At 69.8% G+C, this 42,055-nt stretch carries 43 protein-coding genes and 1 riboswitch (1 of these 44 cut by a window edge); of the genes, 17 read left to right on the top strand and 26 right to left on the bottom strand.

What is annotated here, in order from left to right:
• The first annotated feature begins 689 nt into the window (after nt 1-689).
• The 3 genes from DDZ18_RS13610 to DDZ18_RS14015 all read left to right on the top strand — a co-directional run bounded on the left by DDZ18_RS13610 (nt 690) and on the right by DDZ18_RS14015 (nt 2,644).
• Nucleotides 690-1,571 (top strand): HNH endonuclease, encoded by an 882-nt coding sequence (locus DDZ18_RS13610; protein ID WP_199241162.1) that lies wholly within the window; start codon nt 690-692, stop codon nt 1,569-1,571.
• 16 nt (nt 1,572-1,587) lie between these two features.
• Complete coding sequence (locus DDZ18_RS13830) at nt 1,588-2,142, top strand: DUF6680 family protein (RefSeq protein ID WP_146190686.1); 555 nt, start codon at nt 1,588-1,590, stop codon at nt 2,140-2,142.
• A gap of 361 nt (nt 2,143-2,503) precedes the next feature.
• On the top strand, nt 2,504-2,644 hold the full coding sequence (locus tag DDZ18_RS14015) for a hypothetical protein (RefSeq protein ID WP_199241161.1): 141 nt from the start codon (nt 2,504-2,506) through the stop codon (nt 2,642-2,644).
• Nucleotides 2,645-2,661: 17 nt separating this feature from the next.
• On the opposite strand, the gene thiC is transcribed toward DDZ18_RS14015, so the two are convergent.
• From thiC to DDZ18_RS13575, 7 genes are all read right to left on the bottom strand, one after another.
• The gene (gene thiC / locus DDZ18_RS13605) at nt 2,662-4,833 is read right to left on the bottom strand and encodes a phosphomethylpyrimidine synthase ThiC (protein WP_109253950.1); all 2,172 of its coding nucleotides are present in this window, start codon (nt 4,831-4,833) and stop codon (nt 2,662-2,664) included.
• Between the two features lie 149 nt (nt 4,834-4,982).
• A riboswitch (TPP riboswitch) is annotated at nt 4,983-5,080 on the bottom strand.
• Between the two features lie 43 nt (nt 5,081-5,123).
• On the bottom strand, nt 5,124-5,846 hold the full coding sequence (locus DDZ18_RS13600) for a hypothetical protein (RefSeq protein WP_109253949.1): 723 nt from the start codon (nt 5,844-5,846) through the stop codon (nt 5,124-5,126).
• Nucleotides 5,843-6,238, bottom strand: coding sequence for a hypothetical protein (locus DDZ18_RS13595; RefSeq protein ID WP_109253948.1), 396 nt, complete (start codon nt 6,236-6,238; stop codon nt 5,843-5,845). Before DDZ18_RS13595 ends, DDZ18_RS13600 begins: the two co-directional genes overlap by 4 nt.
• 40 nt (nt 6,239-6,278) lie before the next feature.
• Nucleotides 6,279-7,526 (bottom strand): dipeptidase, encoded by a 1,248-nt coding sequence (locus DDZ18_RS13590; protein ID WP_109253947.1) that lies wholly within the window; start codon nt 7,524-7,526, stop codon nt 6,279-6,281.
• A gap of 74 nt (nt 7,527-7,600) precedes the next feature.
• Complete coding sequence (locus tag DDZ18_RS13585) at nt 7,601-9,136, bottom strand: serine hydrolase domain-containing protein (protein WP_109253946.1); 1,536 nt, start codon at nt 9,134-9,136, stop codon at nt 7,601-7,603.
• 86 nt (nt 9,137-9,222) lie between these two features.
• Nucleotides 9,223-9,972: a helix-turn-helix domain-containing protein gene (locus tag DDZ18_RS13580; RefSeq protein ID WP_158272167.1), complete on the bottom strand. Its 750-nt coding sequence runs from the start codon at nt 9,970-9,972 to the stop codon at nt 9,223-9,225.
• 108 nt (nt 9,973-10,080) lie between these two features.
• The gene (locus DDZ18_RS13575) at nt 10,081-10,704 is read right to left on the bottom strand and encodes a hypothetical protein (RefSeq protein ID WP_109253944.1); all 624 of its coding nucleotides are present in this window, start codon (nt 10,702-10,704) and stop codon (nt 10,081-10,083) included.
• Between the two features lie 113 nt (nt 10,705-10,817).
• Here DDZ18_RS13575 and DDZ18_RS13570 point away from each other — a divergent pair, with 113 nt between their 5' ends.
• Together DDZ18_RS13570 and DDZ18_RS13565 are read left to right on the top strand one after the other, a co-directional pair.
• A complete protein-coding gene (locus tag DDZ18_RS13570) occupies nt 10,818-11,366 on the top strand; it encodes a TetR/AcrR family transcriptional regulator (protein WP_158272166.1) in 549 nt (182 codons plus the stop codon).
• Nucleotides 11,367-11,456: 90 nt separating this feature from the next.
• The gene (locus DDZ18_RS13565) at nt 11,457-12,233 is read left to right on the top strand and encodes a DUF4189 domain-containing protein (RefSeq protein ID WP_146190685.1); all 777 of its coding nucleotides are present in this window, start codon (nt 11,457-11,459) and stop codon (nt 12,231-12,233) included.
• A 16-nt stretch (nt 12,234-12,249) separates the two neighbouring features.
• Here DDZ18_RS13565 and DDZ18_RS13560 read toward each other — a convergent pair whose 3' ends face one another.
• A complete protein-coding gene (locus DDZ18_RS13560) occupies nt 12,250-13,539 on the bottom strand; it encodes an adenylosuccinate synthase (RefSeq protein ID WP_109253941.1) in 1,290 nt (429 codons plus the stop codon).
• Nucleotides 13,540-13,687: 148 nt separating this feature from the next.
• Between DDZ18_RS13560 and DDZ18_RS13555 the strand changes: the two genes are divergently transcribed.
• Nucleotides 13,688-14,287, top strand: coding sequence for a hypothetical protein (locus tag DDZ18_RS13555; RefSeq protein ID WP_109253940.1), 600 nt, complete (start codon nt 13,688-13,690; stop codon nt 14,285-14,287).
• Here the strand turns inward: DDZ18_RS13555 and DDZ18_RS13550 are convergent.
• Both DDZ18_RS13550 and DDZ18_RS13545 read right to left on the bottom strand, forming a co-directional pair.
• Complete coding sequence (locus DDZ18_RS13550) at nt 14,284-14,838, bottom strand: acyloxyacyl hydrolase (RefSeq protein ID WP_109253939.1); 555 nt, start codon at nt 14,836-14,838, stop codon at nt 14,284-14,286. The two genes, DDZ18_RS13555 and DDZ18_RS13550, sit on opposite strands and share 4 nt — an antisense overlap.
• 76 nt (nt 14,839-14,914) lie before the next feature.
• Complete coding sequence (locus DDZ18_RS13545) at nt 14,915-16,075, bottom strand: phosphoserine transaminase (protein ID WP_109253938.1); 1,161 nt, start codon at nt 16,073-16,075, stop codon at nt 14,915-14,917.
• Nucleotides 16,076-16,194: 119 nt separating this feature from the next.
• Between DDZ18_RS13545 and DDZ18_RS13540 the strand changes: the two genes are divergently transcribed.
• Both DDZ18_RS13540 and DDZ18_RS13535 read left to right on the top strand, forming a co-directional pair.
• Nucleotides 16,195-17,334: an aminotransferase class V-fold PLP-dependent enzyme gene (locus DDZ18_RS13540; RefSeq protein ID WP_233245851.1), complete on the top strand. Its 1,140-nt coding sequence runs from the start codon at nt 16,195-16,197 to the stop codon at nt 17,332-17,334.
• On the top strand, nt 17,331-18,239 hold the full coding sequence (locus DDZ18_RS13535; protein WP_109253937.1) for a DMT family transporter: 909 nt from the start codon (nt 17,331-17,333) through the stop codon (nt 18,237-18,239). Before DDZ18_RS13540 ends, DDZ18_RS13535 begins: the two co-directional genes overlap by 4 nt.
• On the opposite strand, the gene thiD is transcribed toward DDZ18_RS13535, so the two are convergent.
• On the bottom strand, nt 18,172-19,038 hold the full coding sequence (gene thiD, locus DDZ18_RS13530) for a bifunctional hydroxymethylpyrimidine kinase/phosphomethylpyrimidine kinase (RefSeq protein ID WP_109253936.1): 867 nt from the start codon (nt 19,036-19,038) through the stop codon (nt 18,172-18,174). The two genes, DDZ18_RS13535 and thiD, sit on opposite strands and share 68 nt — an antisense overlap.
• Before the next feature lie 426 nt (nt 19,039-19,464).
• Between thiD and DDZ18_RS13525 the strand changes: the two genes are divergently transcribed.
• The 5 genes from DDZ18_RS13525 to DDZ18_RS13505 all read left to right on the top strand — a co-directional run bounded on the left by DDZ18_RS13525 (nt 19,465) and on the right by DDZ18_RS13505 (nt 25,714).
• Nucleotides 19,465-21,243, top strand: a complete 1,779-nt coding sequence (locus DDZ18_RS13525; RefSeq protein ID WP_109253935.1) for an ABC transporter ATP-binding protein — start codon at nt 19,465-19,467, stop codon at nt 21,241-21,243.
• A gap of 499 nt (nt 21,244-21,742) precedes the next feature.
• On the top strand, nt 21,743-22,279 hold the full coding sequence (locus DDZ18_RS13520; protein ID WP_109253934.1) for a hypothetical protein: 537 nt from the start codon (nt 21,743-21,745) through the stop codon (nt 22,277-22,279).
• A gap of 114 nt (nt 22,280-22,393) precedes the next feature.
• The gene (locus tag DDZ18_RS13515; RefSeq protein WP_109253933.1) at nt 22,394-23,299 is read left to right on the top strand and encodes a homocysteine S-methyltransferase family protein; all 906 of its coding nucleotides are present in this window, start codon (nt 22,394-22,396) and stop codon (nt 23,297-23,299) included.
• A gap of 119 nt (nt 23,300-23,418) precedes the next feature.
• Nucleotides 23,419-24,615, top strand: a complete 1,197-nt coding sequence (locus tag DDZ18_RS13510) for an acyl-CoA dehydrogenase family protein (protein ID WP_109253932.1) — start codon at nt 23,419-23,421, stop codon at nt 24,613-24,615.
• A 1-nt stretch (nt 24,616) separates the two neighbouring features.
• The gene (locus DDZ18_RS13505) at nt 24,617-25,714 is read left to right on the top strand and encodes an acyl-CoA dehydrogenase family protein (protein ID WP_109253931.1); all 1,098 of its coding nucleotides are present in this window, start codon (nt 24,617-24,619) and stop codon (nt 25,712-25,714) included.
• On the opposite strand, the gene DDZ18_RS13500 is transcribed toward DDZ18_RS13505, so the two are convergent.
• Both DDZ18_RS13500 and folP read right to left on the bottom strand, forming a co-directional pair.
• The gene (locus DDZ18_RS13500; protein ID WP_146190684.1) at nt 25,711-26,394 is read right to left on the bottom strand and encodes a M23 family metallopeptidase; all 684 of its coding nucleotides are present in this window, start codon (nt 26,392-26,394) and stop codon (nt 25,711-25,713) included. The genes DDZ18_RS13505 and DDZ18_RS13500 overlap by 4 nt on opposite strands.
• Before the next feature lie 106 nt (nt 26,395-26,500).
• Complete coding sequence (gene folP / locus DDZ18_RS13495; protein WP_109253960.1) at nt 26,501-27,331, bottom strand: dihydropteroate synthase; 831 nt, start codon at nt 27,329-27,331, stop codon at nt 26,501-26,503.
• Between the two features lie 85 nt (nt 27,332-27,416).
• On the opposite strand from folP, the gene DDZ18_RS13490 reads away from it, so the two are divergent.
• Together DDZ18_RS13490 and DDZ18_RS13485 are read left to right on the top strand one after the other, a co-directional pair.
• Nucleotides 27,417-27,671, top strand: a complete 255-nt coding sequence (locus DDZ18_RS13490; RefSeq protein WP_109253929.1) for a hypothetical protein — start codon at nt 27,417-27,419, stop codon at nt 27,669-27,671.
• On the top strand, nt 27,661-28,062 hold the full coding sequence (locus DDZ18_RS13485; RefSeq protein WP_109253928.1) for a hypothetical protein: 402 nt from the start codon (nt 27,661-27,663) through the stop codon (nt 28,060-28,062). The genes DDZ18_RS13490 and DDZ18_RS13485 overlap by 11 nt, the downstream gene beginning before the upstream one ends.
• Nucleotides 28,063-28,067: 5 nt before the next feature.
• Here the strand turns inward: DDZ18_RS13485 and DDZ18_RS13480 are convergent, their stop codons facing one another.
• From DDZ18_RS13480 to DDZ18_RS13420, 13 genes are all read right to left on the bottom strand, one after another.
• Complete coding sequence (locus DDZ18_RS13480) at nt 28,068-29,138, bottom strand: NAD-dependent epimerase/dehydratase family protein (protein WP_109253927.1); 1,071 nt, start codon at nt 29,136-29,138, stop codon at nt 28,068-28,070.
• A 77-nt stretch (nt 29,139-29,215) separates the two neighbouring features.
• On the bottom strand, nt 29,216-29,692 hold the full coding sequence (locus DDZ18_RS13475) for a hypothetical protein (RefSeq protein ID WP_146190683.1): 477 nt from the start codon (nt 29,690-29,692) through the stop codon (nt 29,216-29,218).
• Between the two features lie 172 nt (nt 29,693-29,864).
• A complete protein-coding gene (ftsH, locus tag DDZ18_RS13470; protein WP_109253925.1) occupies nt 29,865-31,799 on the bottom strand; it encodes an ATP-dependent zinc metalloprotease FtsH in 1,935 nt (644 codons plus the stop codon).
• A gap of 51 nt (nt 31,800-31,850) precedes the next feature.
• Entirely contained in the window at nt 31,851-33,284 is a 1,434-nt protein-coding gene (gene tilS / locus DDZ18_RS13465) for a tRNA lysidine(34) synthetase TilS (protein ID WP_109253924.1), read from the bottom strand.
• Nucleotides 33,185-34,120: a tetratricopeptide repeat protein gene (locus DDZ18_RS13460; RefSeq protein ID WP_109253923.1), complete on the bottom strand. Its 936-nt coding sequence runs from the start codon at nt 34,118-34,120 to the stop codon at nt 33,185-33,187. The genes tilS and DDZ18_RS13460 overlap by 100 nt, the downstream gene beginning before the upstream one ends.
• Before the next feature lie 143 nt (nt 34,121-34,263).
• The gene (gene pal, locus DDZ18_RS13455; RefSeq protein WP_109253922.1) at nt 34,264-34,779 is read right to left on the bottom strand and encodes a peptidoglycan-associated lipoprotein Pal; all 516 of its coding nucleotides are present in this window, start codon (nt 34,777-34,779) and stop codon (nt 34,264-34,266) included.
• Nucleotides 34,780-34,905: 126 nt separating this feature from the next.
• The gene (gene tolB / locus DDZ18_RS13450; RefSeq protein WP_109253921.1) at nt 34,906-36,243 is read right to left on the bottom strand and encodes a Tol-Pal system beta propeller repeat protein TolB; all 1,338 of its coding nucleotides are present in this window, start codon (nt 36,241-36,243) and stop codon (nt 34,906-34,908) included.
• Nucleotides 36,244-36,283: 40 nt separating this feature from the next.
• A complete protein-coding gene (locus DDZ18_RS14010) occupies nt 36,284-37,114 on the bottom strand; it encodes an energy transducer TonB (RefSeq protein ID WP_199241160.1) in 831 nt (276 codons plus the stop codon).
• 15 nt (nt 37,115-37,129) lie between these two features.
• The gene (locus DDZ18_RS13440; protein WP_109253920.1) at nt 37,130-37,561 is read right to left on the bottom strand and encodes an ExbD/TolR family protein; all 432 of its coding nucleotides are present in this window, start codon (nt 37,559-37,561) and stop codon (nt 37,130-37,132) included.
• Nucleotides 37,562-37,565: 4 nt separating this feature from the next.
• On the bottom strand, nt 37,566-38,219 hold the full coding sequence (locus tag DDZ18_RS13435; RefSeq protein WP_109253919.1) for a MotA/TolQ/ExbB proton channel family protein: 654 nt from the start codon (nt 38,217-38,219) through the stop codon (nt 37,566-37,568).
• A gap of 138 nt (nt 38,220-38,357) precedes the next feature.
• Nucleotides 38,358-38,810, bottom strand: a complete 453-nt coding sequence (gene ybgC, locus DDZ18_RS13430; protein WP_109253918.1) for a tol-pal system-associated acyl-CoA thioesterase — start codon at nt 38,808-38,810, stop codon at nt 38,358-38,360.
• 46 nt (nt 38,811-38,856) lie between these two features.
• The gene (locus DDZ18_RS13425) at nt 38,857-40,101 is read right to left on the bottom strand and encodes an SAM-dependent methyltransferase (protein WP_233245850.1); all 1,245 of its coding nucleotides are present in this window, start codon (nt 40,099-40,101) and stop codon (nt 38,857-38,859) included.
• A 175-nt stretch (nt 40,102-40,276) separates the two neighbouring features.
• Complete coding sequence (locus DDZ18_RS13420) at nt 40,277-41,161, bottom strand: lipid A-modifier LpxR family protein (RefSeq protein ID WP_109253916.1); 885 nt, start codon at nt 41,159-41,161, stop codon at nt 40,277-40,279.
• Nucleotides 41,162-41,457: 296 nt separating this feature from the next.
• On the opposite strand from DDZ18_RS13420, the gene DDZ18_RS13415 reads away from it, so the two are divergent.
• Nucleotides 41,458-41,763 (top strand): hypothetical protein, encoded by a 306-nt coding sequence (locus tag DDZ18_RS13415; protein WP_146190682.1) that lies wholly within the window; start codon nt 41,458-41,460, stop codon nt 41,761-41,763.
• A 10-nt stretch (nt 41,764-41,773) separates the two neighbouring features.
• Nucleotides 41,774-42,055: the 5' portion of a YiiX/YebB-like N1pC/P60 family cysteine hydrolase gene (locus DDZ18_RS13410; RefSeq protein ID WP_109253914.1), read on the top strand. It continues 273 nt past the right edge of the window; 282 of the gene's 555 nt are visible here — the first part of the coding sequence; the start codon lies at nt 41,774-41,776; its stop codon lies off the right edge, out of view.

Raw genomic sequence — 42,055 nt, 5'->3', positions numbered from 1 at the left:
GGATACCCGCCCACCCCGGCGCCGCAGCTCCCACCCCGCCCCCATGAAGAGAAGAAGAGGGTCGCGCGGGCGGTCCGGCGGGCCTCTCGGATGTGTTAGCGGCGGCCCTTCGGACCGCCCGCGCGCGGCGATTTTCCGGCCGGCGGGACTTGTCTCATAACACCGTGTCGTAGCCTGGCGAGCGCGCGCCGGCGGGTCCGTCCGACCCCCGGCTCCGGATCCGATACGCGCACGGCACGTCTCAAAAGCTTGCCGGCCTCCCGGGCCCGGAGGCCCGAAACGGAGAAGACCGGCGCCGCCTCGCCGCCGCGCGACCCGGAACGTCTCCAGGATCGCCCCTGTGTCGGCCGCTCTTTCAGCTTCCCCCTTCGTTGCCGGGCGAAGCCTCGAGGCGCCGCTCCCGCCCCCACGCGTCCAGACGGTCTAGAAACGCCCCTCCGCGGGATCGGGATGGGGTGAGAATACGCCAGGGTCGAGGGGGTGGGGATAATCAGGCCGGTGCCCGGCCTCCTATCCTTCGAGGCTCCGCGCTCTGCGCAAAGCCCCTCAAGATGAGGGGATGACCTTAACGGGGGCTCACGGCGCTGTATGAACAGGAGGTGTGTCCGTTTATCGTAAAATGCGGAGTAGCGGACACGGCTTAGGCGAGTACAATTCGAGTGTAATTCGTATTGAAGTCTGGGGACATAATGGCGGGCGTGAATCTAGAGAAATTGCGGCCTCTGGGAAAACGCACGGTGATGGATGCTGTCGCCGAAGCAGGAGTCGATGTGTCTGATTGGGGCAATTATGCGAAAGGCCCGACCTACGCCGCCGCCAACCCAAAGTACTGTTACGAATGGGCGTTTGTCGAACCGGGCAAAGTCGTTGTTTTGAATCTCTGGTTTCAGAAATGCGAGATTGAAAATGATCGAATTATCCAGCGAAATAATTTTCGCGTAGACGCCCTCCATTTTCGCCAAAAGAAGCGGCCCGTGCCGCAGTGGGCTGCGCGCGTCGACAGGCTTGACGATGCCGTCCGGACCGCAGCATTCGGTGGGGTTCCTCTACGCGTGGTATTCGTAGATGGCCAAATGCAAGACGCGGCCGATCCAGATGATGGTGCGAGCAAGGTTACGCGTCGGGACCTCGATCCAGAGCCTTGGAGAATTCTCTTTTATGACGACGAAACCGGTGAGCATGTGATCGAACGCGGCCTAATGAATGGGCCTTATATCGACCAGTTCAACCTTGACCTTGTCGCCAAGGGCCTGGGGGAACAATCAGAGCGAACCGGTCTCGTATTCAACCGCGACGGCCGTGTTCGTGACGCCGCGCTAAGGCGCGCAGCCGGCAAATGCGAATATTGCGGAGCGCCCGGCTTCAAGACTACATCTGGCGCGCTTTATCTTGAAACCCACCACATCATTCCATTAGCGGAAGGCGGCGCGGACAATATCTCAAACGTGATCGCCATTTGCCCCAACGACCATCGAAGAGCGCATTTTGGCGAGAATGCCAGCAAGATCCGCGAGGAAATGCTCGCGTGCGTCGCGGGAGCGCTGCGGTTAAACTTAAATTCGAACCGGTGATCGAAAATACTCTACCATGGAAGCCGAAACAGCAAATTTAATCCTAGCGCTCAGTGCAGCTGTTGCGGCGGTAATCGGTCCAACCGTGGCGGTGGTAATTAGTCTCATATGGGAGGGGCAGCGCAGGGATCGGGAGCGTCGAGAAAACGTGCTTCAAACTCTCTTGGCGACTCGGGGTCGGCACGCCGATCCGGGATTCAGCTGGGCAATTCGGACCATACCTGTCTACTTCAACCGGAACGCCCAAGTGATGAATGCCCACAAAGAATTCCTCAATGCGGCCCGGTTTAAGCCGTCTGAAGAAGTGAAAGATCAGGCAGAAGATGAAACAGCTCGACGTCAGGGAATTTTGATTTCCGAAATCCTGAAAGACCTCGGATACAAAGGGTTAACATCAGAGCAGATCGAAGATTATACCTCAGAAGGCTTGTATCTTCAGGATATAAGAATGGCAAATGCACTCGATGCTTTACCTCATATCGCGATAAGCGCGAAACGGAGCGCTGATGCATCTGAGGTCATGGCACGAACCATCGTTTCTACTGATCCCGAAGGCTCTTCAGAAGAATAATCTTGCTTATCATAGAACTGACGCGCGCCGGAGATGATCGCCGCGCTCTATGGCGAGCACGAAAGCCAACCATCCTGCCACCTACCCCTTGTTGTCGATGTAGATCTCCCCGCCCTTGTCGCGGAACTCCCCGCCCTTGCCGGCCATGCCGGCTTCGGCGCCCTTCGATCTCCGGCTCCCCGGGTTCGCGGGCTGAGCGCAGCCAGCCGCCCGCCAATCTGCTGGAGCAGGATCCCTTGAGTGGTCGCGTGATAGAACCGGTGAACCGGTTCCCGCTTCACCTGATCACGCGCTAGGAGGCGGAGGAAATCGGGCGTATGCTCGCGCGCGAGGCGTCTCGCCTCGCGCAAAGGATCACATCATGGCCAAGAGCCAGAAACGTTCGAGCCGGGAAACCCGCAAACCCAAGGCCGAAAAGAACCAGAAGAAGAAGACCAACGCCTCCCAGCCGTCCCAGAAGACCGGATCGGTCTCCGGGCTGGAGCATATGAAGAACCGGTAGCGTTCCGGGCGCGGCCTCTACTCCTCCCGCAAATAGATCTCCCCGCCCTTCTCGCGGAACTCCTCGGCCTTCTCGGCCATGCCCTGCTCGGCCTCGGCGCGGGTCAGACCCTCATCCTGAGGAGGCCCGAAGGGCCGTCTCGAAGGACGAGGGCCTGGAGGATCGTCCGTCTCTGCACCCTCACCCTGAGGCGGCCGCGAAGCGGCCCTCGAAGGGTCGTCGGCGCCTGGCCCCTCTCCTTCGAGGCTCGCATTCGCTCGCACCTCAGGATGAGGGGCCTCTTCGTTCGGGCTCCGCGCGCTCCCATACGCGTCCCGGATCTCCCGGGTGATCGCCATGGAGCAGAACTTGGGCCCGCACATCGAGCAGAAATGGGCGACCTTGTGGGCCTCCTTGGGCAGGGTCTGGTCGTGGAAATCGCGCGCCGTGTCGGGATCGAGCGAGAGATTGAACTGGTCTTCCCAGCGGAACTCGAAGCGCGCCCGGGAAAGCGCGTCGTCGCGCAGCTTGGCCGCCGGGTGGCCCTTGGCGAGATCGGCGGCGTGGGCGGCGATCTTGTAGGTGATCACCCCGGTCTTCACGTCGTCGCGGTCGGGCAGCCCCAGATGCTCCTTCGGCGTGACGTAGCAGAGCATGGCGCAGCCGTACCAGCCGATCATCGCCGCGCCGATCCCGCTGGTGATGTGGTCGTAGCCCGGCGCGATGTCGGTGGTGAGCGGACCCAGCGTGTAGAAGGGCGCCTCGCCGCAGGTCTCGAGCTGCTTGTCCATGTTGGCCTTGATCTTGTGCATGGGCACGTGACCCGGCCCCTCGATCATGACCTGGCAGCCATGATCCCAGGCGATCTGCGTGAGCTCGCCCAGCGTCTCCAGCTCGGCGAACTGGGCGCGGTCGTTGGCGTCGGCGATCGATCCGGGTCTGAGACCGTCGCCGAGGCTGAACGAGACGTCGTAGGCGCGCAGAATCTCGCAGATCTCCGAAAAGCGCGCGTAGAGGAAGCTCTCCTCGTGGTGGGCGAGGCACCACTTGGCCATGATCGAGCCGCCGCGCGAGACGATGCCGGTCACCCGGTCGGCGGTCATCGGCACGTAGGGCAGCCGGACGCCGGCGTGGATGGTGAAATAGTCCACGCCCTGCTCGGCCTGCTCGATCAGCGTGTCGGCGAAGATGTCGAAGGTCAGGTCCTCGGCGACTCCGCCGACCTTCTCCAGCGCCTGGTAGATCGGCACCGTGCCGATCGGGACGGGCGAATTGCGCAGAATCCATTCCCGCGTGTTGTGGATGTTCTTGCCGGTCGACAGGTCCATCACCGTGTCGGCGCCCCAGCGGATCGCCCACACCATCTTGTCGACCTCCTCCTCGACGGAGCTGGCCACGGCCGAATTGCCGATATTGGCGTTGATCTTGGTGAGGAAGTTGCGCCCGATCACCATCGGCTCGAGCTCGCCGTGATTGATGTTGGCCGGGAGGATGGCGCGGCCGCGAGCGATCTCGTCGCGGACGAATTCCGGCGTGACGAATTCGGGAATCGCCGCGCCGAAATCCTCGCCGTCCGCGCGGCGCTCCGCGGCGCCGGGCAGGGCCCGGGCGCGGCCGAGATTCTCGCGTTCGGCGGCGTAGATCATTTCTTTCGTCACGATCCCGGCGCGGGCGAATTCGAGCTGGGTGACGGGTGGGCGCGGCTTCGCCGCGCTCCCCCCTCCGTCCGCTTCGCGGACACCTCCCCCGTAAACGGGGGAGGAAACCGCGCCGCGCCCCTTTCTCCCCCCGCTTGCGGGGGGAGTGGCCCGAAGAGCCGAGGGGGGGGTGGCCTCAACGCCCCGCAACGGCCGATGCCGCACCGGGAACGCCCGGGCGAGATGCTTCCCCTTGGCCCCGCCATTGTCGAGCGGGCTGGGCTCGCGGCCGTCATACGCCTCGACGCCGCCGCGCTCGAGCACCCACGCCGTCCGCGTGCGCGGCAGGCCGGCCTCCACGTCGATGGTCTGGTCGGGATCGGTGTAGGGGCCCGAGCCGTCATAGACCCGGACAGGCGGCTCCATCGCGGTGGGGTGGAGCTCGATCTCGCGATGGGGGACCTTCAGGTCGGGGGCGGCCTCCGGGCTCGTATAGACCCGCTGCGAGCCCGCCAGCGGGCCGGTCGTGACCTCGGGCGTCGCGAATGCGGATTGGTTGGTGGGCTTGTTCATGGCTCTGGCTCGCTCATTCCGCCTTCGTCATCCCCGCGAAGGCGGGGACCCAGAGAGGACGCGCAGCGCCCGGAAATCCCTGGGTTCCCGCTTGCGCGGGAATGACGATGTGAGGGGTCACTTGACGAAGGAAGAGGCGGAAGGGGCGTCGGCCCGCTTCGTTCCATCCCGACGCCGGCATGACCCGGATCCGGTCCTGAGGGTGACGTCTCAGCCCGGCTTGCGCCGGACACCCCTTGGAACTTCGATGCGCAGAATGAAGACGCGCGCCGCGGCGCGCAAGGCCGGGATCAGGCGAAGGCGGCGGGGTCCTTCGGCTCGATCCACAGCGCCTCGGCGACGGCGAGCACGTCGCCGGTTTCGCCGTAGAGCGCGGCGGCCGAGCGATGCTTGCGGCCTTCCGAGCCCAGCTTCCAGGCCAGAATCGCGCAGGCCTCTCCGGGCTTCGGGCGCTCGCGCACCTCGGCGGTCATGCGCGCGAGCAGCGCAGCGAGATCGCCGTCGCCGAAGGCCGCCCAGGTCGGACAGTCGAGCGCGGCCCAGACATGCTCCACGCCGACGCGGCCGTCCGCGTCCGCCAGCGAGGCGTCCGGCGTCCACGGCGCGGCGACGGCGTCGATCCCGTCGAGCGGACCGGCGAAGATCCTCAGCCCGTCGCCCTCGGCGCGCTCGGGTCCGCAGACATAGCAGCCGGGAAAGGCGTGGCGCTCGAAGCCGACATAGCGGCTCGAGGCGGCTTCGATAGCCTCGCGGGGCGGAAGGGCGGGAATGTCGAGATCGGGCGCGTCGGCGGGCTCGGCCGCGCCGATCAGCGTCTCCCCGTCGAGAAGCGCCACCGCGCCGTTGCGCGAGACCCGCAAGGGCCGGTCGAGCGGCGGCGGGGCCTTGAGCCCGCACATGGCCGGCCCGTCGATGAGACGGGCCATCACGCCGCAGCTATAACCGCCATTGCCCGAGTTCGGCGGCCCGCAATAGCGCTTGTCGATGACCACGCTGTCGGCGGCGTCGCTCATGGCTGCGCGGCGAAACTCGCGCCCGTCAGCAGCGCGCCGATGACGGTGATCAGGATGCCCCAGATCCCGGCGGTGTGGAGGTTCTCCTCGTACAGCCGCGACAGCACGATCACGCGCTTGCCGAGGATGATCAGCAGCCCGCCCTTCACTGCGGCGAGCAGGCCGATGAAGGTGATCACCGCGGGCAGGAAGGCCGACCAGTCCCAGTTGAGCGCCATCACCACCAGGCCGAACCACAGCGCCAGCACGCCCGCGATGAAGCTGATGACCGGGTCCTCGCGATAGCGCCGGACGAAATCGCCGATGGTCCGGCGGCGCATGATCACGCCCAGCCCCGCGACCATGAAGTAGATGCCGATGAATCGCGCGAGCACGAGGGTGATGTCGGTCATGAGGGGCCTCCCCGGATAAACCTTTCGGCGAATGCTAGTTTCATTCGCCCGCGGCGTCATCCGGGTTCGCCGCCGCCTCGACCGCGCGCATGACGCGCAGCACGTTGCCGCCCCAGATCTTCGCGATGTCCTCCTCGGAATACCCGCGGCGGACGAGTTCGACCGTGACGGCCAGCGTCTCGGAAGCGTCGTCCCAGCCGAGCACGCCGCCGCCGCCGTCGAAGTCCGAGGCGATGCCGACATGGTCGATCCCGGCGACCTCTACGGCGTGGTCGATATGGTCGACGAAGTCGGCGACGGTGACGTCGCCATGTTCTTCCCGGAGCGCTTCAAGGCGGGCGTCATAGCGCGTCCAGGTGGCGTCGCTCGCCGCCTCCCGGCCCTCCTTGGTGTCGAGGCCCATCTCGGCGATCAGCGCCTCCTGCGCCTCGCGCAGTTCCGGCGCGACCTCGCCGACATAGCCACGGAAGGCGACCATCTGGGCCACGCCGCCGTTGTCGCGGATGAGGCGCAGCTGCTCGTCGTCGAGATTGCGCGGATGATCGCGCAACACCCGGGCGCCGGAATGGCTCGCGATCACCGGGGCGCGCGAGAGTTCGATCGCCTCGCGCATGGTCGTCGGGCCGACATGGGAGATGTCGACCATGATCCCGTTGTCGTTGAGCGCGGCGACGAGGTCGCGGCCGAGATCGGAAAGCCCCGGGTCGATCGGCGAATCGCCCCGCGTCAGGTCCGGATTGGAGCTGCCGCCGAACTGGTTGTTGCCGAAATGGGTGATCGACATGTAGCGCACGCCGCGCTCGGCCCACATGGGAACGTCCTCGACGGAGGGCCCCAGCGGCCAGGCGTTCTCCATGCCGATGAGCGCGACGCGCCGGCCCGAGGCGGCGATCGCCTCGACCTCGTCGGCGGTCGTGGCCAGCCCGATCTCGCCCGGATAGGCGCGGATCATGCGCGTGATCGCGGCGTACTTCTCGTCCGCCGTCGCGCGCGCCTCGGCGTAGGCCTCCTCGGTGAGTTCGCCCTGGCCGACATAGACGATGAAGAAGGCGGCATCGAGCCCGCCGGCGCGCATCTTGGGCAGATCGACCTGGGCGCGGGTGAAGCCGCCGGGATCGAGGCGCCACGTCGCGTAACCCGCATCGATGTCGACATGGGTGTCGAGCGCGATCACCCGGTCGTGGATGGCGCGGGCGCGGGATTCCAGCTCCGCCTCGGTCTCGCCGGCGAAGGCGGACGAAACGGCGAAAAGAGCCGCCGCCGAGGCGGCGAGCGTGCGAACGATCATGACGGACCCCCGAAACGAATTGGCCGCCGCGGAGCTTAACGGTGCGCCGCGGCGGCGCAAATCGGGGACGGCGCCTAGTCGCGGCGACGGTAGACCGCGCCGTCCCAGTCGAGGGCGACGGGCCGGCCCGCGTCGTCGTATTCGACGCCCCAAGCCATAAGGTAGGTGCGATAGCCCGGCCCGGCGTCGCCGAGGATCCGATCGGCGTCCGCCGTGGGATGGAAGGTCAGGCGGATCTCGCCGATCCGGCCGACCAGCCCGCCCTCGCCGGCCGCGACCACCAGCTCGCCGCCCTCGGGGGCGAAATAGGCTCCCGTGAACGCGGCGAGGTCCTCGGCCTCGAAATCGCCGGCGATCAGGGCGCGCTGTTCGGCGATGTACTCACGCTCGGATTCCCAACCCCGCTCGAGGAAGCCCTCGAGCTGGGCCAGGCGCTCGTCGAGACGTTCGCTCGCGCCCTCGACGCCGCGCAGCGCGTCATAGATCTGCAGATACATCAGCACGGCGAACATGTTGCCGCCCGATCCGACGTTCGTCAGGACGCCAACGCCAAGATCCTCCTCGGGCATGAAGGTCGCCCAGGCGCGCGCGCCCGGAAACCCGCCGCCGTGCTCGAAGAGCGTTTCGCCGTCATACTCGCCGACATTCCAGCCCCAGGCGTAGCTATGGCGGGAGAGCGGCCCCAGCCGCCGGCTCTGCGCGACGATCGCGGTCTGCGAGGTCTCGATCGCCGAGGCCGGAATGCGCTGTTCGCCGCCGATGCGGCCTTCATTCAGCTGCGCCTCCAGCCAGGTCGCCATGTCATTGGCCGACAGGAACATGCCGCCGGCAGCGTGCATGATCGGATCGGTCTTCGGCGCGACGGTGTTCCAGCCCTCGAGCCCGATCTCGTGGCCGATCGCAAGGTCCGCGGCGGGGATCTCCGAACTGCGCAGATACGTCTCGCCCATGCCCAGCGGGTCGAGCACCTCGGACTGGACGATGTCGCGGAAATCCACGCCCAGCGCGCGCTGCAGCGCCGCGTCGTAGATCACGTATCCGGTGTTCTGGTAGCGGAACTCGGCCTCGTCATACGTCGCGAAGGCGTCGACCAGCTGGAACACCTCGTTGGCGCTCGGACGCCGGATGAAGGCGGAGTAGGTGGTCACCGGTTCGGCGCTGATGTGATGACTGTGGCCGAGCAGGCTTCGGACGGTCACCGCCGCCGGGTCGATCGGCTCGGGCAGCGCGACCTCCGGGGCGAAGTTGGCGAAGCTCCGCGAGAGATCGAACCGGCCCTGCTCGTGGAGCCGGATCGCGGCGAGCGCGGTGAAGGCCTTGGTCGTCGAGGCGTTGTAGAAGGCGGTGCGCGCATCCACCGGCGCGCCGGTCCGCACGTCCTTCACCCCGTATCCGCGCACGAGCAGGGGCCCGTCCGCGTCGACGACCGCGACCGAGAAGCCCGGCGGGGCGTAGTCCGAGGCGGCGAACCGCTCGACGACGGCTTCGACGCGTTCCACCGCGGCGGCGCGCTCGGGATCGAGCGACGCCGCGGGCGCCGACTGGCCGGCCTGGGCGCAGGCCGAAGCCGACAATGCAGCCGCGGCGATGAAAGACGACAGGATCCTCATGATCACTCCCTCACAATGAGACAACCTGACCGCATTGTGGGGAGGCGCGCGGCCGCGGGCTTGAACAAGGGTAACCCCGGCGCCGGCTAATGCAGAAGCGTGCGCAGCGCGCGCGGGCCGACGCCGAGTTCCGACTTCATGGTCCGGCTGAAATGCGCCTCGTCGGCGAAGCCCGCCTCGGCGGCGGCGGCGGCGTGGCGCGGCGCGCCGTCGAGCAGGCTGCGAAGCGCCCGCCCGGCCATGATCCGCCTGCGGAACACGCTGGGCGCGACGCCGTAATGGTCCCGGAAGGACCGGGAGAGATGGACCCGGTGGACTCCGTGGGCGCGCGCCAGTCGCGCGATCGACCAGCCCTCGGGATCATCCTCCAGCGCCTCGCGGCATCGTTCGACCCAGGCCGGCGGGGTCGCGCGACGTCGATCGCGCGGCGCGTGAAGGCTCGCGACGAGATCGCCGGCGACCTCGTCGCGTTCGCCATCGCCGGCGGTCAGGAGGCGCCGCGCGAGCGCGAGCGAGTCCGGGGCCGCCGGCCCCCAGCTCCAGTCGAAATCCGGGGCCGCGGCCGCATCAAGATTGAGCGACAGGATCAGCGCGCCAGCGGGCCCGTACGCGTTGGCGTGGGCCTGGCCGGCGGGCTTGAAGCCCGCCATCGGCCGACGCGAGATATACTCGCGCGAGCCGTGATGCTCGCTGAGTCCGCCCATCAGCAGCCAGGAGGCCTGCGCGACCTCGTGGGCGTGGGCTTCCATGCGCAGGCCCGGCGGATACCAGGCCAGGCGCACGATCGCGCCCGGACCCTCGCTCAGGGTGGAGATTCGGGATTGGTCCGCCGTCACGCGCCTCGGCCTCGATCGCTGCTCGCGCGAACATGATGCGCCGGGCCGCTCCATCGGATGCGACCCCGGCGCAGATGTCCGGCGAGGAACGGGTCACACCGCATGCGTTCATACCGCGCGCCGCAGCATGAGCACGCCGACGAGCGCGGTGAAGGCGGCGTGGGCGGCGTAGATCGCGAGCGCGCCGTGGATGTCCAGCGCCAGCGCGCCGGTCGCCAGGGCCGCGGCCGGGATCACGCCGAGCGCCAGGCCGGCCAGCCCGGCGAGACGCGCCGCATGTCCGTTGCGGCTCACCAGATCGGCGCCCCATATGACCAGCGCGACCGAGGTGGCGTAGACGCCCATCGCCGCCAGGACCTGGTTGCCCGCGCGCAGCAGCAGGAAGACGTCCTGCGAGGCGCCGCCGTCGCTCGCCGCGGCCAGCGCGCCGACCAGGAAACCGCTGATCGTTCCCGCGCCGATATTGGCGCCGAGCGCGATGCCGTGCGCGGTCAGGCCGGCGAGCACAAGCGCCCCGCCGCGCAGGATCGAGAACACGCTCATTCCGAAGAACACCGTCGCCATCAGCGTGATCATGCCGGTATGGACGATCACGGCGTCCATTCCGTGGCCCGTCGGATGGTGCGCCATGACGAAGATCGAAAGCGCCGAGGCGGCGGCTGTGATCGCGCCGACCGCCGGAGCGGCCGCTTCGATCCGGAGGGGCTGGCGGGTTTCGGGCGCGTCGTTCATTACGGGGCTCCTCCCTCAAGTTGCGCAATTCGGCGCGGACGGTAATGCTCGGCTTGGGCCGTCCCGAACGGAAAGCCGGCCGAAAGAGTCCGTTATCGGACGGGAGGGCGCGAATGTCCGGAAACCGCTTGGTCCATCGCGACGCGACCGACCGCCGGGCGCGGCGCACCCGGCGCGCGCTGCTCCAGGCGTTCAACCGGCTGGCGCTGTCGCGGCGTTACGAGGACATCCGCGTCGCCGACATCGTCAGAGAGGCGGATGTCGGCCGGTCGACCTTTTACGACCACTATCCCGGCCGCGACGCCATCCATCTCGACGCGCTCAGGCGTCCGCTCGATCTGCTAGCGGCGGCGGTGACCGGCGACGCCGAGGCGGACGCGCTGATCAGGCTGGCCGAACATTTCTGGGAGAACCGCGCGCTCGCCCGGGCGACCTTCGCCGGTCCTCAGCGACCGCAGATCGCCCGCCTGCTGGCCGACCTCATCGCCGGACGGCTCGACGCCGATGCGCCCGACGCCCGGCTCCGCGCCGTCCAGCTCGCGGAGGGGCAGCTCGGTCTTCTGCGCGCCTGGACGGCCGGCGAGGTGACGGCGAGCCCCGAGACGCTGGCCGGGGCGATCCTGGAGGCGTCGCAGGTCTCGACGAACACCGTCGGCGACTAGCACGGCGGCGTTGGCGTGCGCCGAGCGGCCGGTTGATCCGCGTTCAGCCGATATGTCACGGCTGACATTCGGCAATCGCTGGAGGGGGCCGTGTCAAAGTTCATCGCGTCATTGCTGCTCGGGATGCTCGCGCTCGGCGGAACGGCGTTCATCGCCCCTTCCGCCGCCGCGGCGCCGAACCCGTGCGAACCGATCCTCGCCGAGCCGGAGAACAACGCCGCGGTCACGCCGCGCTTCGACATCCGCATATTCGTCGACGGCTCGATCGAGGGCTGCGACGTCGACGGAATCAATCTGCGGGTTTTCGAGGCGGAGTCGGGCCGGCAGGTCTACGCCGACACGAGCGATTGCTGCCAGTCCTATTCGACCGAGACCCCGATCGTCGACATGACGATGCCCGAGGGCTCGACCCGGCCGGACACGCGCTACAACATCCACGTCGCGCTGCGCGACGACGCGCGCGGCCTGAGCTTCGGAACGGACTCGTTCAGCGATCAGCTCAGCGCGCCGGCGGTCGTCACGGTGACCACGTCGGAGTCGCTGTACCGCACGGCACGCCAGCCGCAGCAGGGTCTCGACGCGATGGTCTTCGCCGTCGACCGGCGGGGCCGGTACGGCCATGCGAAAGCGCCCGATCCCGAGGCGGCCCGCCGCTCGGCGCTGGAATTCTGCGGAAACTCGGACTGCGAGGTCATCGACGAACCGGTGCGCGCGCGCTGCCACGCGCTCGCCCAGCGCACTGAGGGCGGCTACTGGTGGGGCGTCGGGACCGGCTCGAGCGAGACCGACGCGACCGCCAACGCCCGCCGCTTCTGCGAGCGCGCCGCGCCGGGCGGCTGCGAGATCGACTACAGCTACTGCCAGTAGGCGCGCGGCGTCGACGCTAACCCCGAAACGGGTCGTGCATCAGGATGACGTCCTCGCGCTCCGGCGAGGTCGACAGAAGCGCGACGGGCGCCTCGATCAGCTCCTCGATGCGGCGGACATACTTCACCGCCTGGGCGGGCAGGTCGGCCCAGGACCGCGCGCCGCGCGTCGAGGCGTTCCAGCCCTCCATCGTCTCGTAGATCGGCTCGACCCGGGCCTGGTCGGCGGCCGAGGCCGGCAGGCGCTTCAGCCGCTGGCCGTCGAGCTTGTAGCCGATGCAGACCTTGAGCTCGGGGAAGCCGTCGAGCACGTCGAGCTTGGTCAGCGCCACGCCGTCGAGCCCGTTGAGGCGCACCGACTGGCGCACCAGCACGGCGTCGAACCAGCCGCAGCGGCGCTGCCGGCTGGTCACCGTGCCGAACTCGTGTCCGCGCTCGCCGAGCTTGCGCCCGGTCGCGTCGGTAAGCTCGGTCGGGAACGGCCCCTCGCCCACGCGCGTGGTGTAGGCCTTCACGATGCCCAGGGCGTAGCCGACCTTGCCCGGCCCGACGCCGGTTCCCGCCGCGGCCTGCCCGGCCACGGTGTTCGACGAAGTGACGTAGGGATAGGTGCCGTGATCGACGTCGAGCATGGCGCCCTGCGCGCCCTCGAACAGCACCTTGTTGCCGGCCTTCATCGCGCGGTCGAGCGTGCGCCAGACCGGGTCGGCGAAGGGCAGGATCTTCGGCGCGACCTCCTTGAGCGACGCCAGCAGCTCGTCGGCGTCGTACTCGGGCTGGCCGTAGCCGCGCCTCAGCGCGTTGTGATGGTGCAGCAGGTCGGCGATGCGCGCCTTCAGCGCGTCCTCGTCGGCGAGATCGATGACGCGGATGGCGCGCCGGCCGACCTTGTCCTCGTAGGCCGGCCCGATGCCGCGCCGCGTGGTGCCGATCTTCATGCCGTCGTCGCGCGTCTCGCGCATGGCGTCGAGCTCGCGGTGGACCGGGAGGATGAGCGCGGCGGTCTCGGCGACCTTCACGAGATCCGGCGTGACGTCGACGCCCTGGCCGCGCACGCGCTCGACCTCCTCGGCGAAAGCCCAGGGATCGACGACGACGCCGTTGCCCAGAAGCGAGAGCTTGCCGCGCACGACGCCCGACGGCATCAGCGAGAGCTTGTAGGTCACCCCGCCCACGACGAGCGTGTGGCCGGCGTTGTGGCCGCCCTGGAAGCGCGCGACGACGTCGGCGCGATGGGACAGCCAGTCCACGATCTTGCCCTTGCCCTCGTCGCCCCACTGGGCGCCGACGACCACGACATTGGCCATGAGGGGTTGCTCCGTAAGAGGCTGAAAGCCGCAAGCGGCTTAATGCCTGGCGCTCCGGCGCGCAAGATCGCGGCCGCGCGAAGCTGCTGGCCCGCGCCGCCAATTCGCGCGATGCTGCTCGACGGGGCCGCTATGGGAGGACGTCGTCATGATCATCCGCACTGTCGCCGCCGCCGTCGCGCTGTCGGCCTGCGCCGCGCCGGCCGGGCTCGCCCAGCAGCAGCCCGAGGGCTGCGCCGACTACGAAACCCACGGCCAGTTCGATTTCTGGGTCGGCGAGTGGAACGTCTATGCGCGCAACGGAGACTTCGCCGGCCGGAACACGATCTCGAAGCGTTCGGGCGGCTGCCTGCTGCTCGAGGAATGGCGCTCGGCCGGAGGCGGCGACGGGACGAGCATGAACTATGTCGACCCGGCGACCGGCGACTGGCGCCAGGTCTGGATGGGCGTGAACAATTACATCGATTACTCGGGCGGTCTGACCGAGGCCGGCCAGATGATGCTCGTGGGCGAGATCACATACTTCAGCGACGAGAGTTCGCGCACCGCGGATTTCCGCGGCGTCTGGACGCCGCTGGAGAACGGCCACGTCATCCAGCACTTCCAGCAATACGACGCCGAGGAAGAGGTCTGGAACGACTGGTTCGTCGGCCGCTACGTGCCCGCCGACGAAGACCCTAACGGCGAGAACCCGGATAACGACGCGACGGCCGCGCCGATCGAGACCCCGCCGGAGTTCCGAGGCTAGCCGCCGAACCGGTATGAAAGGCGGACGCCCGCCTCGTCGAGGCCCTGGTTGCGGCCGCTGGCCAGGATCTGGCCGTGCGAATAGTGCTCGTAGAACACCCCGATCGCCCAGCGCTCGGCGACGGCGTAATCGGCGCCGATCTGGCTGCGGAACAGCCAGCGCGAGCCCAGCAGGACCCGGCTGTCCTTCAGCCGCAGCGCGTTTTCGCGATCGCGCCGGACATCGACATCGATGACGCCGTCATGCCAGGCGAGCCCGAAGCCGGCCTCGAGGCGCAGGCGCGGCGCGGGCTCGATATCCCAGATGAGCGAGGCCGCGCCGAGATTGGTCCCGCCCCGCGTGTTGACCGAGGCGAGCAGGCTCGGGCGGGGCGCGCCGATCGCCGCCAGCAGGTCCGGGCTGTCGAACAGGACCTCGCCGACGAGCTGGGGACCGTCCTCGCGGTTCTCGATCCAGTCGTGGGCGGCGATTCCCGCGCGCACCTCGTCGAGCTGGGCGTGCGCCTCGCCCGCGTACAGCGCCGCCAGCGCGGCGGCGATCAATCTGGTCATCCGGCCCCCCCGGGCAACTGAAATCAGGCAAGATTCGCGACAGGTTACGCTCCCGCCCCCGAACCGGAAAGCGTCCTCACGCCTCCTTGATCGCCTCGGCGTAGGCCCAGTCGAGCCACGGCCCCAGCGCGGCGACGTCGTCGGCGTCGACCGTCGGCCCGCACCAGACCCTCAGCCCGGCCGGCGCCTTGGGATGCGGCTTGACGTCGAACGCGGCTTCTTCGCGCTCGAGCAGGACCGCCATGCGCAGCGACACCGCCCAGCGTTCCTCCTCGGACTTGTCGGCCAGCTCTTCGCCGGCGAATTTGAGCGTGATCGAGGTCTGCGAGCGGATCGCGGGATCGGCGGCGAGGAAGTCGATCCAGTCGGTCTTCTCCACCCACCGGGCCAGCACGTCGTGATTGGCCTGCGTGCGCGAGAGCAGCGCCTTCAGCCCGCCCTCCTTCGCCGCCCATTTCAGCGCGTCGAGATAGTCCTCCACGCACAGCAGCGAGGGCGTGTTGATGGTCGAACCCTCGTAGAACTTCGAGTCGTCCTTGCCCGCATCGAACAGCTGCAGCAGGCGCGGAACCGGCCAGGCCGGACGATGCTCGCGCAGCCGGGCGCGCGCCCGCGGGCTGAGGATCGCCATGCCGTGCTGGGCCTCGCCGCCCATGCATTTCTGCCAGGAGAAGGTCGTCACATCGAGCTTGTCCCAGGGCAGGTCCATGGCGAAAGCCGCCGAGGTGGCGTCGCAGAAGGTCAGCCCCTCGCGATCGGCGGGGATCCAGTCGCCGTCGGGAATACGCACGCCCGACGCCGTGGCGTTCCAGGTGAAGATCACGTCCTTGGAGAAGTCCGCCTTCGCATAGTCCGGCGCGGTCCCGTATCCGGCCTCGTAGACGGACAGGTCGTCGGGCTTGAGCTCGTCGCGCGCGTCGGTGAGCCAGCGCCGGCCGAACTCGTCGCAGGCGAAGACGTCGACGCCGCGCGCGCCCAGCATCGACCACATCGCGGCCTCCAGCGCGCCGGTGTCCGAACCGGGCGTGATGACGACCTTGTAGTCGTCGGGAATCTCGAGGATCGCCGCCGTGCGCTCCAGCGCCTCGGCCAGCCGCGCCTTGGGGACGCCGCCGCGATGGGTGCGCCCCAGCGGCGCGTCCGCGAGGCAGGCGGGCTCCCAGCCGGGGCGCTTCTTCGTCGGGCCCGACGAGAAGCGCGGATCGGACGGACGGGCGGCGGGCTTGGTCGGGGCCATGCGGACTTCCTCGGACTCGGTCTGCGGCGGGAGGCCTAGCGCTAGGCGCTTCGGCGCGCGGGGTCAAACCGGGGCCGCGCGCTTGACCGGGGCGGGCCGCGGGCCTAACCGCTCGGATCATGGACATCGCCGACGCCCGCGCCTGTTTCGACCTGCCTCGCGAGACCGCCTGGCTGAACGCCGCCTATATGGGCCCGCTGCCGCGCGCCGCCGTCGAGGCGGGCCGACGGGCCTATGAACGCAAGGCCGCGCCGTGGGGGCTGTCGATCCCCGACGACTTCTTCGGCGTGCCGGAGGCCTTGCGCGGAGAAGCCGCGAAGCTCTTCGCCTCCGACGCCGACTCGGTCGCGCTCGTCCCCTCGGCCTCCTACGGGCTGGCTGCGGCGGCGGCGAATATCCGCCTCGAGGCGGGCAGCGAGATCCTCCTGCTCGACGGCCAGTTCCCGTCCAACGTCTATGTCTGGCGCACGCTGGCCGAGCGCGACGGGGCGATCGTGAAGACGGTCGCGCGCAGCGGGAACGAGACCTGGACCGAGGCGCTCGCCGCAGCGATCGGCGACCGCACGGGGCTCGTCGCCTGCCCGGCCGTGCACTGGATCGACGGGGGAAACATCGATCTCGCCGCCCTGCGCCCGGCCTTGCGTGAAGCCGGCGCCGCGCTCGTGCTCGACCTCACCCAGTCGCTCGGCGCTCAGCCCTTCGACGTCGGCGCGGTCGATCCCGACTTCGCCGTGGCGGCGGCCTACAAGTGGCTGTGCGGGCCCTATAACAGCGCCTTCCTCTACGTCGCCGAGCGCCATCACGACGGGACGCCGCTGGAGGAGAACTGGATCGCGCGCGAGGGCTCGTCGGACTTCGCCCGGCTGATCGACTACCGCGACGCCTACGAGGCCGGCGCGCGGCGCTTCGACATGGGCGAGCGCTCGGCCTTCCAGATCGCGCCGGCGACGCTGGAATCGCTCAGGCTCGTCAACGCGATCGGCCCGGCCGCCATCGCGGCGCGCTGCGCGGAGCTGACCGCCGCCATCGAGGCCGCCGCCGCCCCGCTCGGCCTTGCCGCCGACACGCCCGACCGGGCCGCGCACTATCTCGCGCTCGCCCTGCCCGAGGGCGCGCCGTCCGACCTGCTCGAGCGGCTCAAGGCCGAAGGCGTCCATCTCTCCCAGCGCGGCCCGCGGCTCAGGATCGCCCCGCATTTCTACAACGACGAGGCCGACATCGCGCGCTTCGCCGCCGCGCTCGGACGGGCGTTGGCATGAGCGCGCCGCAGGCGGGCGCTCGCGGCTGGCTGGGGCTCGCCGCGCTGGCGGTAATGTGGGGCTCGGCCTTCGCGGTGACCAAATCCGCCGTCGAGACCGTCCCGCCCGGCGGCGTCGCCTTCGGCCGGCTCGTTCTGGGCGCGCTCATCCTTGCCGTCTACGCGCTCGCGCGCGGCCGGCGCTTTCCCCCGCTTGCGGACCCGCGCTGGCGCTGGTTCGCCGCGCTCGGCCTGTTCGGCAATGCGCTGCCCTTCTACCTGATCGCGGCGGGCCAGCAGCACGTCGCCTCCGCGGTGGCGGGCATCCTGCTCGGCGCCATGCCGCTGGCGACGATCGCGATGGCGCACTTCGTCATCCCCGGCGACCGGCTGACGTTCGGAAAGTCGCTGGGCTTCCTCACCGGCTTCGCCGGCGTGGTGATCCTGATGGGCCCGGCCGCGCTGGCCGGGCTGGGCGCCGACCTCGTCGCCCAGCTCATGATCCTCGGCGGCGGGGTCAGCTACGCGATCAACGCCATCCTCGCCCAGCGCGCGCCGACAATGCCGCCGAGCCTGTCGGCGGCGGGCATGCTGGTCGGCGCGGCCGTGCTCGCCGCGCCGATGGGAATCTGGGAGCTCTCCCGCATCGAGGCCGCCCCCGACGCCCGGGCGCTCGCCGCGGTGGCGTGGCTGGGGATCGTGCCGACCGCGATCGCCGCCATCATCTACATGGAGGTCGCCCGCTCGATCGGGGCGAGCTTCATCGCGCAGGTCAACTACCTGGTCCCGCTCGTGGCCGCCTTCGTCGGCGTCGTCCTCGGCGAGGCGCTGACGCTGACGACCTTCCTCGCGCTGGCGGTCATCCTTCTCGGACTGGCGATCGCGCGAAGGGGCTCCCGGCCTCGGCCAGCGGCCAGACGTGATTGATCGGGCCCGCGCCCTCGCCGAAGCCGGGCGCGCGCCGGATCGCCTCGTGGACATAGTCGCCGGCCTGCTCGACGGCGCGGTCGAGGCTGAGCCCCTGGGCCAGCAGCGCGGCGATCGCCGAAGCCGTCGTGCAGCCCGTGCCGTGGGTGTGCTTCGTCTTGATGCGCGGGCGCGAGAACAGGCGCACGCCGTTGCGCGTGGCGAGCACGTCGACGACCTCGCTCCCCTCGAGATGGCCGCCCTTGATGAGCGCCGCGCCGGCGCCGGCCTCCATGAGCTTCTCCGCCGCCGCGCGCTGGCCGTCCAAGTCCTCGACCTCGACGCCCGTCAGGCGCGCGGCTTCGGGCGCGTTGGGCGTGACCAGGAAGGCCGCCGGGACGAGCCGGTCGCGCACCGCCTCCATGCCGCCTTCGTCGACCAGCACCGCGCCGGAGGAGGCGACCATCACCGGATCGACCACGAGCGGGATGCCGGGGCCGTGTTCGTCGAGCGCGGCGAGCGTCGCCTCGATGGTCGCCGGGTTCGCGATCATGCCGGTCTTGACGATGTCGGCGCCGATATCGTCGAGCACGGCGGCGATCTGGCCCGACACGATGTCGTCGGGCACGGCGTGGACGGCGGAGACGCCGGTCGTGTTCTGCACCGTGATCGCCGTGATCGCGGTGGCCGCATAGCCGCCCATCGCGGCGACCGCCTTGATGTCGGCCTGCACCCCGGCGCCGCCGGAAGAGTCCGAGCCCGCCACGATCAGCACGCGGCCCTGCGGCTCGGGGGGAATGTCGTCGCTGGCGTCGTTCATGGGATCGGGCTCCTTCGTGCGGCGGGTCGGGCGTCGTCTCCTGATAGACCGGCCGAGGCCCCGGCGTCACCGGGGGAACGACCGTGCGCAGGATACGTTTCGGCGTCGCCTGACGGACACGCCCGTGACCCCTGCGCCACACCGGGCATGAAACATGCGCATCAGGGGCGTCCGGCGCTGGCCTTTCGCGCCGCGCCGGCATAGACACCCGTCCCCCGCGCGGATCGGCCGTGCGCGACAGGAGCGATGTCCGGACCCATGGAACCCCGAGTCTGAGGAAACGGCGCCGACCGCGCGAGCGCCGGAACACCTGTCGGTCCGCCTGAGATCAGGCCGGCCGCGCCCGTTCGAAATCTCGCCGGACCGCCAGACCCGTTCTTCAGATGATGGCGCGCCTTGTGATTCGCGCGCCGGGACGCCCCGGACATGACCTCGCAATCCGAAACGAACGACCGCGCCGACGACCGTCCGCGCGCGCTCTCCACCCTCCAGGTGCTCGGCTTCCTGGTGAAGCAGTGGCGCCGCCGGCCCTGGCTGTTCGCCGCGCTGGTCGGCTTCACGCTCGTCGCCACCGTCACCGACATCTTCGTGCCCGTCGCCGCGGGCCGGCTGATCGACGCGCTCACCGGCGCGACCGGCGGCCACTGGGCGGCGTTCGGCCTGTTCATCGGGCTGGCCGCGGGCGTGAACGTCGCCCGCCAGATCGCGGTGCGCTTCGAGGTGCGGTTTTCCAGCGCCAACATGGCCGACATGACCACCGGCGCCTTTTCGAAGGTGCTGCGCTTCGCGCTCGACTGGCACGCCGACACCTTCGCCGGCTCGGTCGTGAGGAAGATCACCCGCGGCATGTGGGCCTACGACACCATCACCGCGACGCTGTGGTTCGGGCTGATCCCCTCGGTCGCGGTGATGACGGGGCTGAGCGTCTACATGCTCTTCGCCTGGCCGTGGGTGGGCGTCTACGCGCTCTCCGTCACGGCGATCTTCATGGCCGTCTCGGTCGTGCTGTCGACGCAATACGTGCGGCCGCAGAACCTGCGCTCGAACGCGATCGATTCCGAACTCGGCGGCGCCGTCGCCGACGCGGTCTCCGGCGTGGCCACCGTCAAGAGCTTCGGCGCGGAGGCCCGCGAGGACCGGCGTTTCCATGATCTCGCCTGGCGCTGGCGGGCCGAGACCAAGAAGACCTGGCTGCGCTTCGTCAATATGTGGCTCGTCCAGATGGTCGCCGTGCTGGCGCTGCAGGCGGGGCTCACCGGGATGCTGGTGCGCCTGTGGGCGCGCGGCGAGGCCAGCCCCGGCGCCGTCGCCTTCGCCATCACCGCCTTCATGATGATGGCCGGATACATGCGCCGCTTCGGCGAGGAGGTGCAGAACGTCCAGCGCGGGCTCGACGAGATCCAGGACATCGCCGCCTATGACCGCATGGCCGAGCAGATCGCCGACGCGCCGGGCGCGCCGGACTTCAAGCCCGGCGCGGGCGAGATCGTGTTCGACGGCGTGGGCTTCACCTACGCCGGCCAGAGCGCGGCGCTCTACGAGAACTTCTCACTGCGGATCGCGCCGGGCGAGCGGGTGGCGCTGGTCGGGCCGACGGGCTCGGGCAAGTCGACCTTCGTCAAGCTGATCCAGCGGCTCTACGACGTCGACGCCGGCGCGGTCAGGATCGACGGCCAGGACGTGCGCGACGTCACGCAGGCGAGCCTCAGGCGCGCGATCGCGCTGGTGCCCCAGGACCCGGCGCTGTTCCACCGCACCATCGCGGAGAACATCGCCTACGCCCGGCCGGAGGCGACGTACGCCGAGATCGTCGCCGCGGCGAAGCGCGCCCGCGCCCACGAGTTCATCGTGAAGCTGCCGGCGGGCTACGACACGCTGGTCGGCGAGCGCGGGGTGAAGCTCTCGGGCGGCGAACGCCAGCGCGTGGCGATCGCGCGCGCCGTGCTCGCCGACGCGCCGATCCTGGTCTTCGACGAGGCCACCAGCTCGCTCGACAACGAGACCGAGCGGCTGGTCCAGGAGGCGATGGCCGACGTCACCGCGGGCAGGACCGCGATCGTCATCGCCCACCGGCTGTCGACCATCCGCGACGCCGACCGGATCCTGGTGTTCGAGAACGGCCGCATCGTCGAGCAGGGCCGGCATGACGAGCTGGCGGCCAACGGCGGGGTGTACGCCCGCCTCGCCGCGCTGGCGGAGGGGTGAGCGCGGCTGCGTCGGCGATGTCACCCTCCCTCCCCCTCCGTGGGGAGGGTGGCTGCGCCGAAGGCGCAGACGGGTGGGGGGCGAACGTAGAGCGCCCTTCGGCAGCACCCCACCCTGGCCGCTTCGCGGCCTTCCCTCCCCATCAAGGGGAGGGAGGGAGAGACGTTGATGGCCGCTCCCGCCTGTGACCGGCGACACAGCCGCGCCCGCGCGCGCCGCCTAGACAGGGCGAGAGAAAGGAGCCCGCCATGACACGCCTGATCTCCATCGCGCTCGCCGCCGCCGGCCTCGTCTGGACGGCCGCGCTCGTCCTGCAGCCCGCGCCGGCGGTGTTCCTGGCGTGAGCCGCCGCGCCGGGCCGCCTCCCGGCCGGCTTTCTTGCCCGCATGGCCATTATGGTTAATATTCCATTCAGGCTGTGTGTCCGCCGAACAGCGGCGGCGTCGCTGCGTTGATCCGCGACTCCGCACACGGCCCACATGAAAATCGGGAGGACGTCATGTCTGTTTTTGCAACGACCCTGGGCCTGGTCGCGATCGGCGCCGGTGCGTCGGGACTCGCCGCACAGGAGGAAGACGCCGACGCGAAGATCGCCAGCGCCATGAGCGCCGCGCCGGCGGTCATCAGCGCCGACGCCACGATCATGGACCATGACGGGACGGTGCTTCGCGAGGGCGACAACGGCTGGACCTGCTTTCCGGAGACTGCGGCCCTCGGCGCCATGTGCAACGAGGCCCACTGGAACGAGATGATCGGCGCGCTGATGGCCCAGGAGGACTTCACGGCCTCCGAATTCAGCGTGTCCTACATGCTCGCCGGCGACGGCGCGGCGCCGGGAGTGAGCAATATCGACCCGTATGCGACCGAGCCCACCGAGGACAATGACTGGGTCCGCGAAGGCCCGCACCTGATGATCATCGTCCCCGATCCCGCCATGCTCGAAGGCATGTCGACGGATCCGGCCGATCCCGTCTACGTGATGTGGAAGGACACCCCCTACGCCCACATCATGGTGCGCGTCGAAGCCTACGAATAAGGCGATCGCCGGCGCCAGGCGAACGCGGCGTCGCCTCGTAATTTCCCGGCGCCGCGCTGGAGCGTGACGCCGCCCCTGTGCGTTGCCCCGGAAAGCGGCAGTCCGGAGGCGACGATGGACCAGGCACAGAACGTCACCCTGCTCGACGGCGGCATGGGCCAGGAGCTGATGGCGCGATGGGACCGGCCGGCCACCCGATTGTGGGCGGTCGACGTGCTGGCCGAACGGCCGGACATCGTCGAGGCCGCCCATGTCGACTTCCTCCACGCCGGCGCGGAGGTGATCACGCTCGGCGCCTATCCCGCCACGCCGTCACGCCTGGCGCCGGCGGGCCGGGAGGCCGAATTCGAGACGCTTCAGGCCAACGCGTTGCGCGCCGCCGGCAGGGCGCGCGACCGCGCCGGGCCGAACGCGCGCATCGCGGGTTGCCTGCCGCCCCTGCCCGGCAGCTATCGGCCCGGCGAGCGATCGACCGCCGACGTCGCGCTTGAGGAGTACCGGCGCATCGTCGAGGCGCAGGCTGACGGCGCAGACCTGTTCATCTGCGAGACCCTGCCCTCGGTCGAGGAGGCGCGCCTCGCCACGAGGGCCGCGCGCGAGGCCGGCAAGCCGGTCTGGACCGCGCTCACCGTCGACGAGACGGACGGCCGGTTCCTGCGCTCGGGTTCGCCGGTCGAGGACGGCGCCGCCGCGGCGCGCGCGGAAGGCGCCGAAGTGGTGCTGATCAACTGCTCGCCGCCCGAGCCGGTCACGACCGCGCTCGACATCCTGCTCGAGTCCGGTGCGCCCGCCGGCGCCTACGCCAACGGCTTCGCCACGGTGGAGCCGCTGACCCGCGGAGAGACGGTGGACTCGCTCGAGACCCGGGAAGACCTCGGACCCGATGAGTACGCGGCGATCGCGATGGGCTGGATCGAGGCCGGCGCGCATGTCGTCGGCGGCTGCTGCGAGGTCGGGCCGGCGCATATCGCGGCGATCGCCTCACGGCTCGGCGAGCGGACGATGCGCGCCCGCGCGTGAGCCGCTAGGCCGGCGCCGGCTCGCATCGCGAACGCACGATCCTGTTTGACCCTGCGCGGCGGGGCGCTAAGCCTGTCGTCTCAAGACCGTCAGCCGAGCCGCGCGGAGGACCTGCGACGATGGATCTGGATTTCACCCCGGAGGAGGAGGCGTTCCGCGAGGAGGTGCGCGCCTTCCTGAAGGACAAGCTCCCCGCCCGCCTGGCGAAGAAGGTCCGCGAAGGCCAGCACCTGACCAAGGCGGACATGGAGGAATGGCACGCCATCCTCAACGCGCAGGGCTGGCTGGCCACCCATTGGCCCGAGGAATGGGGCGGACCCGGCTGGAGCGTGATCCAGCGCTTCATCTTCGAGACCGAGACCGCGCTGGCCCACGCCCCGCGCATCGTGCCGTTCGGTCTGAACATGCTCGGTCCGGTCCTGATCAAGTTCGGAACCGAAGAGCAGAAGAAATACTGGCTGCCGCGCATCCTCGACGGGTCCGACTGGTGGTGCCAGGGCTATTCCGAGCCCGGCGCCGGGTCCGATCTCGCCAGCCTGAAGACGGCGGCCGTGCGCGACGGCGACCATTACGTCGTCAACGGCCAGAAGACATGGACCACGCTGGCCCAGCACGCGAACATGATGTTCTGCCTCGTGCGCACCAGCACCGAGGGCAAGAAGCAGGAGGGCATCTCCTTCCTGCTCGTCGACATGAATTCGACCGGCGTCGAGGTCCGCCCGATCCGGCTGATCGACGGCGGCCACGAGGTCAACGAGGTCTTCCTCACCGACGTGAAGGTTCCCGTCGAGAACCTGGTCGGCGAGGAGAACAAGGGCTGGACCTGCGCCAAGTATCTGCTGAGCTACGAACGCGCCAACATCGCCGGCGTCGGCGCGTCCATGGCCGCCTTCGAACGGCTCAAGGAGGTCGCCAGGACGAGCCGGCGCAACGGGAGGCCGCTCGCCGAGGACCCGCTCTTCGCCGCGCGCATGGCCCGGCTGGAGATCGATCTGGAGAACATGCGCACGACCAATCTGCGCGTGCTTGAGGCCGCCGGCCGGGGCGCGACGCCGATGGCGGAATCCTCCATGCTGAAGATCCGCGGCACGGAGATCCGCCAGGAGATCACCAGCCTCATGCGCCGCGCCGCCGGGCGCTACGCCCAGCCCTTCATCGCTGAAGCCATGGAGGAGGGCTTCAACGGCGAGCCGGTGGGACCGGCCTGGGCGGCGCCGGTCTCGGCCCAGTATTTCAACAACCGCAAGCTTTCGATCTTCGGCGGCTCCAACGAGGTGCAGCGCGAGATCATCAGCAAGTCGATCCTGGAGCTCTGACATGGATTTCTCGCTTGGCGACGACCGGCGGATGCTCGTCGACTCGCTGTCGCGCTACCTCGCCGACAAGTTCGACTTCGACGCGCGCATGGCCGCCATCGAGACCGAGGCCGGCTTCAGCCGCGAGGTCTGGACCGGGCTCGCCGAGCTGGGCGCGATCGGCGCGCTGTTCGGCGAGGATCTCGGCGGATACGGCGGGACCGCGTTCGATATCGGGGCGGTCTTCGGCGAACTCGGACGCGCGCTCGCGACCGGCCCGTTCCTCGGAACGCTCATGGCCGGCAAGGTGCTCGAGGCGGCCGGCGAGGCCGACGCGCTCGCCGACATCATCGCCGGCGAGACGCTGATCACCTTCGCCCACGACCCCGCCGTCGGGGGTGACGGAGCGCCGGCGCCGGCCGCTGCTGCGAAGAAGCGCGACGGCGAGGCCTGGGCGCTCACGGGCGCCAAGGGCGTCGTCGACTACGCCGCCGCGGTCGACCGGATCCTGGTGACCGCCGAGACCGACGAGGGGCTGTCGACCTTCCTCCTCGACCGGACCGCGGACGGCGTCGAGATACGCGACTATCCGCTGATCGACGGCGGGTCGGCCGGCGAGCTCGTCCTGACCGATGCGCCCGCGCAGCTGATCGGCGAAGCCGGCGCGGCGGGGCCGGTCATCGACGCCGCCCTGGCAGCCGGCCTGGTCGCGACGGCCTGGGAGGCCGTCGCGGTGATGGAGGTCGTCCGCGACGCCACGCTTGAATATCTGGGAACCCGCAAGCAGTTCGGCATGCCGATCGGTAACTTCCAGGCGCTGCGCCACCGCATGACGACGGTCGCCCTCGAGATCGAGCAGGCGCGCTCGGCGGCGATCAACGCCGCGGCCAATCTCGACCGGGACGCGGCCGCGCGCGACCGCTACGCCTCGGCGGCCAAGCACACGATCGGCGTCGCGGGCGCGCTCACCGCCGAGGAGGCGATCCAGATGCATGGCGGGATCGGCATGACGTGGGAGCTGCCGCTGTCGCACTACGCCAAGCGGCTGACCATGCTCGACCACGTCCTCGGCGACGCCGACGAACACCTGTCGCGCTACATGGCGCTTCGCGCGGCCTAGCTCGCGAACCGGCGCCGGCCGGCGGTGAGGATGTCGGCGGCCGTGAGCCCGAACGACCGGCGCGGATTGTCGTAGTCGCCGATCAAGAGCTCGTAGTGGAGATGGACCGCGCCGCCCCGGCGCCCCGTGCTCCCCATCAGGCCCAGCGGCTGGCCCATGGCGACGCGCGCGCCCTCGCGCACGCCGGCGCGGAAGCCCTGCAGGTGGGCGTAGCGGGTGTGCACGCCCGCGCCGTGGTCGATCAGGACGTAGTTGCCGAAATCGTCGCGATAGCCCGCTTCCAGGATCGTCCCGTCGCCGCCGGCGTGGACCATGCCCGCCGGCCGGACCTGCAGGTCGAGCCCGCGATGGGGCCGCCCGTCGCGCAGCCCGAAGCCCGATGTCAGGCACGCCCCGCGGACCGGGTTGGCGAGCAGCCAGACGCCCTCGACGCGGACGAGAGGCTGATAGTCGCGGATGCGGCCCCGGCCGTCCGTCGGCGGCGCGTTGCTCACCCGCATCCCGCGGCAGACGACCATCTGCGAGTCGGGCTGGAAGGTCGCCGTGATCGCCGGACCCGCCGCGCCGGGCGAGGACGGGCGCACGGGCGCGGGTCCGCTCGCGGCGCACGCCGAGAGCGCCAGCGCGCACAGCGCGGCGAGCGGCGCGAGGAAAGCCCTTGGAGACCTCGGTCCCGTCATGATGCGGCCCGGCGTGCGTTGTCGAAAACGCGATCCTGCGCCGGGCGGCGAAAATATTTCGTGAAACGCGGGCGGGACGGTGCGGCGCACCGGCCCTGTTTCGCACCTACGCCGCCCCGATCGCGGCCTGGACTTTCAGCGCCTGGACGGTCTCGCGCACGTCGTGGACGCGAATGATCGAAGCGCCGGCGCGGGCGGCCCACAGCGCGGCGGCGAGCGAGCCGCCCAGCCGGTCGTCGGCCGATGTCGCGGTCTCGTCGATCGCGGCGATGAAGCGCTTGCGCGAGGCGCCCACCAGCAGCGGATAGTCGTGGGCGGCGAGCCGGTCCGTCGCGGCGAGCAGGGCGAGATTGTGGGCGAGCGTCTTGCCGAAGCCGATGCCCGGATCGAGCGCGATCTTGTCGCGCGCGATTCCGGCGGTCTCGGCGGCGGCGGCGCGTTCCATGAGGAAGGCCTCGACCTCGGCGACGACGTCGTCATAGCGGGGGTCGGCCTGCATGGTCCGGGGTTCGCCCTGCATGTGCATCAGGCAGACGGCGCAACCCAGATCGGCCGCGCAGTCGAGCGCGCCCTCGCCGCGAAGCGCGTCGACGGCGTTCCAGATCGCCGCGCCCGCGCCAACGGCCGCCCCGGCGACGTCCGGCTTCATCGTGTCGATGGAGATCACCGCGTCGCGCCGGGCGGCGCGCACGGCCTCGATCACCGGCATGACGCGATCGAGCTCGTCGATCTCGCCCACCGGCTCGGCGCCGGGCCGGGTGCTCTCGCCGCCGATGTCGAGCATGTCGGCGCCGGCGTCGAGCAGGGCGAGCGCGTGATCGTGCGCCGCGCCGGCGTCGTGAAAGCGCCCGCCGTCGGAGAACGAATCCGGCGTGACGTTGACCACGCCCATGACGGCGGGCCGTCCGGCGGGCAGGAGATCGGTCCAGGCGGTCATGACGCCGCCATGCCCGATCGCGGGCGCGGGCTCAAGCGAAACCGCGCGATTTGACATAATGGTACATTGGTAACATCATGCGCGCATGAAACGGATCGAACGCGTCCAGACCGGCGTGCGCCTGGAGAAGCGCTTGCTGAAGGTGCTCAAGGCGCTCGCCGAGGAGAAGGACATGAGCCTCGGCGACCTGATCGAGGGCGTGATGCTGCACGCCTTCGAGGGCCGCGCGCCCTTCGGCGAGGCGACGCTGGCCAAGATCGCCCAGCTCAAGGCCGTCTACGAGCTCGACCTGACGGCGGCCGACAGCCATCTGATGACGGAGACCGGCGATGACGGGTGAGGCGCCCGACGACGGCGCCGCCCTGCTCGCGGCGTTCGAGGAAGGAAGGCTCGATCCGGCCGGCTTCAGCCACGCCGATCATGTCCGCGTCGCCTTCGAACTGCTCAAGCAGGAAAGCTTCCTCGGCGCGGCGAGACGCTACGAGGCTGGCCTGCGCGCGCTCACGGTCCGCGCCGGCGTCCCGGAGAAGTTCAACCTCACCATCACGCTCGCCTTCTTGGCGCTGATCGCCGAGCACCTGGCGGAGGATCCCGGCATCGACTGGGCGACGTTCGTCGCCGCCCATCCCGCCCTGTTCGACCGCGCGCTGCTCAAGCGCTGGTACGCGTCCGAGCGGCTGGGCGACCCGCGAGCGCGCGATCACCTGCTGATGCCGCATCCGGCGATCTGAACCGCCTAGCGCTTCTTCACCAGCCCCGCCTCGACCATCTGGGCGAACATGTCGACGACCGCCTGCGGCGCCGGGCGGTACTCCATCCCGAGGGCTTCGCGCGACTTCGCATTGTCGGCGCGGAAGGGCCAGCCGAGATTGCGGCTGATGAACTTGCGCGTGAGCGCCTTGTTGATCATCGGGCCGGTGAGCCAGACCAGCCATTTCGGCAGCTCGGACTTCGGGAACGGCCAATCGTCGCCGAACTCCGCGCGCAGCGCGCGGGCCATGTCGAGCAGGCTCATCGTTTCGGCGCACGTGATGTGGCGGCCCTCCGCGGCGGGAATGAACGCCGCGCGCAGATGCGCCTCGGCGACGTCGCGCACGTCGACGACGCCGAACTCGAGCGGCGGCGCGCCGGTCTTCATCGTCCCGTTGCCGAGCTGTTTGACGAGCGTGAAGCTCTCCGACGTCGCCTGCGGCTTCACGCCGGGGCCGAGCACGAGGGCGGGATTGATCGCGACCAGCTTCCAGCGGCCCTGCGCGCCGGCGACCTCCCAGGCCGCGGCCTCGGCCTGGGTCTTGGAATAGGAATAGGCCTGGTGGTCGAGGCTCGACGAGGTGTTCCAGATGTCCTCGGTGAGCGTTTTGCCCGGGGCCTTCGCGATGTCGCGATTGTCGCCATAGATCGCCGCGCACGAGCTCGTCAGCACCACGCGTTCGACCGAGTCCGTCCGGTCCGCCGCGCCGAGCACGTTCTTCGTGCCCTCGACCGCCGGGTCGACGAGATCGCGCTGCGGATCCTTGACCACGGTCGTGAAGGGCGAGGCGGTGTGGAAGATCACCGCGCAGCCTTCGGCGGCTTCGTCATAGCTGCCCGCACCGAGCAGGTCGGCCTTGAAATACCGGATCGTCCCCGGCGCGGCCGCGTCGATCGCGTCGAGATGGGCGCGCTTGTCGGCATCGTCGGGATCGCGCACGGCGGCGTGGACGGTGAAGCCCTTCTCCAGCAGCAACTTGACGATCCAGCCGGCGACATAGCCGGTCGCGCCGGTGACCAGGACGGGCTTCGACGTATCGTAGACGGGCTCGGGCATGGAGCGCCTCCGTTGCGAAGACGCTCAGTTCACACGCTCGCCGGCGGGGCGCGCAAGTCAGGAGCAACAAGCGCCGCTCAGTCTTCCCGCCGCTCGAAATCGAGATAATCGCCCAGCCGCCATTCGATACCGTCCCGGCTGCGTTCGAAGGTCATGCGGAAGCTGTCCTGCGACGTCTTCTCATAGGTGAAGCGCTCGAAGGTGCGCGCATCCGCCGACGCCGAGTGGTACGTCGTCACCAGGACGAGACGGTCGTCCCGCCAGCCTGCGGACTCGAATTCACGGGCGAGGCCGCGGTTGTCGAAGACGTTGGCGATGAAATCGCCGCTGGCCGGATCCACGCCCCAGATCCACAAACCGTCCCACGTCAGCGGATCGCGGGTGGAGTGGCGGTAGCGGAGAAACCGGCCGTCGAGCACGGATTCGATTTCAAGATCGGCCTCGATGGGACGTCCATCCGCGAACGCGCCGGCGCCGGACCATGCGCCGGTGAAGAAGCTCACCATCTCCTCGGGCAACGCCCGGGATCCGGTTTCCTGGGCCGCGGCCGACATCCCCGGCCCGGTCAACCAGGCCCCGACCGCCAAGGCTTGCATCACATTCGGCATCAACCGGGCTCGCATGACTTCGTCCCCTCAAGGCCGCGCGGCCCGCCCTGCAACGGGTCGCAATTCGCCCGCTCGGCGCCCCTCGTGAAAGCGTGATGAAAAGCCGGTCTGACGAATCTCAGGCGCCGCTGGGTTTCGGCGTCGCGCCGCCCGGGGCGGGCGCTTCGTCCTCGTCCTCGTCGGTCACCGGCACTGCGCCCGAGGGCTTGTCGGAGTCGTCGCGCTTCGGCGGCACGGACGAGTCCCGCGTCGGCGGATTGCCCTTCAGGAGCTCGACGATCTCCTCGCCCGACAGCGTCTCGTACTCGAGCAGGCCCTCGGAGAGCGTCTCCCACTCGTCGTTCTTCTCGGTGAGGATGCGCCGGGCCTCGTTCAGGCCGGCCTCGACCAGACCCTTCACCTCGGCCTCGATGGCCTGCTGGGTCTCCGAGGAGATGTGCTTGGACTGGACCAGCTGCTGGCCGAGGAAGACGTCGCCGTCATTGTCGTCGCCGTAATCGACCGGGCCCAGCTTCTCGGACAGGCCGTACTGCATGACCATGGCGCGGGCGAGCCGGGTCGCGCCCTTGATGTCGGAGGCCGCCCCGGAGGTCACGTTCTCGCGGCCGAACTTCATCTCCTCGGCGACGCGTCCGCCCATCATGATGGCGAGCCTGGACGTCATCTCCTGGTAGGTCATCGACAGCTTGTCGCCCTCGGGCAGCTGCATGACCATGCCCAGCGCACGGCCGCGCGGGATGATCGTCGCCTTGTGGACGGGATCGGCGGCGGGCACGTTGAGCGCGACGATGGCGTGGCCGGCCTCGTGATAGGCCGTCAGGCGCTTGTCCTTCTCGGTCATGACCATGGAGCGGCGCTCCGGGCCCATCATGACCTTGTCCTTGGCTTCCTCGAATTCGGCCATCGAGACCAGGCGCTTGTTCTTGCGCGCGGCCATCAGGGCGGCCTCGTTGACCAGGTTGGCGAGATCCGCGCCGGAGAAGCCCGGCGTGCCGCGGGCGACGACCTTGGGATCGACGTCGTCGGCCAGCGGGATGTCGCGCATGTGGACCTTGAGGATCTTCTCCCGGCCTGTGATGTCCGGGTTGGGCACCACGACCTGGCGGTCGAAGCGGCCCGGACGCAGCAGCGCCGGGTCCAGAACGTCGGGACGGTTGGTCGCGGCGATCAGGATGATGCCTTCATTGGCCTCGAAGCCGTCCATCTCGACGAGCAGCTGATTGAGCGTCTGCTCGCGCTCGTCATTGCCGCCGCCCAGCCCGGCGCCGCGCGAGCGGCCGACGGCGTCGATCTCGTCGATGAAGATGATGCACGGCGCGTTCTTCTTGGCCTGCTCGAACATGTCGCGCACACGCGACGCGCCCACGCCGACGAACATCTCGACGAAGTCGGAGCCCGAGATGGTGAAGAACGGCACGCCGGCCTCGCCCGCCACGGCGCGCGCGATCAGCGTCTTGCCCGTGCCCGGCGGGCCCACCAGAAGCGCGCCCTTGGGGATCTTGCCGCCGAGACGCTGGAACTTGGAGGGATCCTTGAGGAACTCGACGACTTCCTGGAGCTCCTCCTTGGCCTCGTCGACGCCGGCGACATCGTCGAAGGTCACCCGCCCGGTCTTCTCGGTGAGCAGCTTGGCCTTCGACTTGCCGAAGCCCATCGCGCCCTTTCCGCCGCCCTGCATCTGGCGCATGAAGAAGATCCACACGCCGATCAGCAGCAGCATCGGGAACCAGCTGATGAGGATGCTCATCAGGCTCATCCCCTCTTCGCTGTCGGGGCGCGCGGTGATCTCGACATTATTGGTGCGCAGCACGTCGGTCAGGTTCGTCTCGGGCGGCACCTGCGTACGAAAGGCGGTTCCGTTCGTGAGTTCGCCGGTGACGGTCTCGCCTTCGATGACGACGCTCTCGACCTGGCCGGCCTCGACCTGGTCCATGAAGCGGGAATAGTTCAGCTCGTTCGAGGGCGCGGTCTGCGTGGGACCCTGCAGCATGTTGAACAGCGCGAGCAGCAACACGAGCAGGATCGCCCAGACCAGAAGATTGCGGAAATTCATGCCTGTTCCCTTCGGGCGCCGGCGAGATCGGCGCGGAGTTTCCGTATCGGTTCAGCCTACGATATGGGCGTTAACACCGGCTTCGCCAGTGCGCGGCGTCGCATCGCCGCATCCATCGGCATCCAAACACGCCCGGTCGGCCTTGCGAAGCAGGAGATGGGCGCAGCGCTCGGGCCCCAGAAAGCGGACGCGCGCGTCAATGTCCAGACAGGATGCCGCGGAATCGCGGCGGGAATCGGGCGCGACGCATGCGCCGCCCGGCCGCAACGGGGCTGGCGCGCGGCGATCCCAGGCCTCGCCGTCCGCGCCGGCGGCGCGAATGAGGACCGCGTCGGCGCCCGCAACGATCTCGAAGCGACCGTCGAAAACGCCCGTCTCGCCGGGCGACAACCGCAGCGCCGGCGCGCCCGGAGTCCCGTCGGCGCGGCCGGCCGCCGCGCCCGGATCCCGGCCGAGAACGCCCTCCGACGTCAGCATCGCCCCCGCCGCGGCATGGCCCCGGCGGCTCGCGAGCGCATCCAGCATGGCGGCGGTCTGTTCCGGCGACGGCCCGCCCGCCTCGCCGGACATGGCCATCACCAGCGTCTCCATCGCCCGCAGCGCCACGGCCTCGTCGGCATGGGCGAAGACGCCCGCATCGAGGCGCGCCCCGCCCCAGGCCTCGAACCGGGCCCCGTCGGCGATCAGGCCCGCCGCGCAGGTCCGGACCGCCGCGTCGGTCCTCAGCGCGGCGTCGCTCAGCGCGAGCAGGCGCCGGTTCGCCGCATCGTCCGGGTCCAGCCGGGCGCGCCAGCGCACGCGCTCGTAGCGTGCGTCGACATTCGAGGGGTCGTCGATCCAGCCCGCGCCGCGATCGCGCAGGAAGGCCCTCAGATCGGCGCGGCGGGCGTCCAGCAGGGGACGCGCCAGCGCCAGCCCGCGCCCCTCGGGCCAGGCCGGGCTCGGATCGAGACGCGCCATGCTGGCGAAGCCGCGCCAGCCGCCGGGCCGCGCCAGGCGCATGCGCAGCGTCTCGACCCGGTCCTCAAGCGTATGGGCAAGGAAAAGCGTGTTCGCCCCGATCTCCCGGCAGGCGCTGGCGAGCAGGCGATGACGCGCGCTGCGGGCGGCCGCCTGGCCGGGTCGCGGGGTCTCCCAGCGCAGAATGCGCGGGGTCGCGCCCGCGACCTCTGCGGCCGCGGCGGCGCGCTCCGCCTCGCCGGCGCTTTCGGACCGCAAACCGTGATCGACGATAAGAGCATGAAGCGAGCGCGCGTCGCGCGCGGCGAGGTCGGCCAGCAGGTGAAGCAGCGCGGCGGAATCCCCGCCCCCGGAGAAGCCCAGCGCCAGCGGCCCGTCCGGGCTCAGCCGCGCACAGCCGGAAAGGACGCGGTCGGGATCGAGGCTCAGCCGCAGCCCGCGCGCGAGGCCTCGCGTTCGGCCTTGCGCCGCGCCTCCGCGTCGGCGTTCGGGAACTCGGCGTCGAAGCTGTCGAGCACGTTGCACGCCTCGCCGGTCTGGCCCATGGCCGCCAGCGACGCGGCCAGGCGCACCAACGCATCGGGCGCGCGATCGCCGCGGCGGGCGGCCTGCAGCGAGGCGAGATAGGAATCCGCGGCGTCCTGGAATTCGCCCAGCACGAAGTGCGTCTCGCCGAGCCAGTACCAGGCTTCGTCGGCGAGCTCGTGGTCGGCGTGGTTCCCGGTGAACGCGGCGAAGGATTCCTGGGCGCCGCCGAAATCGCCGTCGAGCAAACGGCTGCGGCCCTGGCGGAAGAGTTCTTCGGGCTCGAGCGCCGACGGCGCCGAGGCGGCGCCGGTTGCGGTCCCCGCCGTCGCGCCTGCGGCCGGCTGCGAGGCGCCTCCGTCGCCCGAACGCGCGGACGGGGCCTGCAGCGGCCGGGTGATCGCGGCGCGGTCGGCGGCGTAGGGATCGTCGGGGTCGACCACGGCGACGCTCTCGCCGGTCGCCGTTTCGCCGGCCGCTGTCTCGGCCTGCCCGGATCCCGCTTCCAGCGCAGCCGGCCCGCCCGCCGAGCCGGCGCCGCCCGAAAGCAGGCGATCGACATCGACGCCCAGCCGGTCGAGCTCCTGGCGGAGCTGGCGGTTTTCGTAATTCAGCCGCTCCAGCTCGCCGGTCAGCGCCCGCTGCTCGCGCTCGAGCGCGTCGACGCGGGTGAGCAGCGTCTCCGCGACCGGGTCGCCGGCGAGGAAGCTTTCCTCCATCTCCGCCAGGCGCGCCTCGACCTGGTCGAGCCGCGCGGCGAGTTCGCGGCGTGACTGCGCCGAGGCCGGCGCGGTCATGACGACGGTGAGAAGCATGAGAACGGCGAAGCGGAGCATGGCGCGGCGTGACCCCTGCTGGAATGCGGAATGCGCGCGGACCTTGCCCGCGCGGATGGGCGAAAATGCGGCGACCGGAACGAACGCGCCCGCACGGCGGAATCCGCCGGCGGGCGCGCTAGATCGGCACGGCGGAGCGGGTCCTAGGAGGTCGCGCCGTCCGTGATGACGGTGGTCGCGTTCCGGTTCAGCGCCCAGCACCGCTCGGTGGACTCGGTGCAGACCGGGCGCTCCTTGCCGTAGGAGACCGTCGAGATGCGCGACGGATCCACGCCCTGGCTGACCAGGTAGTCGCGCGCGGCGTTGGCGCGGCGCGCGCCGAGCGCCAGGTTGTACTCCCGGGTGCCGCGCTCGTCGGCGTTGCCGGCGATCAGGATGCGGACACCGGGATAGCTCGCGAGCCAGGCGGCCTGGCGGCGCAGCGTCTCGCGCGCTTCAGGCGTCAGGTCGTAGCGATCGAAACCGTAGAAGACACGGTCCCCAGCGGTGGCCTCGAAGTCCTCGGCCGAGCCCGGGGTCGGGCCCGCGGGTTCGGTGGGTTCGGGTTCGGGTTGCGTGACAGGCTCCGGCGCGGGCTCGGGAGCCGGCTCCGGCTGCGTGGCGCACGCGGCGGCGACCAGGCCGAGCGCGGCGATTGCGGCGTAAACGGCGAATTTCATGGCGACGACGTCCCTCCGTATGACCCGGGCGCGAATCCGCCGGGCGGCGGTCTATTACATCAGTAGATTGGCCCGCGATACACCCCTCATTTTTCCGCGGGCTTAACGAGCCTAGACTCCGAAGGGTCAGTCGATCAAGGGCGACCAGGCCGGATCGGACGCTTCCCCCTGCGTGGGCAGACGCCGGAGATTGAACCCGGCCAGGTCGATGCTCCAGATCGAGTACTGGGTGCCGTCGCGGGCCGGATCGCCGCGCGTGAACAGGAGAACCCGCCCGTTCGGCGACCAGGCCGGCGTGTCAACGAAGTAGCCTTCATAGAGAATGCGCTCGTCGCCGGAGCCGTCGGCGCGGATCACGCCCAGCTTGAATTCGCCGCCGAGCTGCTTGGTGAAGGCGATGAGATCGCCGCGCGGCGACCAGACCGGCGTGGTGTAGCGGCCTTCGCCGAAACTGATCCGCGTCGGCTCGGTGCCGTCGGCGTTCATGATGTAGAGCTGGGACTCGCCGCCGCGCGAGGACGAGAACACCACGCGCTCGCCGTCGGGCGAGTAGGAGGGCTCGACATCGTCGGCGGGGTGGTTGGTCAGCTGGCGCAGCGTGCGCGAGCGCGTGTCGTAACGGAAGATGTCGTGGTCGCCGCGCCGCTGGGCCGAGACGACGAGTTCGCGGCCGTTGGGATGGAAGCGCGCCGACAGCGACTGCCCGCCGTCCATCCGCGCCGGGCCCATGTCGAACAGCGCTTCCTGGCGGCCGGTCTCGAGATCGTAGAGATAGCTCGTCGCCTGGACGTCGCGGAAGGAGACATAGGTGATCTGCTGGGCCGAGGGGGAATAGTTCGGCAGCAGCGCCATGTAGGAGCGGTCCGTGAGATAGGACGGATTGGCGCCGTCCTGGTCCATGATCGCCAGCCGGCGGACCGGCTCGCCGTTCGGCCCGTCGCCCTCGGCGACGTAAACGATGCGGGTGTCGAAATAGCCCTCCTCGCCGGTCAGCCGTTCATAGACCGCGTCGGCGACCTTGTGGGCGACGCGGCGCCAGTTCTCCGGCACCGAGACGAACTGCAGGCCCAGCATCTGCTGCTCGGACGCCGTGTCCCAGAGCCGGAAGGCCACCAGCAGGCGGCCGTCCTCGGCCACCGTGACGCGGCCCACCAGCAGCGCCGAGGCGTCGATCACGCGCCAGTCGGCGAAGCGCGGGCGCAGATTGATGTCCTCGATGTCCTCGATGAACGCCTCGGGATCGACGGGAGCGAACAGGCCCGACGTCTCGAGATCGTTGGTGATGACCCGGGTGATGTCGGCGGCCGCGTCGGCGGCCTCGGCGTCGCCGCCGAATTCGGGAATGGCGATCGGCAGCGGGTCGAGATGACCCTCGGTGACGTCGACGACGAGCTGGGCGGAGGCCGCGCCGCTCAATGCGACGACAGCCGCGAGGACGGCGAAGATGCGGGCGAAGAGGCTCATATCGGGCTCGCTCCTTTCACGGGCGGTCGGACCGGCGAGGCTACATACTCGGCGTGAAGTTGACGGTTATGCGGCGCCATTCCGAATAGTGTTCCGGCGGCATGGAATAGGGCGCGCACTCGATGACGGCGCGCAGGGCGCGCTCGCCGGCGATGCGCAGATAGCGATTGGACGACCCGCGGATGCGCGCCTCGTCGAGCAGGCGCGGCGGCTCGGCGAGTTCGCCGTTGCGCTGCAGGCGGACCTCGACGCTGACGCTGAGCGCTTCCGGATCGGGCGCATCGGCGGGCTCGCGCCAGCAGCGCGCCGCCTGCGAGCGGAACAGGTCGCTCATCGTCGCGGTCATGTCCGTGCCCGCCCCGGCGCCGCGGCGCGCCTCGCCTTCCTCGACCTCGCTCGGCCGCGACGCGGATTCTTCGCGGGCGCGGTCGACCAGCGAGGACAGCTGGTCGAGGTCCAGGCCCTGCGGCTCTTCCTCGACGGGCTCGGGCTCGGGCTCCGGCTCGGGTTCGGGCTCGGGCTCAGGCTCAGGCTCCTCCTCGACCGGTTCGGGCTCCGGTTCGGGCTCGGGCTCCTCCTCGGGTTCGGGCGGAATCGGTTCCGGTTCCGGCTCGGGCTCAGGTTCAGGCTCGGGTTCGGGTTCGGGCTCCGGCTCGGGTTCGGGCTCCGGCTCCTCTTCCTCCTCGGGCTCCGGTTCCGGCTCCGGACGCGCGGCGCGGACATTGGTCTCCGGACCCAGCTCGACGAGATCGACGGGCACGATCACCTGGTCGCGGAAGCGCGCGGCGGCGTGGGGAAAGTAGATGTACGCCGAGGCGAGCAGCCCGACGTGAAGCGCCGCGGAGAGCAGGAATCCGAGAACCGCGCGCATCGGCGGGCCGCCCTCCTACTCTTCGTCCGGGTCGGTGACGAGGCCGAGATTTCCGTAGCCGGCCGAGGACACGCGGGCCATGACCCGCATTACGTCGCCATAGGATGCGCCCTCGTCGGCGCGGATATAGATGCGCGCGTCCGAGCCCGTTCCCGCAATGGCGCGCAGGCGCGGCACCAGCTCCTCGTAGGCGATCTCCGTTTCCTGGAGATAGATCGCGCCGTCGTCCCGGATGGTCAGCGTCAGCGGCTCCTCCGAGGTGGTCAGCGCGGTGGCCTCGGTGTCGGGCAGCTCCACCTCGACGCCGACGGTCAGCAGCGGCGCGGTCACCATGAACACGATCAGCAGCACCAGCATCACGTCCACGAAGGGCGTGACGTTGATCTCGGCCTTCGGCTTCCAGGCGCGGCGCGATCCGCTCGCGCCGTTGTCGATGCCGCCCGCCATCGCCTCAGCCCTCCTTGCTCGCGAGCGCGGAGAGCTCGTCGACGAAGCCCTCGAGCTTGGCGGCGTATTTCGACAGGTTGGACGACAGGGCGTTGAAGAAGATCACCGCCGGGATCGCGGCCAGCAGGCCCAGCGCGGTGGCGAACAGCGCTTCCGCGATGCCCGGCGCGACGACGGCGAGATTGGTGTTCTGGCTCGCCGCGATGGAGCGGAAGGAGTTCATGATGCCCCACACCGTGCCGAAAAGGCCGATGAAAGGCGCGGCCGAACCGATGATGGCGAGCACGCCAAGCCCGCTCTCGAGCTTGGTCAGCTCCCGGTTGGCCTCCGCGCCGGCGGCCTTGGCCACGGCGTAGCCGTCCCAGTCCCGGAGCGCGGCGGCGAGCACCCGGCCGAACGGGTCGCGCGGATGGCGCGCATAGCGGTCGCCCATCTTGTCGATGCTGGTCCCGGACCAGAAATCGGCTTCGAACTGGCGCGCCTTGGCGTGCACGCCGCGCAGCTGCAGCGCCTTCTCGATGGCGATCGCCCAGGACCAGATGGACATGAAGGCCAGAATGCCCATCGCGGCCTTCACCACGATGTCGGCCCGCATGAACAGGTAGAAGACGCTGAGCTCCTGGGCCGGCTGGGCCAGGTCGACGGCGACGCTTTCCATATCGGTTCTCTCCGCTCCCCTCGGGCGCGCCCGCGCCCCGAACTCCGGACGCAGGCTTAACGGCCCGCGCCCTGTCCGCCAAGGCCCGGCCATGCAAACCGCTTGCCTCGCGAATGGGGCGATTTGAAGGATCGCGGGTTACGGTGCGATGAAGGCCGCCAGCCGCTCGGCGACGAAGCCCGGCAGGCGACGCGGCCGGCCGTCGAGATCGATGCAGGCGGCTTCGACCTCCGCCTCGACGACGAGTTCGTCGCCCCGGACCACGCGCTGGGCGATCGCCAGGCGCGCGCCCTTGGCCGCGCCGAAGCGCGTCTCCACGACCAGCGCATCGTCGATGCGCGCAGGCGCGGCGTAGGTCACGGTGATCTTTCGCACTGCGAAGCCGAGCGGCGGATCGAGCCCGAGCAGCTCGGCGTGCGACACGCCGGCCGAACGCAGCGCGTCGGTGCGGCCGCGCTCCAGAAATTTCAGGTAGTTGGCGTAGTAGACGACGCCGGTGAAGTCGGTGTCCTCGTAATACACGCGCACCGGCAGACGATGGACGGCTCCGCTCCAGCTTCCGGCGTCGGGGACAGGCGCGTCTTCGGTCATGCCGGCTTCATAGCCGCCGCGGCGACCGGCGTCACCGGGGCGCGGCCTATTCCGCGGCGACCTTGGTGTCCGCCGCGCCCGCCAGCGGCTGCTCGCGCTCCCAGTCGGTGATGTAGTCGCGCGTGAGCGGCAGGGCGTCCTGACGCTTCGCGAGCTGGATCTGGAAGACCATGTTGCCGCCGTGGCGAAAGCTCATCTCGGAGCCGGCGAGATAGAAGTCCCATATGCGGCAGAAGCGCTCGTCATAGAGGTCGGCGACCTCGTCCCAGCGCTCGTGAAAGCGCGCGCGCCAGTGGCGCAGCGTCTCGGCGTAGTGCAGTCGCAGGATCTCGACGTCGGCGACCAGCAGCCCGGTGCGCTCGATCACGGGGATCACCTCGGACAGCGCCGGCAGATAGCCGCCTGGGAAGATGTATTTCGCGATCCATGGATTGGTCGCCGCGCCGGGTCCGAAACGCCCGATCGAATGGATCACCGCCACGCCGTCGTCGGCGAGCAGGTCGCGCACCTTCTCGAAATACTCGCGGTAGTGGCCGACGCCGACATGCTCGAACATGCCCACCGAGACGATGCGGTCATAGGGCCCGTGGGCGTCGCGATAATCCTGCAGCCGGAACTCGACGCGGTCGGAGAGGCCTTCGCGCGCGACCCAGTCGCGCGCGTACTTGTGCTGCTCGGTCGACAGGGTCACGCCTTCGACCCGATCCGCCCCTAGCCGGGCGAGATGCACGCCGAGACTGCCCCAGCCCGATCCGATGTCGAGCACCCGACAGCCGGGCTGCAGCTTCAGCTTGGCCGCGAGATGGCGGGCCTTGGCGGCCTGGGCGCGCTCGAGGTCGTCGCAGCCCGGTTCGAAATAGGCGCAGGAATAGAAGCGGTCGGCGTCGAGAAACCGGTCATAGAGCTCGTCGGACAGGTCGTAGTGATGGGCGACGTTGCGGCGCGCGCGTCGGGCGTTGTTGCGCTGGGCGAAGCCGCGGGTGAGGTAACGCCAGCGCTCGGCGAGCGCGAACACCCAGTGATCGCCGAGATGGGCGACATTGCGCATGACGAGCTCGAGCAGATCGGCGATGTCGCCGTTCTCGACCGTCAGCGCGCCGTCCATATAGGCCTCGCCGAGGGCGAGCTGCGGATTGAGCAGGAGACGCCGATGCCAGGCGGCGTCATGTATCCGCACCGTGACCCGGGGACCGTCGTCGGCGCCGCCGATCTCGTGCGTGCGACCTCGGGCGTCGATCAGCGTGAGCGTTCCCTTGCGGATCACGCGCCGGCACATGTCGGCGAGAAGCATGTCCATCCTCCCGATCACAGGATCCGGAGATCAACCGCCGCATCGCGCGAGTGGTTCCCGCGCATTTACGCCTTGTTAACTTACTTGAAATGCGCCGAGGCCGGAAGCCGGCCGCGTCCGAATGGCGCGCGCCGTGGCGAAGCCGGGCCGCCTCCCACGGGCGCTCGGAAAGCCCCTAGCGCCGCAGCGTCAGCGAGAAGGCGGCGAAGTCCTCGGTCGTATCCCAGGACCGGACGGGCGTGGAGTAGGTCGTCTCGCGCTGCACATAGGCCAGCGACAAGTCGGCCGGGCCGAACTTCATCGCCACCCCGGCCTGGGCGTCGCCGACCATGGCGTAGGGCTCGAACGCGAACGAGCGGCGCAGCGTGAAGCCCGCGGACGGGTCGTAGAGGAGGGCTTCGCGATCGGCGCCGGCGAACAGCCACCAGCGCGGTCGTTCGGACATCTCGCTGACATACTGGCCGATCCGCACCGTGGCGCCGGCGTTCGCCGCCGTGCCGACGGCGCCGAAGCTCACGCCGGCGCGGGGCTGGACGCCCAGGTCGAGCCCGTCGAGGGCGCCCGGCGCGTCGATGCTGCGCTCGTAGCTCACCGCCATCTGGCGCGGTCGGTCGCGCAGTCCCTGCAGGGGAAAGCCCACCGATTCGGCGTAGTCGGCGTTGAACGCGAGCAGCGCGGCGTTCGGACGCCGGCCGTCGAGAACCGAGACCGAGATGCGTCCGCCGTCGGCGAGTTCGGTCAGGGTCGCGCTCCGCTCGGTGAAGACGGACAGATTCTCGCGCAGTCCCGGCGCGGATCGCGCGGAAAGCGCCGCCCGGGCGAAGCGCGAGGCGCCGGCGTCGCCCGCCGCATCCGCCGGCGCGACCACCGGTTCCGGAGTGAAGCGGACATTGCGCGCCGCGCCACGCTCGACGGCGAACTCGTCGGCGAGCGGGCGCAGGATCATCTCCCTGACATCCGACGAGCCCGCCAGCTCCTGGCCGAACGCCGCCGCTCCGCAGGCCGCGCCTGCGGTCCATGCGGCGATGATCACTGCGGCGCTGCGTCCCGGACAGGACATGGCGTAGCCTCCGGATGTCGAGTCACTCGCTCAACAAATCACACCTTATCACGGATCCGTTCCCGCCTCACGCGGATCAGGCCGTGAGTCCGTTGACAAAACGCTACCGGCTTCGCGCCGCGCGCGCAAGCGAGGGTTATTTCTGGTCGTGACCGCAACCCGTCGCGGGCGGACGGCGCGCGCGAGACGCTGGGGCGCGGCCGGCTGGCGGCGTCTTGCGTTCATATTTAAATACTGCCGCTATGCGCGGCGCGCGCGTAGCGTCGATCAAGGGTAACCAGGGACAGGACTTTCGCATGCAACGTATGATGTTTCTCACGGTCGCCGGCGCCATGCTGGCGCTGGCGGCGTGCTCGCGCGCCCCGGAAGACCGGATCTTCGCCGCGTGCACCCAGGATGAGACCGCCTCCGAAGAGGAATGCCGCTGCCTGTCGGACGGGCTCGCCGCCGAGCTGAGCGATGAAAGCCTCGAGGCGGTGGCGGATTCGATCGAGGAAGCCGCCCGAAGCGACGGCCAGGGCGGCGAGGCGATGAACGAACTGGGCATGGAGACCGTGATGACGGTCACCATGACCGCGAAGAACTGCGGAATGGCCCAGTAGCCGGCCGGCGATGCCGACCTGCGCCGCGATCGCCGGGCTTCTGGCCCTCGCGCAGCCGCAGCCGGGCGACATCGTGCTGCTCGAACCCCGCGGCGGGCTCCTCGGGGAACTCGCCGCGCGCATCGATCCCGAGGCCGGGTACGGCCATGTCGGCGTGATCGTCGCCTCGGACGACCCGTGCGCCCCGCTGGTCGTACACGCCGATGCGGTCGGCGCCGAGGCGCGGGTCCGCGCGGACGCCTGGGACGCCTTCATCGAATCGCGCTCACGGATCTCGATCCTGCGTCCGGCG

Origin of the sequence: Marinicauda salina (assembly GCF_003122085.1) — a bacterium.
Lineage (GTDB): Bacteria > Pseudomonadota > Alphaproteobacteria > Caulobacterales > Maricaulaceae > Maricicauda_A > Maricicauda_A salina.
The sequence above is the reverse complement of the archived record's forward strand: the minus strand, read 5'-3'. Positions and strand labels throughout refer to the sequence as shown.

Coding starts and splice junctions, on each gene's coding strand:
- thiC (WP_109253950.1), bottom strand. CDS start 4,833: ATGAACAAGCCCACCAACCAATCCGCATTCGCGACGCCCGAGGTCACG.
- DDZ18_RS13830 (WP_146190686.1), top strand. CDS start 1,588: ATGGAAGCCGAAACAGCAAATTTAATCCTAGCGCTCAGTGCAGCTGTT.
- DDZ18_RS13510 (WP_109253932.1), top strand. CDS start 23,419: ATGGATCTGGATTTCACCCCGGAGGAGGAGGCGTTCCGCGAGGAGGTG.
- DDZ18_RS13485 (WP_109253928.1), top strand. CDS start 27,661: ATGACGGGTGAGGCGCCCGACGACGGCGCCGCCCTGCTCGCGGCGTTC.
- thiD (WP_109253936.1), bottom strand. CDS start 19,038: ATGAACGACGCCAGCGACGACATTCCCCCCGAGCCGCAGGGCCGCGTG.
- ftsH (WP_109253925.1), bottom strand. CDS start 31,799: ATGAATTTCCGCAATCTTCTGGTCTGGGCGATCCTGCTCGTGTTGCTG.
- DDZ18_RS13555 (WP_109253940.1), top strand. CDS start 13,688: ATGATCATCCGCACTGTCGCCGCCGCCGTCGCGCTGTCGGCCTGCGCC.
- DDZ18_RS13585 (WP_109253946.1), bottom strand. CDS start 9,136: ATGAGGATCCTGTCGTCTTTCATCGCCGCGGCTGCATTGTCGGCTTCG.
- DDZ18_RS13420 (WP_109253916.1), bottom strand. CDS start 41,161: ATGTCCTGTCCGGGACGCAGCGCCGCAGTGATCATCGCCGCATGGACC.
- DDZ18_RS13590 (WP_109253947.1), bottom strand. CDS start 7,526: ATGATCGTTCGCACGCTCGCCGCCTCGGCGGCGGCTCTTTTCGCCGTT.
- DDZ18_RS13490 (WP_109253929.1), top strand. CDS start 27,417: ATGAAACGGATCGAACGCGTCCAGACCGGCGTGCGCCTGGAGAAGCGC.
- ybgC (WP_109253918.1), bottom strand. CDS start 38,810: ATGACCGAAGACGCGCCTGTCCCCGACGCCGGAAGCTGGAGCGGAGCC.
- DDZ18_RS13475 (WP_146190683.1), bottom strand. CDS start 29,692: ATGTCGGCCGCGGCCCAGGAAACCGGATCCCGGGCGTTGCCCGAGGAG.
- DDZ18_RS13460 (WP_109253923.1), bottom strand. CDS start 34,120: ATGCTCCGCTTCGCCGTTCTCATGCTTCTCACCGTCGTCATGACCGCG.
- DDZ18_RS13535 (WP_109253937.1), top strand. CDS start 17,331: ATGAGCGCGCCGCAGGCGGGCGCTCGCGGCTGGCTGGGGCTCGCCGCG.
- DDZ18_RS14015 (WP_199241161.1), top strand. CDS start 2,504: ATGGCCAAGAGCCAGAAACGTTCGAGCCGGGAAACCCGCAAACCCAAG.
- DDZ18_RS13480 (WP_109253927.1), bottom strand. CDS start 29,138: ATGCCCGAGCCCGTCTACGATACGTCGAAGCCCGTCCTGGTCACCGGC.
- DDZ18_RS13600 (WP_109253949.1), bottom strand. CDS start 5,846: ATGAGCGACGCCGCCGACAGCGTGGTCATCGACAAGCGCTATTGCGGG.
- DDZ18_RS13435 (WP_109253919.1), bottom strand. CDS start 38,219: ATGGAAAGCGTCGCCGTCGACCTGGCCCAGCCGGCCCAGGAGCTCAGC.
- DDZ18_RS13575 (WP_109253944.1), bottom strand. CDS start 10,704: ATGAACGACGCGCCCGAAACCCGCCAGCCCCTCCGGATCGAAGCGGCC.
- DDZ18_RS13505 (WP_109253931.1), top strand. CDS start 24,617: ATGGATTTCTCGCTTGGCGACGACCGGCGGATGCTCGTCGACTCGCTG.
- DDZ18_RS13570 (WP_158272166.1), top strand. CDS start 10,818: ATGTCCGGAAACCGCTTGGTCCATCGCGACGCGACCGACCGCCGGGCG.
- DDZ18_RS13560 (WP_109253941.1), bottom strand. CDS start 13,539: ATGGCCAATGTCGTGGTCGTCGGCGCCCAGTGGGGCGACGAGGGCAAG.
- DDZ18_RS13610 (WP_199241162.1), top strand. CDS start 690: ATGGCGGGCGTGAATCTAGAGAAATTGCGGCCTCTGGGAAAACGCACG.
- DDZ18_RS13545 (WP_109253938.1), bottom strand. CDS start 16,075: ATGGCCCCGACCAAGCCCGCCGCCCGTCCGTCCGATCCGCGCTTCTCG.
- DDZ18_RS13515 (WP_109253933.1), top strand. CDS start 22,394: ATGGACCAGGCACAGAACGTCACCCTGCTCGACGGCGGCATGGGCCAG.
- DDZ18_RS13500 (WP_146190684.1), bottom strand. CDS start 26,394: ATGACGGGACCGAGGTCTCCAAGGGCTTTCCTCGCGCCGCTCGCCGCG.
- tolB (WP_109253921.1), bottom strand. CDS start 36,243: ATGAGCCTCTTCGCCCGCATCTTCGCCGTCCTCGCGGCTGTCGTCGCA.
- pal (WP_109253922.1), bottom strand. CDS start 34,779: ATGAAATTCGCCGTTTACGCCGCAATCGCCGCGCTCGGCCTGGTCGCC.
- folP (WP_109253960.1), bottom strand. CDS start 27,331: ATGACCGCCTGGACCGATCTCCTGCCCGCCGGACGGCCCGCCGTCATG.
- DDZ18_RS13440 (WP_109253920.1), bottom strand. CDS start 37,561: ATGGCGGGCGGCATCGACAACGGCGCGAGCGGATCGCGCCGCGCCTGG.
- DDZ18_RS13520 (WP_109253934.1), top strand. CDS start 21,743: ATGTCTGTTTTTGCAACGACCCTGGGCCTGGTCGCGATCGGCGCCGGT.
- DDZ18_RS14010 (WP_199241160.1), bottom strand. CDS start 37,114: ATGCGCGCGGTTCTCGGATTCCTGCTCTCCGCGGCGCTTCACGTCGGG.
- DDZ18_RS13540 (WP_233245851.1), top strand. CDS start 16,195: ATGGACATCGCCGACGCCCGCGCCTGTTTCGACCTGCCTCGCGAGACC.
- DDZ18_RS13425 (WP_233245850.1), bottom strand. CDS start 40,101: ATGCTTCTCGCCGACATGTGCCGGCGCGTGATCCGCAAGGGAACGCTC.
- DDZ18_RS13595 (WP_109253948.1), bottom strand. CDS start 6,238: ATGACCGACATCACCCTCGTGCTCGCGCGATTCATCGGCATCTACTTC.
- DDZ18_RS13525 (WP_109253935.1), top strand. CDS start 19,465: ATGACCTCGCAATCCGAAACGAACGACCGCGCCGACGACCGTCCGCGC.
- DDZ18_RS13550 (WP_109253939.1), bottom strand. CDS start 14,838: ATGACCAGATTGATCGCCGCCGCGCTGGCGGCGCTGTACGCGGGCGAG.
- DDZ18_RS13415 (WP_146190682.1), top strand. CDS start 41,458: ATGCAACGTATGATGTTTCTCACGGTCGCCGGCGCCATGCTGGCGCTG.